This window comes from Vibrio sp. T11.5 (assembly GCF_027587155.1).
Lineage (GTDB): Bacteria > Pseudomonadota > Gammaproteobacteria > Enterobacterales > Vibrionaceae > Vibrio > Vibrio neptunius.
This window is the reverse complement of record NZ_JAPPTP010000031.1, coordinates 1-52,176: the sequence shown is the minus strand read 5'-3', so window position 1 is coordinate 52,176 and position 52,176 is coordinate 1. Positions and strand designations below refer to the sequence as shown.

The 52,176-nt window shown below is 45.2% G+C and carries 54 protein-coding genes, 1 rRNA gene and 1 riboswitch; of the genes, 38 read left to right on the top strand and 17 right to left on the bottom strand.

Going from position 1 to position 52,176, the window contains the following annotated elements; translation table 11 throughout:
- Positions 1–501: 501 nt before the first annotated feature.
- Genes OH455_RS21030 through hemC form a run of 4 tightly spaced genes read right to left on the bottom strand, consistent with a single transcriptional unit; the run spans position 502 to position 4,572 of the window.
- Positions 502–1,680 (bottom strand): heme biosynthesis protein HemY, encoded by a 1,179-nt coding sequence (locus tag OH455_RS21030; protein WP_269982704.1) that lies wholly within the window; start codon positions 1,678–1,680, stop codon positions 502–504.
- A complete protein-coding gene (locus OH455_RS21025; protein ID WP_269982703.1) occupies positions 1,680–2,885 on the bottom strand; it encodes a uroporphyrinogen-III C-methyltransferase in 1,206 nt (401 codons plus the stop codon). The genes OH455_RS21030 and OH455_RS21025 overlap by 1 nt, the downstream gene beginning before the upstream one ends.
- A 15-nt stretch (positions 2,886–2,900) precedes the next feature.
- Complete coding sequence (locus OH455_RS21020; protein ID WP_269982702.1) at positions 2,901–3,629, bottom strand: uroporphyrinogen-III synthase; 729 nt, start codon at positions 3,627–3,629, stop codon at positions 2,901–2,903.
- A gap of 4 nt (positions 3,630–3,633) precedes the next feature.
- Positions 3,634–4,572, bottom strand: coding sequence for a hydroxymethylbilane synthase (hemC, locus tag OH455_RS21015; RefSeq protein ID WP_269982701.1), 939 nt, complete (start codon positions 4,570–4,572; stop codon positions 3,634–3,636).
- A gap of 334 nt (positions 4,573–4,906) precedes the next feature.
- Between hemC and OH455_RS21010 the strand changes: the two genes are divergently transcribed.
- A complete protein-coding gene (locus OH455_RS21010) occupies positions 4,907–7,435 on the top strand; it encodes a class I adenylate cyclase (protein WP_269982700.1) in 2,529 nt (842 codons plus the stop codon).
- 62 nt (positions 7,436–7,497) lie between these two features.
- Here the strand turns inward: OH455_RS21010 and cyaY are convergent, their stop codons facing one another.
- The gene (gene cyaY / locus OH455_RS21005) at positions 7,498–7,812 is read right to left on the bottom strand and encodes an iron donor protein CyaY (protein WP_045975643.1); all 315 of its coding nucleotides are present in this window, start codon (positions 7,810–7,812) and stop codon (positions 7,498–7,500) included.
- 74 nt (positions 7,813–7,886) lie between these two features.
- Between cyaY and lptM the strand changes: the two genes are divergently transcribed.
- The 6 genes from lptM to yigB are packed head-to-tail and all read left to right on the top strand — an operon-like array spanning position 7,887 to position 12,492.
- Positions 7,887–8,009, top strand: a complete 123-nt coding sequence (lptM, locus tag OH455_RS23440) for an LPS translocon maturation chaperone LptM (protein WP_045975644.1) — start codon at positions 7,887–7,889, stop codon at positions 8,007–8,009.
- Between the two features lie 23 nt (positions 8,010–8,032).
- The gene (lysA, locus tag OH455_RS20995; RefSeq protein ID WP_045975645.1) at positions 8,033–9,286 is read left to right on the top strand and encodes a diaminopimelate decarboxylase; all 1,254 of its coding nucleotides are present in this window, start codon (positions 8,033–8,035) and stop codon (positions 9,284–9,286) included.
- 10 nt (positions 9,287–9,296) lie between these two features.
- On the top strand, positions 9,297–10,127 hold the full coding sequence (gene dapF, locus OH455_RS20990; RefSeq protein ID WP_269982699.1) for a diaminopimelate epimerase: 831 nt from the start codon (positions 9,297–9,299) through the stop codon (positions 10,125–10,127).
- Positions 10,128–10,152: 25 nt separating this feature from the next.
- Positions 10,153–10,857, top strand: a complete 705-nt coding sequence (locus OH455_RS20985) for a DUF484 family protein (RefSeq protein ID WP_269982698.1) — start codon at positions 10,153–10,155, stop codon at positions 10,855–10,857.
- Positions 10,829–11,758 (top strand): tyrosine recombinase XerC, encoded by a 930-nt coding sequence (gene xerC, locus OH455_RS20980; RefSeq protein WP_045975648.1) that lies wholly within the window; start codon positions 10,829–10,831, stop codon positions 11,756–11,758. Before OH455_RS20985 ends, xerC begins: the two co-directional genes overlap by 29 nt.
- On the top strand, positions 11,758–12,492 hold the full coding sequence (yigB, locus tag OH455_RS20975; protein WP_269982697.1) for a 5-amino-6-(5-phospho-D-ribitylamino)uracil phosphatase YigB: 735 nt from the start codon (positions 11,758–11,760) through the stop codon (positions 12,490–12,492). The genes xerC and yigB overlap by 1 nt, the downstream gene beginning before the upstream one ends.
- Before the next feature lie 200 nt (positions 12,493–12,692).
- On the opposite strand, the gene OH455_RS20970 is transcribed toward yigB, so the two are convergent.
- On the bottom strand, positions 12,693–13,292 hold the full coding sequence (locus OH455_RS20970) for a tRNA-uridine aminocarboxypropyltransferase (protein ID WP_269982696.1): 600 nt from the start codon (positions 13,290–13,292) through the stop codon (positions 12,693–12,695).
- A gap of 1 nt (position 13,293) precedes the next feature.
- On the bottom strand, positions 13,294–14,814 hold the full coding sequence (locus OH455_RS20965) for a COG3650 family protein (protein WP_269982695.1): 1,521 nt from the start codon (positions 14,812–14,814) through the stop codon (positions 13,294–13,296).
- A gap of 38 nt (positions 14,815–14,852) precedes the next feature.
- On the opposite strand from OH455_RS20965, the gene OH455_RS20960 reads away from it, so the two are divergent.
- The gene (locus tag OH455_RS20960) at positions 14,853–15,323 is read left to right on the top strand and encodes an EVE domain-containing protein (RefSeq protein WP_206371721.1); all 471 of its coding nucleotides are present in this window, start codon (positions 14,853–14,855) and stop codon (positions 15,321–15,323) included.
- A 24-nt stretch (positions 15,324–15,347) separates the two neighbouring features.
- Here OH455_RS20960 and OH455_RS20955 read toward each other — a convergent pair whose 3' ends face one another.
- Together OH455_RS20955 and OH455_RS20950 are read right to left on the bottom strand one after the other, a co-directional pair.
- Positions 15,348–16,175 (bottom strand): Cof-type HAD-IIB family hydrolase, encoded by an 828-nt coding sequence (locus OH455_RS20955; protein ID WP_269982694.1) that lies wholly within the window; start codon positions 16,173–16,175, stop codon positions 15,348–15,350.
- A 114-nt stretch (positions 16,176–16,289) separates the two neighbouring features.
- Complete coding sequence (locus OH455_RS20950; protein ID WP_269982693.1) at positions 16,290–17,279, bottom strand: alpha/beta fold hydrolase; 990 nt, start codon at positions 17,277–17,279, stop codon at positions 16,290–16,292.
- 85 nt (positions 17,280–17,364) lie between these two features.
- On the opposite strand from OH455_RS20950, the gene rhtB reads away from it, so the two are divergent.
- The 8 genes from rhtB to OH455_RS20910 all read left to right on the top strand — a co-directional run bounded on the left by rhtB (position 17,365) and on the right by OH455_RS20910 (position 24,777).
- Entirely contained in the window at positions 17,365–17,982 is a 618-nt protein-coding gene (gene rhtB, locus OH455_RS20945) for a homoserine/homoserine lactone efflux protein (protein ID WP_045975655.1), read from the top strand.
- Positions 17,983–18,005: 23 nt separating this feature from the next.
- Complete coding sequence (locus OH455_RS20940; RefSeq protein ID WP_269982692.1) at positions 18,006–19,232, top strand: EAL and HDOD domain-containing protein; 1,227 nt, start codon at positions 18,006–18,008, stop codon at positions 19,230–19,232.
- 107 nt (positions 19,233–19,339) lie between these two features.
- Positions 19,340–19,681: a metalloregulator ArsR/SmtB family transcription factor gene (locus tag OH455_RS20935; protein WP_206371718.1), complete on the top strand. Its 342-nt coding sequence runs from the start codon at positions 19,340–19,342 to the stop codon at positions 19,679–19,681.
- 23 nt (positions 19,682–19,704) lie between these two features.
- Positions 19,705–20,706, top strand: coding sequence for an ArsJ-associated glyceraldehyde-3-phosphate dehydrogenase (locus OH455_RS20930; protein ID WP_045975658.1), 1,002 nt, complete (start codon positions 19,705–19,707; stop codon positions 20,704–20,706).
- A 12-nt stretch (positions 20,707–20,718) separates the two neighbouring features.
- On the top strand, positions 20,719–21,210 hold the full coding sequence (locus OH455_RS20925; protein ID WP_269982691.1) for a cyclin-dependent kinase inhibitor 3 family protein: 492 nt from the start codon (positions 20,719–20,721) through the stop codon (positions 21,208–21,210).
- Positions 21,211–21,284: 74 nt separating this feature from the next.
- Positions 21,285–22,505, top strand: a complete 1,221-nt coding sequence (arsJ, locus tag OH455_RS20920) for an organoarsenical effux MFS transporter ArsJ (protein WP_269982690.1) — start codon at positions 21,285–21,287, stop codon at positions 22,503–22,505.
- Between the two features lie 99 nt (positions 22,506–22,604).
- Entirely contained in the window at positions 22,605–23,618 is a 1,014-nt protein-coding gene (locus OH455_RS20915; RefSeq protein WP_269982689.1) for an acyltransferase, read from the top strand.
- A gap of 181 nt (positions 23,619–23,799) precedes the next feature.
- Positions 23,800–24,777, top strand: coding sequence for an amidohydrolase family protein (locus OH455_RS20910; RefSeq protein ID WP_269982688.1), 978 nt, complete (start codon positions 23,800–23,802; stop codon positions 24,775–24,777).
- 1 nt (position 24,778) lies between these two features.
- Here OH455_RS20910 and OH455_RS20905 read toward each other — a convergent pair whose 3' ends face one another.
- The gene (locus OH455_RS20905; RefSeq protein WP_269982687.1) at positions 24,779–25,108 is read right to left on the bottom strand and encodes a DUF2500 domain-containing protein; all 330 of its coding nucleotides are present in this window, start codon (positions 25,106–25,108) and stop codon (positions 24,779–24,781) included.
- A gap of 307 nt (positions 25,109–25,415) precedes the next feature.
- On the opposite strand from OH455_RS20905, the gene OH455_RS20900 reads away from it, so the two are divergent.
- From OH455_RS20900 to OH455_RS20885, 4 genes are all read left to right on the top strand, one after another.
- Positions 25,416–25,781, top strand: a complete 366-nt coding sequence (locus OH455_RS20900; RefSeq protein ID WP_045975664.1) for a hypothetical protein — start codon at positions 25,416–25,418, stop codon at positions 25,779–25,781.
- 931 nt (positions 25,782–26,712) lie between these two features.
- Positions 26,713–27,336: a lysoplasmalogenase gene (locus OH455_RS20895; protein WP_269982686.1), complete on the top strand. Its 624-nt coding sequence runs from the start codon at positions 26,713–26,715 to the stop codon at positions 27,334–27,336.
- Positions 27,337–27,400: 64 nt separating this feature from the next.
- Complete coding sequence (locus OH455_RS20890; protein WP_045975666.1) at positions 27,401–27,637, top strand: YecH family metal-binding protein; 237 nt, start codon at positions 27,401–27,403, stop codon at positions 27,635–27,637.
- Between the two features lie 99 nt (positions 27,638–27,736).
- Positions 27,737–28,321 carry a YhgN family NAAT transporter gene (locus tag OH455_RS20885; protein WP_269982685.1) on the top strand — a complete coding sequence of 195 codons (585 nt, stop codon included), beginning with the start codon at positions 27,737–27,739 and terminating at the stop codon, positions 28,319–28,321.
- A gap of 56 nt (positions 28,322–28,377) precedes the next feature.
- Here OH455_RS20885 and OH455_RS20880 read toward each other — a convergent pair whose 3' ends face one another.
- Entirely contained in the window at positions 28,378–28,644 is a 267-nt protein-coding gene (locus OH455_RS20880; protein WP_006957308.1) for a DUF1145 domain-containing protein, read from the bottom strand.
- Between the two features lie 12 nt (positions 28,645–28,656).
- A complete protein-coding gene (gene rsmD, locus OH455_RS20875) occupies positions 28,657–29,256 on the bottom strand; it encodes a 16S rRNA (guanine(966)-N(2))-methyltransferase RsmD (RefSeq protein ID WP_045975668.1) in 600 nt (199 codons plus the stop codon).
- Between the two features lie 209 nt (positions 29,257–29,465).
- Between rsmD and ftsY the strand changes: the two genes are divergently transcribed.
- The 6 genes from ftsY to glpG all read left to right on the top strand — a co-directional run bounded on the left by ftsY (position 29,466) and on the right by glpG (position 34,983).
- Positions 29,466–30,719: a signal recognition particle-docking protein FtsY gene (ftsY, locus tag OH455_RS20870; RefSeq protein ID WP_269982684.1), complete on the top strand. Its 1,254-nt coding sequence runs from the start codon at positions 29,466–29,468 to the stop codon at positions 30,717–30,719.
- A 27-nt stretch (positions 30,720–30,746) separates the two neighbouring features.
- Positions 30,747–31,421 carry a cell division ATP-binding protein FtsE gene (gene ftsE, locus OH455_RS20865; protein WP_045975670.1) on the top strand — a complete coding sequence of 225 codons (675 nt, stop codon included), beginning with the start codon at positions 30,747–30,749 and terminating at the stop codon, positions 31,419–31,421.
- Positions 31,411–32,379, top strand: a complete 969-nt coding sequence (gene ftsX, locus OH455_RS20860) for a permease-like cell division protein FtsX (RefSeq protein WP_045975671.1) — start codon at positions 31,411–31,413, stop codon at positions 32,377–32,379. Before ftsE ends, ftsX begins: the two co-directional genes overlap by 11 nt.
- Positions 32,380–32,545: 166 nt before the next feature.
- Entirely contained in the window at positions 32,546–33,403 is an 858-nt protein-coding gene (gene rpoH, locus OH455_RS20855; protein WP_045975672.1) for an RNA polymerase sigma factor RpoH, read from the top strand.
- 414 nt (positions 33,404–33,817) lie between these two features.
- Positions 33,818–34,144: a thiosulfate sulfurtransferase GlpE gene (glpE, locus tag OH455_RS20850; RefSeq protein ID WP_269982683.1), complete on the top strand. Its 327-nt coding sequence runs from the start codon at positions 33,818–33,820 to the stop codon at positions 34,142–34,144.
- 8 nt (positions 34,145–34,152) lie between these two features.
- On the top strand, positions 34,153–34,983 hold the full coding sequence (gene glpG / locus OH455_RS20845; RefSeq protein WP_269982682.1) for a rhomboid family intramembrane serine protease GlpG: 831 nt from the start codon (positions 34,153–34,155) through the stop codon (positions 34,981–34,983).
- A 34-nt stretch (positions 34,984–35,017) separates the two neighbouring features.
- On the opposite strand, the gene OH455_RS20840 is transcribed toward glpG, so the two are convergent.
- Positions 35,018–35,425, bottom strand: coding sequence for a flagellar basal body-associated protein FliL (locus OH455_RS20840; RefSeq protein WP_045975675.1), 408 nt, complete (start codon positions 35,423–35,425; stop codon positions 35,018–35,020).
- Positions 35,426–35,589: 164 nt separating this feature from the next.
- Here OH455_RS20840 and OH455_RS20835 point away from each other — a divergent pair, with 164 nt between their 5' ends.
- Entirely contained in the window at positions 35,590–36,132 is a 543-nt protein-coding gene (locus tag OH455_RS20835) for a chorismate lyase (protein ID WP_269982681.1), read from the top strand.
- Positions 36,129–36,983 (top strand): 4-hydroxybenzoate octaprenyltransferase, encoded by an 855-nt coding sequence (ubiA, locus tag OH455_RS20830; RefSeq protein WP_269982680.1) that lies wholly within the window; start codon positions 36,129–36,131, stop codon positions 36,981–36,983. The genes OH455_RS20835 and ubiA overlap by 4 nt, the downstream gene beginning before the upstream one ends.
- Positions 36,984–37,040: 57 nt before the next feature.
- On the opposite strand, the gene plsB is transcribed toward ubiA, so the two are convergent.
- Positions 37,041–39,476, bottom strand: coding sequence for a glycerol-3-phosphate 1-O-acyltransferase PlsB (gene plsB, locus OH455_RS20825; RefSeq protein ID WP_269982679.1), 2,436 nt, complete (start codon positions 39,474–39,476; stop codon positions 37,041–37,043).
- Between the two features lie 207 nt (positions 39,477–39,683).
- Here plsB and OH455_RS20820 point away from each other — a divergent pair, with 207 nt between their 5' ends.
- From OH455_RS20820 to dinF, 4 genes are all read left to right on the top strand, one after another.
- On the top strand, positions 39,684–40,046 hold the full coding sequence (locus OH455_RS20820) for a diacylglycerol kinase (protein WP_206371707.1): 363 nt from the start codon (positions 39,684–39,686) through the stop codon (positions 40,044–40,046).
- 98 nt (positions 40,047–40,144) lie between these two features.
- A complete protein-coding gene (gene lexA, locus OH455_RS20815) occupies positions 40,145–40,762 on the top strand; it encodes a transcriptional repressor LexA (RefSeq protein WP_045975679.1) in 618 nt (205 codons plus the stop codon).
- Between the two features lie 187 nt (positions 40,763–40,949).
- Positions 40,950–41,762: a class I SAM-dependent methyltransferase gene (locus OH455_RS20810; protein WP_443088611.1), complete on the top strand. Its 813-nt coding sequence runs from the start codon at positions 40,950–40,952 to the stop codon at positions 41,760–41,762.
- 27 nt (positions 41,763–41,789) lie between these two features.
- A complete protein-coding gene (dinF, locus tag OH455_RS20805; RefSeq protein WP_269982677.1) occupies positions 41,790–43,145 on the top strand; it encodes an MATE family efflux transporter DinF in 1,356 nt (451 codons plus the stop codon).
- Between the two features lie 49 nt (positions 43,146–43,194).
- Here dinF and sthA read toward each other — a convergent pair whose 3' ends face one another.
- The gene (sthA, locus tag OH455_RS20800) at positions 43,195–44,625 is read right to left on the bottom strand and encodes a Si-specific NAD(P)(+) transhydrogenase (RefSeq protein WP_206376201.1); all 1,431 of its coding nucleotides are present in this window, start codon (positions 44,623–44,625) and stop codon (positions 43,195–43,197) included.
- A gap of 240 nt (positions 44,626–44,865) precedes the next feature.
- Between sthA and fabR the strand changes: the two genes are divergently transcribed.
- Both fabR and OH455_RS20790 read left to right on the top strand, forming a co-directional pair.
- Positions 44,866–45,513 (top strand): HTH-type transcriptional repressor FabR, encoded by a 648-nt coding sequence (fabR, locus tag OH455_RS20795; protein WP_045975684.1) that lies wholly within the window; start codon positions 44,866–44,868, stop codon positions 45,511–45,513.
- A complete protein-coding gene (locus OH455_RS20790; RefSeq protein WP_045975685.1) occupies positions 45,513–45,893 on the top strand; it encodes a YijD family membrane protein in 381 nt (126 codons plus the stop codon). Before fabR ends, OH455_RS20790 begins: the two co-directional genes overlap by 1 nt.
- A gap of 60 nt (positions 45,894–45,953) precedes the next feature.
- Here the strand turns inward: OH455_RS20790 and trmA are convergent, their stop codons facing one another.
- A complete protein-coding gene (gene trmA / locus OH455_RS20785; protein WP_269982676.1) occupies positions 45,954–47,063 on the bottom strand; it encodes a tRNA (uridine(54)-C5)-methyltransferase TrmA in 1,110 nt (369 codons plus the stop codon).
- A gap of 189 nt (positions 47,064–47,252) precedes the next feature.
- Positions 47,253–47,455: riboswitch (cobalamin riboswitch) on the top strand.
- A gap of 54 nt (positions 47,456–47,509) precedes the next feature.
- Here trmA and OH455_RS20780 point away from each other — a divergent pair.
- From OH455_RS20780 to murI, 3 genes are read left to right on the top strand one after another with little or no spacing between them, the layout of a single operon-like run.
- On the top strand, positions 47,510–49,453 hold the full coding sequence (locus tag OH455_RS20780; RefSeq protein ID WP_269982675.1) for a TonB-dependent receptor: 1,944 nt from the start codon (positions 47,510–47,512) through the stop codon (positions 49,451–49,453).
- A gap of 50 nt (positions 49,454–49,503) precedes the next feature.
- Entirely contained in the window at positions 49,504–50,175 is a 672-nt protein-coding gene (locus OH455_RS20775) for an adenine nucleotide alpha hydrolase (protein ID WP_269982674.1), read from the top strand.
- Between the two features lie 45 nt (positions 50,176–50,220).
- A complete protein-coding gene (murI, locus tag OH455_RS20770; RefSeq protein ID WP_269982673.1) occupies positions 50,221–51,012 on the top strand; it encodes a glutamate racemase in 792 nt (263 codons plus the stop codon).
- On the opposite strand, the gene OH455_RS20765 is transcribed toward murI, so the two are convergent.
- Positions 50,978–51,418, bottom strand: coding sequence for an RNA recognition motif domain-containing protein (locus tag OH455_RS20765; RefSeq protein ID WP_206371703.1), 441 nt, complete (start codon positions 51,416–51,418; stop codon positions 50,978–50,980). The genes murI and OH455_RS20765 overlap by 35 nt on opposite strands.
- A gap of 554 nt (positions 51,419–51,972) precedes the next feature.
- On the opposite strand from OH455_RS20765, the gene OH455_RS20760 reads away from it, so the two are divergent.
- Positions 51,973–52,176, top strand: a 16S ribosomal RNA gene (locus OH455_RS20760); the annotation flags it as partial.

Below are 52,176 nucleotides of genomic sequence, written 5' to 3'. Positions count from 1 at the left end.
TAGAAAAAGCCCTAACAGCAATGTTAGGGCTTTTTCGTATCTGCAGTATTACTGTTGGTCTGTGACCAACGTGTCCCGAAAAGGTTTGCCTGTTGCCCGCAACCCCGGCCGTCCGACACTTATTTTAGACCTCAGCAGCAATGCTGGGGTCTTTTTGTATTTGAGGGATTATTTTGTAAGACCAATGCGCTCGTGCGTGCGCGAGTCCAATTGAGCGCAAGCTCGGCCGCTTCGCCATTTACTCCAGATCTCAGCAGAAATACTGGGGTCTTAATTCTTATCGCTCTTTGGCTGACGAATACAGACCAATAAATCAAAGCAATCTTAAACTTATTGAAAGCCTAGGCATTGAAAGTTCTGATTGCTTGTTGTGTATGCAAGGATCTTAGTATTTAGGTGGTTAATGTCCTAAGAGACTGGTTCAATTGGTATTGTTTCTTATCGAGTAGAGAATAAAAAGCCGACCTAATGGTCGGCTTAGCTAGCAAAGATGAATGAAATTTACGCTTGAACTAAAGTAAGGGCTTTTTTTGATACCTCATGAGCCGCTTTAGTCATATTTTGTTTCTCAAGTGCATCAGCTAAATAGGCATAATCAGATACACTAGAACGTACTTGAAGTGCTTGCTCTAAATGCTGTTGAGCCTCGGACCAGTTTTCATTTCTTAGATAGAACTGCGCAAGAGCGCTGTGCGCTGGAGCATTATTGCCGTCTTTTCTTAGCATATCTTCTAGGAGCACAACGACAGGATGATAATCTGCTAGTTTTATATCAGGCAGTAGTGCATAGAGGTTTGAATCTGGGTGCTTTTTGAGGTTCTCTTTGACCAATGTAAAAGCTTCACTGTCTGCTTTACGAGCGATAAGCTGCTTTGCAAAGCATTCAATCAAGTGAACATTGCTCCTTAGCTTGCGAGTAAGGCTGTTCCAATGAGCTATCAACCCTTCACTGCCTTTTTGCTCTGCAACTTCCTCTAGCAAGCCGCATTGCGCACGTTGGGTTAACTGAATCTGCTCATCTTTAGTAATGATTTTACTTTTCACAAGTGAAGGTAAGGTATTCAGCAGGGGTTTCCACATTTTAAGTTCAATGTAGACATTTTTTAATAGATTAAGAACGACACGATTATTTGGGTAGCTGGATTTGAGTTGAGTTAGCGTCTCAAATGCTGCCGTGTAATTGGCTTCTTTTACTTGCTGTTTTGCTCTGGTGAGTTCAACTGCCAGTAGAGCGTTTTCTTGCTCAGATGCGAGTTTAAGATAGCGGTCACGCTTTTCATTGTCTCCCATTCCCTGTGCCGCTTCTGAAGCCACTAAATAGCATAGTAGAGGCATATCATGGTGATTTGCCCAGCGAGTGACTTTCTTTTCTGCCAGTTTGAAGTCCCCCTCAAGTAACTTGATGATGCCTTCATTGGTGAAGCGGCGAGAGCGGCGCATTTTTCGGATACCAAAATAGTTCCAGGTTGCTGAGCCCACATAAAGGGTTGTCTTGATCAGATACTCTAAGCTAAAAAGCGCTGCCAATAATGCAATGACCAATATGACAAATGTGGTGAAACTCATCTCAATGGTCGTATCTACAACCGAAATCAGGACGTAGCCCTGCTGGCCAGCATATTTGGTACCGGCAAAAAGACCAGCACCTAGGGTGACGAATAGAAAAATTAATCTGAACATTATTTTTCCTCCGTAACCAAGGTGGTCACTTCATGTCGCAGACGATCATGGATAACGTCAGACAAAAGTTGCTCTGTGTCTAACTTTGCAGGGTACTCAACTTGTACATTTTGCTTACTTAGCATCTTTAGAGCTTTATTGAACTCAATAACCGCATTGGTGTGTTGGTCGAAGAATGAACTCGACCATTTTTCAGCAGTGGTTAACGCCGTTTGGTAAATATCTTGCTGCTCAACGTATACCGCCTTGATCGCTGTTTCCAGTTTGGCCTTCATGTTCTCTTTAAGGTAGAAATGTTGCTCTGGAGATAACAAAGGAGTGACATTGCCATCACGGGTGCGGAATGTGATGAAGCTCTCAGAGAAGTCTTTAAGTGACGTCATCAGATTGTCTTTCCAATCATAGATGTCTTCAGAGACATGCTGAACTCTCCGCTCGGGCGCATCAGGAAGGATTGCATTGGCTAACGGAAGGCTGTCTACTTGCTGTTGCAGCGACGTTAATCTAAGAACCAGACCTTCTCGATCGATAATCGGTATGGATTTAAGCGCCGTGATGTCATGGGCCATGGTTCGACGCAAAGGTACCAAGCTAGGATCGCTCAACGCAGCGATACGTTGGTCGGCGCTTTCCATCAGTTTTGTGGCACTGACGGTATCATGCTCCAAAAATAGTTTTCGGCCTGCTAATTTCACTAGATAATCGGCTTCTGCCAATAGCCAGTCATTCGGGCGACGACCTTTTACGTCAGCAAGTGCAAGCTGAAGACCTTCAATGCTTTTTTGCTGCTGTGATAAAACAGTTTCTGTTTTGTGACTGATCTCAGTGGCTTTTGCTAATGTTTCCTGCTGAGTGGCGTTCAAATCCTGCTTAAAAGAAACGGTAGTTTGTTCCAGTTGCTTTTGCAGTTGCTCAATTTGAGATTGGTACTCAGCATTTTGTAGCGTTACCTGAAGTGTAAAACCACCACATAGTAATGAAACGAAGATTGCAACCGCACCAAGTTTAATTCCGCGCTTAGCATTTTTTTCTTGTTGTCGGATTGTGTCTGGTGACGCTTTAGTTCCAGACTTTTTCTTGGAAGATGCAGAGGGAGATTCAGACGCATTAGAAATGTCGTTGGAAGACTCTTGAGTCTCAGCAGATGATGCTGCTTCTTGGTCTTTCTCAGGTTCAATGTAGTCGTTTTTATTTTTACTTGTCATTGCGATTGTCCTGTTTCACGTTGGCCGGAGAGTAGCCAGTAAATCCTTATTGGAAGCGCTTCCCGTGTTGGTTATATGAACAAAGCCTATTTGTTGCGCTTCATTTGCGATACGTGCACTCGGCACATAAAGTTGCAGTCCGAGTGCCCAGTTCAATTGCGCTTGTGTAAGCTGTGATACAAAATAACTCAGCTGACCTGAACTGGTGATGACTAACTGTTGGATATGTTTATCCTGCCAGAAAGGGACGAATAAATCTGAGTCAAAAGCAAGGTTTTGTCGTTTGTATACTTCAAGATAACTGACCTGAGCGCCTCGAGATTTGAGTGTCTCGTAGATTAGCTCTCGTCCACCGTTGCCTCGAAGGATAACGACCTTTTTACCTTTGACTCTTTTTAGTATGTCCAGTTTGAGCAAATGCTCGCTGTCACCGACGTCGGGGTAGTGTACTTTTTGCTGGCTGAATTTGCTTAAAACATGTGCGGTTTTTTGACCGACGGCAATGTAGGTTGCTGTTTGAGGCCATTCTTTCTGAGATGTAAAGGCTTGTTGTGTGAGCGTGACCGCATGTTGGCTGACGGCAAGAATACAGTCGAACTGACAAAGCTGCGTGTCAATGCCGGAGAGATCTTTCCCCGGCAGGATTTCGATAAGAGGTTGATGAAGCGCGCAGATACCCGCGCTGTTGAGTTGTTGGCAGAGTGAGCGGCCTTGTTCACCTGGCCGAGTAACCAACACTGCCATAAAGTTACTCGTGAACCGCGTACAGTCTAGTCAAGATATCGCGTGCACCGTCATCCAGTAGTTGGTTGGCCAATGTCACCCCAAGTTTCTCAGCATCAGCGCGCGAGCCTTTGATTTCGCCGCGCACAATCTTGGAGCCGTCAGGTTCGCCGACAAGCGCACGCAACCAGATGTCATCACCATCGAGTAGGGAGTAGCTGCCAATAGGTACTTGGCAACCCCCTTCCAAGGTTAAATTCATTGCGCGCTCACACAGCACGCGATCAGCAGTATCTTTGTGGTTGAGTGGTTCAAGTAACTTGATAAGACGTTCATCATCTAGGCGGCATTCAATGCCAACTGCACCTTGCCCAACAGCGGGTAGAGATTGTTCTGGCTCGATAAAGCTGCGAATTCGCGCTTCTAGATCTAGGCGTTTCAAACCTGCTGCTGCAAGAATGATGGCATCATATTCGCCAGCATCGAGTTTACCCAAACGTGTACCTACATTACCGCGTAGTTCCTTGATGACCAGATCTGGACGGTATTCCTTAATCTGACACTGACGGCGCAGACTGCAAGTGCCGACAACTGCACCTTGTGGTAGTTCGTCAATGTTAGCGAAGGTATTGGAAACGAAAGCATCTCGTGGGTCTTCACGCTCACAAATCGTAACTAACCCTAGCCCTTCGGGAAAATCAACCGGTACATCTTTCATTGAGTGAACGGCTAAATCTGCACGTCCTTCCAGCATGGCGACTTCGAGCTCTTTTACGAACAAACCTTTGCCACCTACTTTGGCTAATGGAGTGTCGAGAATGACGTCGCCTTTCGTCACCATAGTCACAAGTTCAACTTCCAAACCAGGGTGCGCTGCTTGAAGAGCATCTCGTACATAATAGGCTTGCCAAAGAGCAAGAGGGCTTTTGCGTGTAGCAATTCGAATTGGAGTCGATTGAGTCATGATGGTCTTTGAAAAACAGTTTTGATGGGCTAATCCTACCATTCTCTTGGAAAAAGTCTTACTGCTAGATCGTCTCGATAAATATCAGACGTCCGACTAGCAGAAAATATTCAAAATAGTGTGATGTTCATCTCGTTTGTAAAATGGGCTATTATTACAAAAGGCGGATACGTACCACACTATGTCGCGAGCATATTGATTAACAAAACAATGTCGATTCGATCGTACATTTCTTTACCAATCGAAATAAAAGTGTTAGATTGATCACGTTTTGTTAGTGCTTTAGAACAATTTGTCGTCAAGGCACAATTAGGAATCAAACAAGGAATCACCCTTGCAGGCTTATATAAAGACGCTTATCCAGAGACTTGATAACCTAAACCAGCAGCGTATTGAGCGCGCGCTGGCTCTTATGGATATGCAAAGTCAGCGTGTTTTCCATCTGATTCCTACTCTTCTGCATTTCAATCACCCAGCCATCCCCGGTTATTACGATTCTCAAGTCCCCTACGGTGTATACGGTCTCGAATTCAATGAAGTGCAGAAGCAGTTCATTGAGGATACTGAGCTTACGATTGGGCAATCGCTGCGCACCAGTGCAGAGTCGGCCATCCTTGGTTTGTATACTATGGGGAGCACCTCTTCGATTGGGCAGAGTAGTTCGAGCGACCTCGATATCTGGGTGTGTGTATCACCGTCGATGAGCTGTGAAGAAAGGGAATGCCTAACCAATAAATGCCTGCTGATCACCGACTGGGCTCAGACACAGGGTGTTGAGGCAAATTTCTTCCTGATGGATGAGGAGCGCTTTCGCACCAATCGCTCTGAAGAAATGACAGGTGACAACTGTGGTTCATCCCAGCACCTTTTGCTACTGGATGAATTTTATCGCTCTGCTGTTCGCCTTGCCGGTCAACGTTTGCTATGGCAAATCGTGCCACCTGAAATGGAAGAGTGTTACGACGAGTACGTTCTAGATCTGTGTCGCCAAGGTTGCATAGATTGCTCGCAATGGATTGATTTTGGCCAACTAAACCGTATTCCAGCCGAAGAATATTTTGGCTCAAATCTATGGCAGTTATACAAGAGCATTGACTCACCTTATAAGTCGGTGCTGAAAGCGATTTTGCTTGAAGCGTATTCGTGGGAGTATCCGAACACTCAACTCCTCAGTATTGATACCAAGCGTCGCTTTTTTGCCCATGAACCTGACCTTTACGGGATGGATGCATACTATTTGATGCTTGAAAAGGTGACGCGCTATCTTGTACGCATTGGTGATCACGCGCGTCTTGACCTTGTCCGTCGCTGCTTTTATCTAAAAACGCATGAGAAGTTATCTCGTGAGCCTGACATGGGCTCCGTTGCTTGGCGCCGTGAAGCCATGAGTGACATGATCCAGAAATGGCATTGGGAGCATTCAGTGCTTGTTGAGCTGGATGATCGCCGTAACTGGAAGGTTGAACAAGTGAAAGTGGTTCACCATGCCTTACTTGATGCACTTATGCTGAGCTACCGGAACCTGATTCAATTTGCTCGACGCAACGACATCACTTCTGCGATCAGTCCGCAAGACATTAGTATTTTAGCGCGTAAGCTTTATGCTGCGTTTGAGGTTTTACCTGGTAAGGTGACTTTGCTTAACCCGCAAATTTCACCAGATTTACATGAATCCGACTTGAGCTTTATTGAAGTGAGGCCGGGTCGTACAAATCAAGCTGGTTGGTACCTCTATAAGCAACCCCTTCAGCCAGAACGTCTTCTTGGTCAGCCATTCTTAGAACATAATGAATACCTCAGTAAGTTGGTCGCTTGGTCATTTTTCAATGGTCTAATTACAGAGTCGACGCGTCTGCACTCGGTAGTTCGTGATGCTCACTTGGATATTGATAAGTTTTATCAGATGGTCAGCGATTTACGGAATACCTTTTCATTGCGTAAGCGTCGCCCAACCATGCAGGCATTGGCGAGTCCTTGTGAAATCAGCCAGCTGGCAATGTTCATTAACTTTGAAAATGATCCTACTGCGGCATTGAGTGGGCGTTCGCTGAAAGTTGACCTTAAAACGACAGATATTTTTAGCTTCGGTTCAAAACAAACCTGTCTGGTTGGTAGTGTCGATCTGGTGTATCGGAATTCTTGGCATGAAGTGCGCACGCTGCATTTTAAAGGTGAAACTGCTATGTTGGACGCGTTAAAGACCATTATGGGTAAGATGCACCAAGACGCGCTACCACCAGAATCCGTCGATGTGTTCTGCTATAGCAAAAATCTGCGTGGTGTGATGCGCAACATGGTTTATCAACTGCTCGCTGAATGCATTGATTTGCGCCTTAAGCCGATTGAACAAGAGAAGCGTCGCCGTTTTAAAGCGCTGCGTATTGCTCAGCAAACCTATGGCTTATTTTTTGAACGTCGTGGTGTATCTGTACAGATGTTGGAGAATTCGGTCGATTTTTATCGCAGTATTTCGACCAGTAAGCTGAAAGGCTCGCCTTTGTTAATGTTAGACAAAGAACAAGACTACCAACTACCAGAAATTGTTGATAGCTTTGCCAGTGAGGGTTTGATTCAGTTCTTTTTTGAAGACTCTGCACAAGGTTTCAATATTTATGTGTTGGATGAGGCGAATCGTGTTGAGGTATACCATCAATTCAGTGGCATGAAAGATGAGATGATTGCCAGCGTGAATAGTTTCTACACGTCCGTCAAAGATGATAATGAATTATCGACTCAGTTTATTAACTTCAATTTGCCGCAATACTACCAAATCGTTCACCCAGTAGAAGGTGATTCTTATATTGTGCCTTATCGAAATGATGGCTCGAACTATTCCAAGCCTAGTCGTGCCGTAAATGCGTAACTTGAATCGATGAAAAAAGAGCACTCAATGTGCTCTTTTTTGTGTCTAGCCTATACGGGTAACTAAACCCATTCAATCTCTTCCTCTGAATGTTTTTCGCATTCTTGTTTTACCATCGCAATCAGCTCTAAGCCCGTTTTTGAGCAGGTCCACTGACCTTCTACCATTGCGAAGTGGAAGCCACCAGATTTAGATGCCAGCCAGATTTCTTTCATTGGTTCCTGGCGATTAATAATGATTTGGCTGCGGTCTTCAAACTCTAGGGTCATGACATTACCAGAAGTTTCATAATCAATGTCCGCACCTGAATCATCAATCATTTCTTCGATAATTTGCATTTGAGCATCTGCCAACTGATGAAATTCAGTCTCGTTCATCTTGTAATCCTATTGCTTTTCCTGAGTGTGGTGCGATTATAGGGGGCATTGAAAGATTAATCACGATACAACCCATGAAAAAATCACTCATCGCTCTGTTTCTATTATCTGTTCTTGGTCTGACTGGATGTGGTCAGACTGGTCCTCTTTACATGCCTGAAGATGCATCTCAGAACGAGCAGCCTTCACAACAATAAATAATGACATAAGGGATAGCACTTTGGATTACTTCAACTATCAGGATGATGGCCAACTTTGGGCCGAAGATGTTCCATTAACTGACTTAGCAGAGCAATTTGGAACACCACTTTACGTATATTCTCGCGCAACATTTGAGCGTCATTGGCATGCTTTTGATAAATCCGTTGGTAAGCACCCGCACCTAGTGTGTTATGCGGTTAAAGCCAACTCGAACTTAGGTGTACTTAATACACTCGCTCGTCTTGGTTCAGGTTTTGATATTGTCTCTGGTGGTGAGCTGGAGCGTGTGATTGCAGCGGGCGGTGAAGCAAGCAAAGTGGTCTTCTCTGGTGTCGGCAAAACGGCGCCTGAAATGAAACGTGCACTTGAACTGGGTATCAAGTGTTTCAATGTAGAGTCTGAGCCAGAGCTAGAACGGCTTAACAAGGTCGCGGGTGAGCTGGGCGTTAAAGCGCCGATCTCATTGCGTATCAACCCTGATGTAGATGCTAATACGCACCCTTACATTTCTACGGGGCTTCGTGACAACAAGTTTGGTATTGCCTTTGACCGTGCACCTGAGGTGTACCAGTTCGCGCAAAGCCTTGAAAACTTAACGATCAAAGGTATTGACTGTCACATTGGCTCTCAATTAACGGATATCGAACCGTTTATTGATGCTACTGACCGTTTGCTGGCACTTATTGATGATTTAAAAGCACAAGGCATCAATATTGAGCATCTTGATGTGGGTGGGGGGCTGGGTGTGATCTATCGTGATGAGCTGCCACCAGAGCCTTCTGAATATGCCAAAGCACTGTTAGGTCGACTGGAAAACCATCAAAGTCTGGAGCTGATTTTCGAACCAGGCCGTGCAATTGCAGCCAATGCAGGTGTATTGCTGACGAAGGTTGAGTTTCTAAAACATACAGAACATAAAAACTTCGCCATTATCGATGCCGCAATGAATGACTTGATGCGACCGGCTCTGTATCAGGCATGGCAAGACATTGTTCCTGTTAACCCACGTGAAGGTGAATCAGTGACATACGATCTGGTTGGCCCAATTTGTGAGACGGGTGATTTCCTTGGTAAAGACCGCGCTCTAGTGTTGCAGGAAAATGACCTACTTGCTGTTCGCTCAGCAGGTGCGTATGGCTTTGTGATGTCATCCAATTACAACACACGTACTCGCGTTGCTGAAGTGATGGTTGATGGCAATAAAGTTCATCTAGTACGTCAGCGAGAAGAGCTGTCGAGCCTATGGGCGCTAGAAAATATTCTTCCGGAGTAATTGGAGTCTTATGCATTTCCATTTTTCTAAAATGCATGGTTTGGGTAATGACTTCATGGTCGTTGACTGCATTACTCAGAACATTTTCTTTTCTCCTGATTTGATCCGTCGTCTGGCGGATCGTCATACAGGAGTCGGCTTTGACCAGCTGTTAGTGGTTGAAGCCCCTTATGACCCAGAAACCGACTTTCACTACCGTATCTTTAATGCTGATGGTAGTGAAGTAGAGCAGTGTGGTAACGGTGCACGTTGTTTTGCTCGTTTTGTGCGTATGAAAGGCCTGACTAATAAGTACAGCTTCACTGTCAGTACAAAGAAAGGCAAAATGGTCCTCAATATCGAGGAAGACGATCAGGTGACGGTTAACATGGGTGTGCCAGAATTTGAGCCGAGCAAGATTCCATTCAAAGCTAAGCAGACCGAAAAGACCTATATCTTACGTACTGATGATAAGACGTTGTTCTGTGGTGCAGTAAGTATGGGGAATCCTCATGTTGTCACTGTAGTTGATGATACCAATACCGCTGATGTCGATACTTTAGGCCCGCTACTCGAATCTCACGAGCGTTTTCCTGAGAGAGTAAATGCTGGTTTTATGCAGGTATTAAGCCGCAGCGAAGTGAATCTTAGAGTGTATGAACGTGGTGCTGGTGAAACTCAGGCATGCGGCAGTGGGGCTTGTGGTGCGGTTGCAGTAGGTATTGTTCAGGAATTACTGGACGAAAAGGTGAGAGTCAACCTGCCAGGTGGTTCGCTAAAAATTAGCTGGCAAGGACCAGGAAAACCTCTTTATATGACGGGCCCTGCCACTCATGTGTTCGATGGTCAGCTAAGCTGTTAAGAAGAGAAAAAATAAAGGAACTAACGTGTCGCAGATTGAAGCTGATGCGCTGACAGCTGAGGTTGTCGCGGAATACTTGCGTGACAACCCAGATTTTTTTAGCACCCGAAGTGATTTAGTCGATCGCCTTGCCTTGCCTCATCAAGAGCAGGGTGCGGTGTCACTGGTCCATGTTCAAATGACCAGACAACGTCAGCGTATTGAAGAGCTAGAAGAAGAGATAACCACTCTGATGTCGCTGGCGAAAAACAATGATCGTACTTTTCATGAGTTTATGAGTTTACAGGAGCATATCCTGACTTGTGATGCCTTGTTGCCAGCGGTTAAAGCTGTTGAAGAGATGGCTAAATCTCTCGGGTTGATGGCGTATGTGCGTTTGCTCGATAGTGAGTCAGCGTATTACTCGCTCGATAAAGACAATTACCAGCGTTTTGCTACTAATCATCTCAATGGTAAGAGTGCTTATTTAGGGCGGATGCGTAAGGCGGATAGAGAACTGCTGTTTGGTGATACAACGCGCGCACCTGAGATGGGATCTTACGTGGTGTTGCCACTGAATAAGAAGTCATTACAAGGTATTCTGGCCTTTTCCAGTACCGATGGAGGGCACTTTCAGCCGCATATGGACACCTTATTCCTGCGACATCTCGCTCTGGTGCTTTCTCACCTGGTAGAAACTCTTCCTTGGCAAAGTGAAGACCATGAACGAATCAGTAATACCTCTGCCTAACGGACTTAAAAGCCCTCTCAATCGCTTCTATGAGTATTTGAGAAGTGAGAAAGGGCTTAGTCTGCATACTCAACGTAATTACAAGCAGCAACTGGAAACCATGGCTCAACATTTGGTGACTATGGGGTTGAAAGACTGGTCTCAGGTTGATGCGGCTTGGGTTCGTCAACTGGCGAGTAAAGGTATGCGCGATGGCATGAAAGCCAGTAGTCTTGCTACTCGATTGTCCGCATTACGGAGTTTCTTTGATTTCTTAATCCTGCGAGGAGAATTAACAGCAAATCCTGCCAAGGGTGTGTCTGCTCCAAGGAAGAAAAGGCCCTTGCCGAAGAATCTCGATGTGGATGAAGTCGGTCAGTTACTCGAGGTCAACGAAGATGACCCGTTAGCCATACGCGATAGAGCGATGATGGAACTGATGTATGGCGCAGGTTTACGGCTGGCTGAGATGGTCAGTGTCGATACACGCGATGTCAGTCTATCCTCTGGTGAGATACGTGTAGTAGGTAAAGGTGACAAAGAGCGCAAAGTGCCTTTTTCTGGTATGGCAGAAGAGTGGGTTGCCAAATGGCTCAAAGTACGAGGTTCACTAGCTAATGCGGATGAGTCTGCGTTGTTTGTGTCTAAGCTGGGGGTGCGGATTTCACACCGTAATGTGCAAAAGCGCATGGCTGAATGGGGACAAAAACAGTCTGTTGCCAGTCATATCAGTCCACATAAACTGCGTCACTCGTTTGCCACTCACATGCTGGAGTCGAGCAACAATCTCAGAGCCGTTCAAGAGCTGCTGGGTCATGAAAACATCTCAACCACTCAGATCTATACGCACTTGGACTTTCAGCATCTTGCCGATGTCTACGATCAGGCTCATCCCAGAGCCAAAAAGAAAGAGAGTGATTGATGTATTTTTATCGCCAGTTACCTGTCATTGAAGCGATGACGTTTGATCTTGATGATACCTTGTATGACAACCGTCCTGTGATTCTTAGGGTGGAGGCGCAGGTGGTTGCTTGGCTGCATAAACACCACCCGATTTCTGCGAGCAAACCACTAAGCTGGTGGCATGAGTTAAAAATGGAATTGGTGGTTGCTGACCCCTGGCTACAAAATGATATGACGTTGTGGCGCCATACTCAGATAGAGCAAGGCCTTTATCGACTCGGCTATGAGCAAACAGAGGCCAAATGTGCCGCTGATCAGGCCATTCAGGAAGTACTGCGGCTACGCAGTGATTTTACTGTACCTGAACAAACGCATCAGGTTATGCAGAGGCTTGCTAAGCAAATGCCTTTAGTGGCAATTACCAATGGCAATGTGGATGCCGAGCGCATTGGTTTGGCTAAGTATTTTTCCTTAATTCTTCAATCAGGGCCGGATGGCTATGCTAAACCACACCCACAGATGTTCAACAAAGCCATCAATCATCTTCAATGCTCGGCGCAGAACATCTTACACGTTGGTGATCATTTGATTAGTGATGTTAAAGGTGCCAAAAATAGTGGCTTGTCGGCGTGTTGGTTCAACGATCAAGGTTCTAGCTTAATCCAGCATCGAAGAGCTCGGACATTGCCCGACATTGAAGTCTCCTGTTTACAGGAATTATTGCTACTGTGTGAGAACTCCGGTTCGCTTTGAGCCGTGCACGATGGATGGCTATATGTCCCAACTAGGATACGGAGCCGAAACAGCGCCCAATCATCGTGCAGTGAGTCAAATTTTACCAAGTGCACCACGGGAAAATGGTTGCGCAGTGCTCACAACCTAGCGGCGTGTGAGATAGCGGAAGAAGTAGGGGGGGCTATTTACAAGGTGTCTATCTCAGGGTACCAAAACGGCTATTTTAGCGCGTGCCCGCTTTTATCCGCCTGAAATGCTTTCATGTAGTGACTGAGAAACTGCCGTAAATGCTCTGCTTGTGGTTCTTGGCCTAAAGAACCTATGATTTCTGCACCCACTTCTAGTGTGCATAAATGGCCCTCATCTTGATTACGCCTCAGCTGATAGTTGGATGTAGAAGCTGGTGCTAAGTGCACTTTGGGAAGTGCCTGCAGCCAAGGGCTTTTACGCAGCATTTTCCTCGCTTCTTGCCAAGTCCCATCAAGAATAATGAATAAAGGCTTATGTGCTTTCTGCTCTGTGTGCCGAGTAATCTGGTTGATGGGTAGGCTATCTTGACCAGGAAACAGCAGCAGCGGTTGATAACCCTCATGGTTGATTAGTCGAGCCAGTTCGGAGCAGGGCTGTTTGCGTTGCCAGATATGTTGACTGCTAGGATGGACCGTTTTCAGTAGCCACTGCCCAGTGTTTGTTTCCCGCTGACACTCATTTTCGTGCATCAAGATAGCTAGATGTGCTGGCACATTGATGTTAGGTAAGTACTTACAAACACAGTTGTGATTCAGCAAACACTTTGGGCAGGGGCTTGAAGTCGACATCTTATAGCGTGACGCCTCCCTGATGAGGAGTCAGACCATCGGAAAACAGCTGAACTGGGCTGATTTCATCGTAGTTTGCCACGGGCGCGACACTTGGATTGAGGGGGTAGTGTGTACCGTTAAATTGCAAAGTGTGCTGGTTGGGTACGGCGCCGCCACCGCTAACAAACATAACCAGATCGCGCCAATTTTGATGAGACTGTTTCCCTAAATTTAAAGGCGTTTGAACCAATGTAATCCGGCTATTGAATTGCCATTTCTGATCCACATTGTTGAAAATCAGCAAGGTGCAACCACCTGAGCCGCACCAGTCTAGCTGAGCCAGCAATTCTTTGCTGCCATCGCCATTAAGATCGTACGTCAACCAGCGATAACGTGTGCCAGTGAGATCCTGCTTCTCTTCTTTGAAGTAATCACGCAGAGCTTGATCAACTCGTGGGTTAAACTCCGCACTTGACGGGACTTTATTGCTGTCTGCCAAGGTTTTTTGGGAAGAAAGAGTATTACCCGTTTTGTAAAGCGTGAGTCCGCCATCCGTAATGTCGTAGACAACGTTACCCACTTTCTCCTTATTTGTGAACAGTCGGTTATCCACTTGGGTGTAGATACGCTCTGAGTTAAGTCTTTGCCCCTGTAAGTGAGTACCTACAATTTGAACTTGATTGCGATTCAATTGTTGCCAGAACCCTTTTTCAACCGTATCCGATCCACCATTCTGATAGCGGTAAGTGGTGTTGGCGGTGTGGTCTGGGTTTATTGCCAGAGAAACGCTAAAGGGAGCATTCTTGCTTGTTTGAGCCTGATAAGTCGCCGCCCAGCGTTGGGTCGTGTCTTGGTTTGATAACGTCGCACAGCCACGATAGGTTTTATCGCCGATTGTGAGGGTTGAGCTCCAGCCGTAAAGACTATCACTCATACCATCACTGCAACTACGCAGGTTAAGCTCTAGTTGGCCTTGGCTGAATGTGTAGCGGCGGCGATCCGCTTCAATCTTTGTTGTGGTCAGCTCTAGTTGTTGTGTTTCTTGGCCCATCTGGCTGAATTGTAGGGCCTTGTCTGCAAATTGAACTGACCAGAATGGCTCGTTACCAAAGGCCGTCGTAGGCTGAACAGTTTGTGCGCAACGTTGGGTGTTTTCTGCTGTCAGTAGGTTAATCTTGTCGACTACGAAGCGTGCAGCATAATCAGCAGCAAATCCTTCTTTACCCGTTGGTTTAAGATGGCCAATCACCTCGCCGTACAGTGGTGCATAAGGAGAACGTACCAGCTTCATCCCTTGCTGGAATCTATCTTCAGGCAGATCCAACCAATATTGTTGCTGGCTACCACACGGCACAATAGAGCGTACTTCATGACCAAGGATGACTTCACCGCGCATGACAAAAGTTTGAGGTTTTATCGAGGAAGGGTCACTCAGCGTTGCTTGGGGGCTGTGCGCTTGCTCCGGTCCGGATTGAAAACCGGCACAGGCCTGAAGGGCCAGTAAGGTCGTCACTGTTACTGGGTTTCTTAACGCCTTCATGCTATATCTTCCTCATACTTAATTATTCGGACGTCATTATGGCATATTGGTTATTCAAAACAGAACCGGACACTTTCTCTATTGACACACTTCGCACACAAAATACTTCCTGCTGGGAAGGGGTGCGTAATTATCAGGCGCGCAATATGATGCGAGATCAGGTCAAAGAAGGTGATTTGGTGCTGATTTACCACTCTTCATGCAAGAAGGTTGGAGTCGCTGGTATTGCGAAAGTAACCAAAGAGGCTTACCCCGATCATTTCGCCTTTGACCCTGAAAGTGACTATTTTGACCCGAAGTCTACGCCAGATAACCCACGCTGGGTGATGGTGGATATTGAGTTTGTCAGAAAGACGGAAAGGCTGATCCCTCTTTCAGTTATGAAAGCGATGCCTGAGCTGGAAAACATGCCTTTGGTGAAGCGTGGCAATCGCCTGTCAATTATGCCGGTGAGTGAGCAGGAATGGCAGGCGATACTGGATAAAGAGAAATTACCGTCGCAAAGGTAATGCGTTTCTCTTAAAGAGTGAAGATTAGAACAAGTGAGTATGTAGGTAGTGTGCCACCGCATCGTCGGCGTTACTGCCTATCACTTCATTATCTGGCAACGCTTGTTTCACCTTGATATGCGAAGTTTCCATCACCAAGCCTTTGCCTGCCATGGACAACATTTCAACATCATTCATCCCATCACCAAAAGCAACACAGTTTTCCAGTGTGAGATTGAGAGACTCAGCCACAACTTTAAGCGCTTCTCCTTTCGATACTTCTGCCGCCATTACTTCCAGACACCAAGGAGTAGAGAACGCCACATTGAGCTGGTGACCAAACTTGTCATTGAGTTGTTGCTCAAACTTAACCAGATGGTCGTGATCTTTAGCTGGATGGGTAAAGAAGATTTTCGCTATTCCATTGGTTGGCGCCACATCGGCATCAAAGCGCTGATAGGCGAAACCAGATTCACTGTGGAATTTCGCGAGCATGTCGTCGTCTCTGTCTAGGAGCCAGCTATCATTCTGATACATATGGATAAAAATATCAGGATCTTGTCTGATCACATCGATCACAGGTTGAACCAGATTTTGCGGTACATTGTTGCTATACATTAGGTTGTCGTCTTGATCGTGAACTCGAGCACCGTTTGAGGTGATCATGTAAGCTGGGATGCCGGCGAGTTGACGAATACCTGAAACATCGACGTGGTGACGACCGGTAGCAAAGATAAAGGTGTAGCCCTTCTGGTGCAGTTCGCTCAGCGTTTGCTTTGAGAAGTCACTCAGCTGGTGGTTAGGCGCCAGTAAAGTGCCATCGAGATCAGAAGCTACCAGTTGGAAAGGAGTCTCTTTGCGTGTGTCTGTCATATCACCCTCGTGCGTAATGCGTTGAACAGCCCAGTAAGGGCAGAGTGACTATTCTACTGCAACAGAAAGGGGAAAAAGAGGGTAAAATTTACCCTCGAGTATTTCCTATTTTTATCAATGCTGATTGAAGAAAGACAGTGTGGCATCCAGTGCTTGATCGCGATATTCGTCTTTTTCGAATAATACTTCGTGGCGCGAGCTGTAAATGATCTTTAGCGCGCACTGATAGTTGGTTTTCGCCAGTTTCTTGATGAATTTGAGCTGATCCTGATTGGAAACGATCTGGTCACTGCTAGCTTGAAGGAGTAACAATGGGATTTTTATCTGGCGCGTCATCAGGTGACACTTTCTGGCCGCCATTAATCCCTGCCACACCCAGCGCGTGCTGGCTCCGCCAATTTTTAGCTCTGGTCTCTGCTCATAGAGATCACGAAACCAGTGATAGCGGATTTGGCTTTGAGTTAGGAAGTTACCTTCAAATGGTTTTGGGTAATAGGGGGCTTGGCCGGGGGCAAAAGTTGGCTTGGGCGCAAGCGCAGTCATGATTTGGCCAAGGGGTATTGCGATTGGTTTAAGATGCCAGGGCAGATTGACGCCAAACATAGGTGCACTTAGTGACACCGCCGAAAATGAATGACCTGGGTAGCTCTGTAGGTAACGAGTGGCGATATTGCCTCCCATTGAATGGCCGAGCAAGTAACGTTTATCGTAACCACTTAAGTCAAAGTGATGAATCAGATCATGTAAATCTTGCACATAGTCCTCGAAATCTTCGACATAACCCATTTGCTGGTCTTCAATCAGTCGATCTGACAGGCCCTGACCTCGATGGTCGAAGGAGTAGATGTCATAGCCTTGTTGGAACAGGTCATAAAACAGTTCCTGATACTTCCAGGTGCACTCTATACGGCCATTGACCACCACGATAGCTTTGGTGTGCTCCGGAGAGGTAAGTTTCACCCAGAATAGGCGGATTTTATCAAATGACTTAAAGAAGCCTTCCTCACGGGAGCGCCAAAATTGAGCAATATTGTTATTGATTGCTTGCTCAAAATTCGACTCTTGAGTATAAGGTGGATTAATGCTGGTGCTCGATTCATTCATGATATCGGGGCCTAGTATCAACACTGACAAGTAAACAAGTCTAAATTATGTGTGGCTAAGGAAGTTTAGTCGAGAGGAAAACACTATGGATATGCATGTTTGGTTAGCCTACGTAGTGACAGCTATTGTATTCAGCCTCGCTCCAGGTTCAGGAACCGTGAATTCAATCAGTAATGGTCTGAGCTATGGTACACGTAAATCTCTCTCAGCGATCGCAGGGCTGCAAATTGGGCTGACGTTACACATTATCTTAGTCGGTGCCGGCATTGGAGCCTTGGTTGCTCAATCAGCAACTGCATTTACCGTGATTAAATGGGTCGGTGCAGCTTATTTAGTTTGGCTAGGTATTCAGAAATGGCGCGATAAATCTGGTTTGGCGACTCACACCGAAGGGGAAGTGTTATCCGGCACTAAACTGATGAGGAATGCTGTTCTGATTAATCTGACCAATCCCAAATCCATCGTATTTTTGGTCGCGCTGTTTCCGCAATTCATTGACCCTGCCAAAGATCAGCTGACGCAATTGGCGGTATTGGGAGTAACAACTGTGGTGATAGACTCGATTGTTATGCTGGGTTACACCTCTTTGGCGGCACAAATGGGGCGTTTTATCCGTTCTGATAAGATTATGAGTAGGATCAACAAGGTATTTGGTTCCATGTTTGTCGGTTGTGGGGCATTATTAGCGGCTGCCAAAGCTTAAGTAATTTCAAGGTGTAGCAGTCAATGCGCGATACCTATGTGGCTCGTCAGCCCATTTTAAACGCCAAAAGACAAACGCTCGGGTATGAACTGTTGTTCCGTGACGGAGAAAACAATGCATACCCAGCTCATGTCGATTCCAACCGTGCAACGTATCGTTTAGTTGTCGAGAACTTCCTGTCTCTGGGCACTAACCCTGCTTTTGCACAATCGCGCAGTTTCATCAACTTCCCGTATAAAAGCCTTATTCGTCGCTTACCTCTGTCGCTGCCCAGAGAGCAGATTGTCATTGAAGTACTGGAAACTTGTCCACCGACGGACGAGCTATATGAAGCGATAAAAGAGCTCAACGCTGCAGGTTACCTGATTGCACTAGATGACTTTGTTTATAGTCCTGAGTGGGAACGCTTCTTACCATTTGTTCAGATCATTAAGCTTGATATCATGGCGATGGGGTTAGACGCGGCGTGTGAATTTGTCCAAGAGCATAAGTCACGCGGGATCCGCCGTAAGTTTCTTGCTGAGCGAGTTGAAACAGAAGAACAATTCTTAACCGCGCGTTCGGCGGGCTTTTCGTTTTTTCAAGGCTTCTTTTTTAGTAAGCCTGAAGTAATCCGTCAGCAATACATTAGCCCTGAACAGGTGATTGCGATGGAGTTGCTTCGTGAAGTATGTCAGACCAACGTCGACTTCGAGAAAGTCGAAGCTATCGTGGCGAAAGACGTTGCGCTGTCTTATAAATTGCTCCGCTTTGTAAACACCATGTCGGAAAGGCTCGAAGTCAGCATCTCTTCATTTAGGCAGGCTCTGGTGTATCTTGGTGAAGACAAACTTCGTATCTTTGTTTCGTTGGCGGTGGCGTCTTTTATTTCCGCTAAAAAGCCCAAAGAGTTGTACAATCTTTCGTTGCAACGCGCTCAGTTTTGCCAGTTGATGGCGAACGAAAATCCATTCAGCCAGTTCCGTGAACAGGCTTTTCTTATTGGCTTGTTCTCAACCTTGGATGCGTTACTGGATCTCTCGCTTGAGGAGTTGGTTAAGCAGTTGCCGCTCAATAAGGCGATTAAGGTTGCTTTACTTGAGCGCCAAGGTCCTTATGGCATCTTGCTTAGGTTGGAAGAGTGCTATGAACGGGCTGACTGGCAAGGCATGCAGGAAGCGTGTCGTCAATTGAACCTATCCGTCGATGACGTTATGCCGCGCATTTCTGAAGCGCAGCGCTGGAGTCAGGACATCAACCGCCTGGTATAAGGCAGCTCTTCTCTTTTGTGAATATTTTATGACAGTGCCGATTGGGTATTGATCTTCAGTTCGGTTTAAATAATTATATATGCATATCCATATATGAGTATATTTAAATGTTGCCACATCAGTTTTTCAAATTACTATCTGACGAAACTCGAGTCCGTTGCCTGATGCTGATTGAACGTGAAGAGTGTTTGTCAGTGGGTGAATTGACCGAAGCGCTTCAGGAAAGCCAGCCGAAAATCTCCCGTCATCTGGCTCAGCTACGTTCAGGTGGTGTGTTGGTTGACGTCCGCCAAGGGCAATGGGTGTTTTATCGTTTGTCGGCGGAATTGCCGGGTTGGATGAAAAAACTGATTGATGATCTTGTCGCGTCTAACTGCCTCAAAACAGAGTACCAACAAGATATAGAAAGACTTCATGCTATTCAGGCTCGTCCTGTTTGCTGCCAGTAATTTGAAATAAGAGAGATAGAAAGATGACAATTAAAGTCGGAATTAACGGTTTTGGTCGTATTGGACGTTTGGCTCTGCGTGCGGCGTTTGATTGGGATGAACTGGAGTTTGTGCAGATCAATGATGTGGCGGGCGATGCCGCCACACTCGCACACCTGCTGGAGTTTGATTCAGTTCAAGGGCGCTGGAATCACGAGGTCAAAGCGGAAGGCGATCAAATCCTGATTAACGATCAGGTTATCAAAGCAACGCAAGAGAAAGACATTGATGCCATCGACTGGTCTGGCTGTGATGTTGTGATTGAAGCGACGGGCAAACACCGTAAAACCTCGATCCTTAAAAAGTATCTAGCTCAAGGTGTGAAACGAGTCGTGGTATCTGCGCCAGTTAAAGAGGAAGGTGTGGCGAACATTGTGGTGGGTGTGAATGATCATATCTTTGACCCAGAAGCGCATCAGATTGTTACTGCAGCGTCTTGTACGACTAACTGTATTGCACCAGTCGTTAAAGTGATTCATGAGAAGTTGGGTATTGCACAGTCTTCTTTTACCACTATCCATGACCTGACCAACACGCAAACCATTCTTGATGCGCCACATAAAGATTTGCGCCGTGCCCGTGCTTGCGGCATGAGCCTTATCCCGACAACGACTGGCAGCGCAACAGCGATTGTGGAAATCTTCCCAGATCTGAAAGACAAGATTAACGGCCACGCGGTGCGCGTTCCTCTGGCTAACGCATCACTCACAGACATCATCTTTGATGTGAAACGCGATACCACAGCGGAAGAAGTGAATGCGTTACTTAAAGAGGCGTCACAAGGTGAGTTGAACGGTATTCTTGGTTTTGAAGAACGTCCGCTGGTATCGATTGATTACAAAGGCGACCAACGTTCAACCATCGTTGATGCGCAGTCGACTATGGTGGTAGGTAGCCGCATGGTGAAGATCTACGCTTGGTACGATAATGAAATGGGCTACGCGACACGTACAGCTGAACTGGTGCGTAACGTGGGCTTGGTATAAGGAGTGATAGAGATGACACATCCGACTTGGCAATTGGATCTTGAACAAGGTGCGTTGGTACTTACTCCTTGTCCAGGTACTAAAAGCGTTGATCTGGAAGCTTCGCTTGTGCAGCTAAAAGATCAAGGTGTCGAAGCGATAGTGACGGCGCTGGATAATATAGAGTTAGAGAGCAAAGGCGTGGCTCAGCTTGGTGAAGCGGCAGAGAAGTTAGGTATGCAGTGGTTTCAGATTGAAATTGAAGATGACTGCGCACCGGGTGATGACTTTGCCGTGAAATGGCAGCAAGCCAGCTCTGCTCTACATCAGGTTGTCGATAATGGCGGTAAAGTTGCGATGCATTGCATGGGCGGGTCAGGTCGTACGGGCCTCTTGGCCGCACATCTGCTGTTAGAAAAACAGTGGCCGTTGAGCGACATTGTCAAAGAGGTACAGGCGCTACGTCCAGGTGCCTTTACCAAACCTGTTCAGGTCGATTACATCAACGCAGTTGCGGCGAAATAATTCCTTGAGGAGCTTTTGGATCACAGGTGTCCAAAAGCTCCCATCGCTGTACATAAGAGAAAATTGGGTACTCTATGATCGCAAATCTGAGTAAGAGTGTGCGTCAATATATGCTGGTGACGTTCAATTACTGGAACTTCACCATTACTGACGGTGCATTGAGAATGCTGGTGGTGCTGTATTTCCATGATCTGGGCTACAGCACGTTAGAAATCGCATCCTTGTTCTTGTTCTATGAGTTCTTTGGCGTGGTAACCAACTTGATTGGTGGTTGGCTTGGAGCAAGGCTTGGCTTAAACAAAACCATGAACCTTGGACTGGCGATGCAGATAGTGGCACTGGCGATGCTCGCGGTTCCCAATGTCTGGCTGACCATACCTTGGGTAATGCTAGCTCAAGCTTTGTCAGGTATTGCCAAAGATCTCAATAAGATGAGTGCTAAAAGTTCCATTAAGGCACTGGTGCCTGACGAGCAGCAAGGCGCCTTGTATAAGTGGGTCGCGATTCTAACGGGGTCGAAAAATGCCCTTAAAGGTGTTGGCTTCTTCATCGGTGGTTTATTGCTGTCTCTGATTGGCTTTAAGTACGCGGTGCTGCTGATGGCGGGTGTGCTAACACTGGTGCTGATCGGCAGCTTAATCGGTCTTGAAAGTGATTTGGGTAAAGCCAAAAACAAACCTAAGTTTAGCCAGATTTTTTCTAAGTCGAGTTCTATTAATATCTTGTCTGCGGCGCGCATGTTCCTGTTTGGGGCACGAGATGTTTGGTTTGTTGTCGCCCTACCTATCTATCTGGGCAGTGTGTTTGGTTGGGATCACCTTTGGGTTGGCGGTTTCTTAGCGACTTGGGTGATTGCTTACGGCTTTGTCCAAGGCTTTGCTCCTAAGATCACTGGTAAAGCACAAGGTAAAGTCCCTGACGGTAGTGCGGCGCTGATGTGGGCTGGCTTGTTGGCGGTGATCACTGCGGGAATTGCGTACGCAGTGCAAATTGGCTGGCAACCCCAGTTGGTTATCGTTATTGGACTCTTGATTTTTGGTACTGTATTTGCGGTTAACTCTTCCCTGCATTCCTATTTGATTGTTAGCTATGCTAAAGGTGATGGTGTATCACTGGATGTCGGTTTCTACTATATGGCGAACGCTATGGGTCGCTTAATTGGTACAGTACTGTCAGGTTGGATATTTCAGGTTGCGGGTTTGGCGGCGTGCTTATGGGTTTCCTTCGCATTTCTTGCTTTGACCACCCTCATTTCAATCAAGCTTCCTAAGTTGCCTCAATCAGTAACTACGTAAATTAAAACAGTCTCATGACTCAAAGTTGACCAAGGTTACACCGTGGTCAACTTTTTTATTGCTACCTTTGTTCAACACTGATTGAACAAAGGTAGCGATATGAGAGATAGAGTACTGTTTTTTGACTTATTGCGATGTGTCGCTGCTGTGGCGGTTATCGCGATTCATGTTCTTGCTCCTTATCGCCAAGAACTCGGTAGCATTCCCTTCTCAGAATGGTCTATTGCGATTGGTTTGAATAGCGCGATCCGCTGGGCAGTGCCGGTGTTCACTCTTATTACTGGTGCGCTATTGCTTAGCGATGCCCGGCCATTTGATGCAAAATACTATGTCAAACGTCGATTAGGTAAAGTTTTGGTGCCGTTTATTGTTTGGTCGCTGTTCTATGCGTATCTTTCAGGATGGAGCTTGGCTGGTTTTAATCCTGAAGAAACCAAGCAAGTGCTTGCCAATAGTGTCTTTCACGCCACTTATTATCATTTGGGCTTCTTTTATTACTTCATCCCTTTGTATTTTGTCATTCCGTTTTTTCAATATGTGATCAGGCAGTATGGTGATAGCTCGTTGTACTCTTATGTGGCTATTTGGTTGGTGACGACGTTTTTGTTTTTAATCGGCATTGATGGGCCATGGAGCCATCAAATGTGGCTCTACAGCGGCTATTTACCTCTAGGATATTTGTTGTATAAAAGAGTACCTCTGACTTCGGCTTATGTTGCCATGTTTGCGATCTTGGGGATCGGTGCACTCATCACGACTGGATACGCGGTCATTACCAACAGTGTCGAAGCGCAAGAATATACGGTAGGGCGATGGCTGTCGTATAAGACGCTTAATGTGGTTCTGGCTGCGAGCATGATTTTTATGCTAGGTCGTTATGTTGGTGAAAGCTTGCCTGATGACGCCAACAAAGTGATTGGGTTTATTAGTCAACATAGTCTCGGTATTTACATTCTCCATCCGATCTTTCTCTGGCCAATGAAAGAGTATGGCTGGTACCAAGGTCACCCTGCTTGGGTGATTCCCGTGTGGATTGTCTTGAGTGGATCTGGGGCGCTATTGATGAGTTGGATTGTGTCTAAATCCCGCCGTACTAGCTGGTTGTTGCCTTAGCATGGTTGTCAGCTAGTCACCATTAATTGGTGTTTGTTTATGCTCCCAAATCGTAACCGATTAAATTAAAAAGGTTTATGTCTAAAACATGGCATTAAACTGCCTCAGTCATCTGGTTAATTGTTATATTGAAAACTTAATCGCAGTGAAGTAAATGTTAACACTGGCTCAGGAAGAGAATATGAACAGACAATGGTTAGCGGGCTTTATCTTGTCAGTAGCTCCATTCGCCTACGGGTATGACGGCAGTTTTAACGATGCTGAGATCCATTATGTTGATTTTTTTCAGCGTACCGATGGCATCAAATATCTGGTGCATAAGATGGATCAAAGCAATATTGAACATGCGTTTGTGATGGGCCTGCCGATTATGAAAAAGTGGAATGCCCATGATCCGGTAGCTCCCCGTTTTGAATTTGGCGATGACTCACCCGTCTATTATTACTCACGTACTGATGAGATTCTATACCGAGCGCTGAAAGACTCACCGTATCAAGATCGACTGTTTCCTTTCATTACTGGCTTTAACCCCACGGATATGTTCGCGGCGGAACAAGTTGAGCAGATGATTGAAAGCGATCCCGGTTTCTGGAGAGGCATAGGTGAGATTCTGACTCGTCATGATAGTTTGTCCGCGCTGACATTAGGCGAACAGGCCAGAGCTAATCATCCTGCTTTGATGAAAGTGTATCAGGTCGCAGCGAAGCACAAAATGCCAGTGATCCTGCACACCAATATCACGTCTGAGCGAGAAATACACCCGTTGTACAAGCATGAGCTGGTGGAGGCGTTAGAAGAAAATAGTAAAACTAATTTTATCTGGGCGCACGCAGGGACCAGTTCGACACTGCTACGACGCCAGAATTTATCTTTTCTAATCGATGAAGTCAGCGAGCTGCTGGATGATTACGCTAACCTCTACATCTTGGCATCTTGGAGCTTGCGCGATGTGATACTGGCGAGTCCTGAATCGAAGCAAGCATGGGTAGCGTTGATCAAAGAGTATCCCGATCGCTTCATGATTGGTTCTGATGTTGTAGGCCGCTTTAAAATTACGGGTGAAGTTTTATCTCGTTGGGATGAAGTGTTGGATGCGCTGCCAGATGACGTGGCTGAAAACATGGCGAAAAACAATATGCTCAAAATGGTGAAGCGCTAGATCAGCGCTTCATCGCGAAGTGAAGAAACTTATCACCTTGATAAGTCAGCACGCCTTTGTCTCCAGGATTTAAGGCATGAAAGTAGTGCACTCCAACCTGAAATTCTCGCTTGGGGCCTAGATACCCTTTCTGCACGTAGATCCAATATTCCTGTTCGTTTTGGCCTAGTTGGGTGTCTGGGATATCAATTGCCTGCTTATCGATTATGGTGACGCCCGCTGTTTGTTCAGGTGCATCTTCTCCCTGAATGTGTCTACGATAAAGTTGCCTAAACCCCCAGCCACTGGCGATGATAAACACAACAATGGCGATGAATAACGTTAATGGCATGCCTTCTCTCCCAAAAAGCTGATGGGTTATTTTAGTGTTAGTTTGACCACAGGTTGAGGCTTTGAACATAACAGTGAGCTTCAGCTATGACTATTTGTAGCATTCTTCGAGATACGTCACACGTTAGTGGTGATTTTGTCAGTATGCTTATAGAGCTAGTCATTGATTCCTTTACATTAATTTACTTGCAAAGGGCGGTGAAAATGGGGCTAGATAGTAGATAATAAGACGGAATATTATTTACTTATAGTACTGGCAGGATGAGGTCAGTCTCTGCCCCTAAACTTACTAGCGATGGAGGGAAGCCATGTCTGATATCGAAAAAGTAGTGACACGGACACGAACAATTGAAAAGCTGCTTCGCACGCAATATCACGCTGAAGGCAAGGGATTACATCAGTTGATTACCAGCTGTGAAGAACGCTTACCCCATGATGTTATTGGTAAGCTGCGTTATATAGCAACCATTCGCAATAAAATAGTACATGAAGAAGATTACAAGTTGGAAAGTCGTAGTGACTTTCTTTCGGTGTGTGATCAATGTGAAAAAGAACTCACACCACGCAGTAGCCGCTTTATCTGGCGAGCGGCGATTACGTTGATGACTCTGATTACATTAGCAGCACTACTTTTCTATTATGCTCATTGGGATATTTTGTCTAAGCATTTGTAATAAAAGGTCTAAAAAAGACTGTTTTTAAAAAATAGTCAAACTTAGAAATCCGTTGGATTTGTAGACGGGTTTTGTGTGAAAAATCTGCGACATAGCAAAAAGGGACGCGAATGCGTCCCTTTTTGCTTTTGTAACTATGGCTTAGTACATCATCGGCAGTGTCATTAGGCCAACAACAACTGCGATCATTACAAGTCCTTGTTTTTGTGAAGAAGTAATCATAACCCTGCTCCTATTTAATGATGCTTAACTCTATGTAATTTAGAATAGCAGTGTTTTTGTGGTTTGATCAAGTTTTTATTTTGCTAAGCATTAAAAGTAACGCTGTGTAAGTACGAAAATGCAGTGTTTTGGATGGTTTTTTGATTGTTTTTCTATGGTTTTTGAGTTGGTTGAAAACTGTTCTCTTTGTATTTTTGTTTATTAAGTATATGATTTATATGATTTTATATCATGTTTGTCTATTGTTAAATTATAGAGATTGTCATTTTTTTTGCTTGATTGCCATCTTGGTGTCAGTGTTGGGTTAAATTGATGGTTATCTGGTTTGGTTTTAGCTTGTTTTACCTCGCTTCTGATTAAAATAGCTATCGGCTTACTTGTCTAAGATTACATTCTTTTAGTTTCGGGCTCTTATAATATGCCTTGGATTAAGGTTAACTTGTTGATTATTAATGTTTTGTTTTTATTTTTCTTGCGTGTTTTTATGCTTTTTTGGATCTTGGCTCTCTAGAGTTAGTCAATTTGGCTAAAGTCGTGTTTTATACCAAATTATTGGTGAAATCAGATCGCGATAAAAGAGAATGCGCTGCTTTACCTATGCCTATGTGCGCCTTTCAGAAGCCAATCAAGATCCAAGTTTTGCTTTCCATGTCTGGACATCTTTAGCGTCCTGCCTACACTGGCGACTCAGTTTAAAAGAGGTGGACTCATGTGGAGCTGGCTTTCAGTCGCACTATCAGGATTTATTAGTATTTCTGCTAATGAAAGCAACCAAAACAAGCAAGCTGTCGTGTTTAAAACATTGTCGCTAGCTATGCTCGTTGTCATACTGTGGAGCCAGAACAGTATCGCTGGTATATCGGTATGGTGGGTGACACTGGGCTTGCTGATCTCTATGGTGGCTGATGGTCTATATATCTATCAGCGACATCAGAAGTTGTGCTTTGCTGCGTTTGTTGGGGCTCAGCTTTGCTATAGCTCGTCTTTTTGGTTGCAACTCTCTGGAGAGATTGTCTGGTGGCTGCCTGCTATGCTTTTGGCTATCGGCATTGTGGTGTTTTTCCTGATGCTGCCTAAGATAGACCGCTTGATCTTTCCTGTTGTGATTATGGGAATGATGCTGTTGCAGCTCAATTGGGCTGCAGGTGAAGTATGGTTATTGACAGGGGCATGGGCCAGCCTATTAGGTTTCTTAGGCACCTTGACTCTCACTTTATCAGCAGGCCTTCTGGCTGTGCACGACTACAGACACTCCATTCGCTATGGGCGTTATCTTATCTCTGGCAGTTACCTGCTAGCACACTCATTGATTACCGCATCTTTGATTATCTAAAATCAAAATCAACGAGATAGTATCAAGTTACTCTTCCTCTACTGACCTGTAAGTGGAGAAAATGATGTTCAATGAAATACACGCACACAAAGTTCTAAACTTATTGCATGACAGACCAATGGCAATGCAGGAATTACGTGATGTTGCCTGCGCTGAGTTTGGTGTGCAGGCAAAGTTTTATACCTGTAAGCTGAACGGGCTGGATCTCGATGCACTGATGGCATTTTTTATCGAACGAGAGAAAATTGTCGATGTCGGTGGTAAATGGGCGTTGAATTTAGAGCGTGTTTGTAGCCACTAAAAACTCTGCTTTTTTGCCTCCAAATTGTCGAACGGTGTTGATATACTTCGCCGACTTTTTGCTCTGCTTTTGAGAACCTTTGGCTTTGGAGGCTAATTCATGGAAATTCTTTCTGCCGCAACCATGTTGTTTCTTATCATGGATCCGCTCGGTAACCTCCCTATCGTTCTTTCAATTCTGAAGCACCTTGATCCTAAGCGCAGACGTAAGGTTCTCATTCGTGAGCTGCTTTTTGCGCTGATAATATTGATGCTATTTTTGTTTGCAGGTAAGGCGATTCTTAGCTTTCTTCATGTTGAGCCCGAAACGTTGAGTATTTCTGGCGGTATTATCCTGTTCATCATCGCGATTAAGATGATTTTCCCGAGTGCGGGAAGCATTACGGGGTTAGCTGCTGGTGAAGAGCCGTTTATAGTACCTATGGCCATTCCTATGATTGCGGGGCCATCGGTGATTGCTGCATTGCTACTTCTGTCGACCCAGCACCCGGACAAGTTGCTTGAGTTGTCTGGCGCTGTTCTACTGGCGTGGGGGACGACCTTCTTTATCTTGATGTTCTATAACTTCTTCCACCGTATCTTAGGTGAACGAGGCTTAAAAGCCATTGAGCGTCTGATGGGGCTGCTGCTAGTCATGATTTCGACTCAGATGTTCCTCAACGGAGTGAAGAGTTATCTAAGCTAAGAAACAAAAAAATGCCGCTCAAGATGAGCGGCGTTTTACATTGGATGGGGTGGGTTTTACATCATGTACTTGCGACGAATATCTAGCAGGGCAAAGATGCCGAAAATCAGGATCGACCATTTTTCCCAACTGGTCATCTTAATCTTGTCACCAAACGCGCCGATAAAGATGGCTGATTGCAGGCCATGCATGATGAACAGGAAGGCTGTCATGATGTAAAGCGCAATCGCCGCTTTGCCCGGAAAGGGCATAAAGAAGTTCAGGATCAGGATGAACCACACAAAGCCAATCGCGGCTTTGGCAAGAAAAAGTAGAGCTTTCATGAGACTTCCTTTTTAGTCTTGTTGTCTTTCAAATAATCGGTAACTGACTTGGCCTGCCGTTTTTTCTCGGTGTAGGTGCCAGTTGGTTGGAATGCCTTCCAACGCAAGTTCTTTCTCAGTTTCAATATAAATCATGGCATCGTTGGCCAGCCAGCCATTACTTTCCAGCAAAGTGACGGTTTGTTCCAGTAAGCCTTTGCGAAATGGTGGGTCGATAAACACCACATGATGCGGTGTACCTGCTTGTTGAAGAAAGCCCAACGCATCGCTGTTAATTGCGGTAAGGTTATCTGAATTAAGAGCCGCAATGTTTTTTTCTAACTGCTTGAATGCCGTCGGGTTGAGCTCAATCATGGTGACCTTATCAGCCTGACGCGAAGCCGCTTCAAAGCCCAACCCGCCAGAACCGGCAAACAAGTCGAGGCATTTTGCTTGAGGAACATCCTGAGCCAGCCAGTTGAAAAGGGTTTCTTTTACGCGATCCGTTGTCGGGCGTAGCCCCTCTGCATCATGAACAGGCAGTTTTCTTCCTCTCCATAAGCCGCTAATAATTCGAACAAAGCCTGTTGAAGGCTTTTTTTGTGATGTGTTTTGCTGGCGACGCTGTACCATAGATTTTTTGACCGCTAATAAAGTGATACTATACCCAGTCGCTCAGTGAGTTCGCCCTGAGTACAGCCCAAATTTTGTTGATGACAAAGTGTATACCATCGTTATAACGCTGGAAACTTTTCACTCTGTTGTCATTTTTCTTTTCTTTACCGGGACAATGCCCGGCGAAAAGTGTCAGAGTAAATTAAGACAATCTAGGATATCCCCAGATGACGGAAAAAAAGAAGCGCGGATTACTTTCTTGGCTTGGCTTTGGTGATGAAGAACAACAGGTTAAGCCATCTGCTGAAGAAACTCAGTCAGAAACCGTTGAAAAAGGCGCAGAAGAAGCGCAAACCGTTGACGATGTTCAGCCAGAGCCTCAAGCTGACTTAGCAGAAGCAGAAGCAGAAGCAGAAGCAGAAGCAGAAGCAGAAGCAGAAGCAGAAGCAGAAGCAGAAGCAGAAGCAGAAGCAGAAGCAGAAGCAGAAGCAGAAGCAGAAGCAGAAGCAGAAGCAGAAGAGGTACAAGAACCTCGTATGCTTGAGCAAGAGAAGCCAACGGAAAGCTTTTTTGCTCGCTTAAAGCGCAGCTTAGCGCGTACAAAAGCGAATATAGGCGCCGGCTTTTTTGGTTTGTTTAAAGATAAACAAATTGATGATGAGCTATTTGAAGAGTTGGAAGAGCAGTTATTGATTGCTGACGTTGGTATGGATACCACGGTGAAAATCATTGACAATTTGACAGAAAAAGCCTCACGTCAGGAACTGAAAGACGGCGAAGCGCTCTATGGTCTGTTGAAAGAAGAGATGGCAGGTATTCTCTCGACTGTCGAAAAGCCGCTTGAACTTGATACCAACAAAACCCCTTATGTGATCCTAATGGTTGGCGTGAATGGTGTCGGTAAAACCACAACAATTGGTAAACTAGCAAAACAGTTTCAGTCACAAGGTAAAAAAGTCATGCTAGCAGCAGGGGATACCTTCCGTGCTGCAGCTGTTGAGCAGCTTCAGGTATGGGGAGAACGCAATAAGGTACCTGTTGTGGCACAGCATACGGGGGCGGATAGCGCATCGGTAATTTATGATGCTATTGAATCGGCAAAAGCCAAAGGCGTAGATGTTGTCATTGCTGATACTGCTGGGCGTCTGCAAAATAAATCAAACCTAATGGAAGAGCTACGCAAGATCGTCCGTGTGATGAAGAAGGTGGACGATTCGGCACCGCATGAAATCATGCTGACATTGGATGCTGGCACAGGTCAGAATGCGATTAGTCAGGCAAAACTGTTTAGCGATGTAGCACCGCTGACAGGTATCACCCTGACCAAACTTGATGGTACTGCAAAAGGTGGTGTGATCTTTGCGCTGGCTGACCAGTTTCAGATTCCAATCCGTTACATTGGTGTGGGTGAAGGTATTGATGACCTACGCCCATTTGAAACTCAGGAATTTATTGACGCATTGTTTAGTCGAGAAGATTAATTGGCAGTTCAGTAAGAGGGATGACGAGTGATAAAATTTCGGCAAGTAAGTAAAGCGTACCGTGGTGGCATGCAAGCGCTGCAAAAGGTCGATTTCCACCTGCGTCGTGGAGAGATGGCGTTTCTTGGCGGCCATTCTGGTGCTGGTAAAAGTACTTTGCTCAAGTTGATTTGTGCCATTGAACGCCCGACGGATGGTAAAATAAGCTTTAATGATCATGATATTACTCGTATTCCCAATAAAGATATTCCTTTCCTGCGCCGCAACATTGGCATTGTCTTTCAGGATCATCGTTTATTGATGGACCGCTCTGTGTTCGATAATGTCGCATTGCCAATGCGTATCGAGTCTATCTCTGAGAGTGAAATCAAACGTCGTGTATCAGCGGCACTGGACAAAACAGATCTGTTGGACAAAGCGAAATGCTTGCCGAGCCAGTTATCTGGGGGTGAGCAACAACGAGTCGGTATTGCCCGTGCTGTGGTTAACCGCCCAACGTTACTTTTAGCAGATGAACCGACAGGTAACTTGGATCCAGAGTTGTCAAATCGTGTCATTAAGCTTTTTGAAGAGTTTAATCGGGCTGGTGTCACCATTTTATTAGCGACACACGATATCGGGCTGGTCAATACGCGTCCGCAATATCGCCATCTTGAACTGAACCAAGGCTTTCTGAGTGAGGTAGAAGATTATGGCTGCTAATGTGCGTAATAAAAAGTCGGCCAAAGGCCGACCACAGAATCGCGTCAAGCGTGACAGTTTCTTTACCGTCCACTTCAAACAGGCAAACGCAGCGTTTGCAGTAATGTGGTCACGACCTTTAGGGAATATCCTTACTCTAGCCGTGATTTCTATGGCGTTAGCGATGCCAGCGGCAATGTACCTGCTGGGGAAGAACTTGGCTGCTGCTTCTACCAATGTGACCAGCCCATCGAAAGTGAGTGGTTATCTAAAGGAACAAACACCTGAAGCTCGTATTATGGTATTGAAAGACCAGTTGGAGAGTATGGATGAGGTTGCTAAGGTTGAATATATCTCGCCTCAACAAGGGCTCGATGACCTAAGCCAATATTCAGGTTTCGATCACGCGATTTCACTGCTGGATAATTATGCTTTGCCAGGAGTGTTAATCGTTACTCCTAACATTGAAGATAAAGCAAAAATCAAACAGCTGGCTGCGATTCTTGCAAAAGAAGACGAGGTGACAGATGTGCGCCTTGATGAAGATTGGTTAACTCGTTTAGATGCGATCAAGAATTTGGTCAGTGGTATTGTGGTCACTTTGTCTGTGTTAATGCTCGGGTCCGTATTCCTCATAGTTGGTAATACGTTGCGCTTTAACGTCCTTGCGAATAAAGAAGAGATTCAAACCATGAAATTGATCGGTGCAACGAATAGCTTTATTTTAAGACCGTATCTGTACTCAGGAATGTGGTTTGGATTGCTCGGTGCACTTACGGCATGGATCATGACAGCGATTATTACAGTGGTCCTCAATAGCAGTGTGGAGCAACTGGCTTTACTTTACGATAGTCGGTTTCGTCTTATTGGGTTGAGTTGGGATGAAAGCTTACTGTTATTGATGCTCGGAACTTTTCTGGGATGCTTGGCTGCAAAAGTTTCAGCGCAGCGTCATTTGAAAGAAATTGAACCAGTATAAGTCGAAGTTGTCATAATTTTTTGAAAGTACACGCCACCGTATACTTTTTACTTGTATAGACGAATGGTTTATGCATAATAACTTTCCCCGCTTGAATCTTGTTCATTTTAGGTTCAAGATTGATGGGTTAAAACTTACTCCAGATCAGATATTGATGAGGAATTAAATGACTAACCAAGCGTATCCAATGGCTGTAGTTACACAAGATAGCTTAGATAGCTATATCCGCACAGTGAACGGCTATCCAATGCTGACCGCTGAGGAGGAGCGTGAACTAGCTGAGCGACTACACTATGAAGGCGAAATAGAAGCGGCAAAAGGCTTGATTCTTTCGCATTTACGTTTCGTAGTGCACGTAGCTCGTGGTTACTCTGGCTACGGTTTGCCAATGGCGGATCTTGTCCAAGAAGGTAACATCGGCTTGATGAAAGCAGTAAAGCGCTTTAATCCAGAAGTCGGCGTGCGTTTGGTGTCATTTGCAGTACATTGGATTAAAGCTGAGATTCACGAGTATGTCTTGCGTAACTGGCGCATTGTTAAAATTGCGACCACTAAAGCTCAGCGTAAGCTGTTCTTCAACCTGCGAAAGTCAAAGAAACGCCTAGGGTGGTTCAACAACGGTGAAGTGGAAACCGTGGCGAAGGAGCTAGGTGTTGAGCCTTCGGAAGTGCGCGAAATGGAATCTCGTCTGGCAGCGCAAGATGCGGCATTTGAAATGCAAAACGATGATGACGATTCAGGCTCATCCTACTCTGCACCAATGTTGTATCTTGAAGATAAAGCTTCGGACGTAGCGGACAATATTGAAGCTGCTAACTGGGAAGCGCACACGAACAATCGTTTGAGCTTAGCACTGTCGAGTCTTGACGAACGTAGCCAGCATATTGTTCGCTCGCGTTGGTTAGAAGATAGCAAGTCGACTCTGCAAGAACTGGCTGAGACATACAATGTGTCAGCGGAGCGTATCCGTCAGTTAGAAAAGAACGCAATGAAAAAGCTAAAAGCAGCTGTCGGCGACTTTTAATCTTTGTAGCCTAACAAATTCAGAAAGCCGAGATCGAAGGGTCTCGGCTTTTTTGTTTCTAAGATCGAGTAACGAGTCATTTAGGCTCTTTTGGGGATCGAGTTTTGCCCAGTGTCCTGTGGGTAACTCTGTGATAAATTTCTTGGCTATCTGTCAGAAAGACGGGTGAATAAAGGTGTAGAGAGCAATCAGTTCATGGGGATACTTTTACTCTTACACACAAAGAAATAAGGATCATCACTACATGTTGTGGATCAAATGTTGGAAAACTACTTTATCAACGTAATTCACAGGTTTATCCACAAGTGGTGAATAAATGATCGCGAGTGGATAACCCTACAGCTCCAGTGTACTTGTTGAACACTGGATAGGTTACAATGACAGCCAACAACAATTCTTCTCAAGAGACAGTAAATGGACCAGTTCAAACACATCGATGTTGCCGGTGCCCAGGCGTTATTGGAGCAAGGTGACGCTTGCCTCGTTGATATTCGCGATCCACAGTCTTTCGCTGTGGCTCACCCACAAACAGCCTTCCATCTAACAAATGACACCATGGTTCAATTCATGGATGAAGCAGAGTTTGAGCAACCAGTTCTGGTAATGTGTTACCACGGAATTAGTAGCCAAGGCGCTGCTCAATATTTGATTAACCAAGGCTTTGAGCAGGTGTATAGTGTGGATGGAGGCTTTGAAGCTTGGCAACGAGCTGAGTTGCCGATGGAATCCAACTTGCCATAGGAATCACTATGATAAAACTGATCTCTATTTCCAATCCGCGTATGGCGCAAGCGTTTATCGATTACATGGCATCACGCCGTATTGATGTGAAAATGATGCCGGAAGGAAGTGGTCAGTTTGCTTTGTGGCTCACTGATACTCAATATCAGGTTGAAGTGGAAGCTGAGCTCCAGCATTTTCTTGCGAATCCCAGTGATGCTAAATACCAAGCTGCTTCATGGGACATGGCTGAAAGTCGAACCGGCCGGTTTAGCTATCAGTCTCCGAGTATGTTAGCTATGGTGAAAGCCAAAGCTGGTCCCGTGACGTTAGCTGTGATCTTGGTATGTATCGTCATCTTTGCCTTACAGCAGTTTGGTGCAGGCCAGGCAGTTTTCTCGGTATTGCACTTTCCTGCGTTTGCTGGACAAGAGTGGCAGTTGTGGCGCTGGGTCAGTCATGCGGTTCTGCATTTCTCGGTTATGCACATTGCGTTTAACTTATTGTGGTGGTGGCAACTAGGGGGAGACATTGAGCAGCGCTTGGGAGCGAAAAAACTGCTTCAGTTGTTTGTGGTGTCAGCGGCCATGTCGGGTGCAGGCCAGTACTGGGTAGAAGGGGCTAACTTTGGTGGTCTATCTGGTGTTGTGTATGCATTAGTTGGTTACTTGTGGGTGTTGGGATACAAAGCACCACAACTCGGCCTTAGTATACCAAAGCCAATCATAGGTTTTATGCTGGTATGGCTGGTATTAGGGTTTATTCAACCATTTATGGCGATCGCCAATACAGCTCATCTGGTTGGTTTGATTTCCGGTGTTGTAGTTGGCTTAGTCGATGCTAGCCGGATAAGAAAATAAAAAAGCGGCGAAGCCGCTTTTTCGCAAAGCGTGCTTACTGGTATAGGTATTTAGTAAAGAGCAAATCGGCAATGATCGTTCGGCCTGTTTCTGGTAGCAATATAGAGTTCAGTTGTTCGACGAGTTTTTTACGTAAGTCCTCACGGCCGGCCAAGGAAGTGATCGTATCTGATGATTGCTTGCCAAGTAGCTCGATGACAGCATCACGGATCAATGGCTGGTGAAGCTCAATAATGGCTAGGTCCTTGTCGTTAGCCACCATGATATCGATGCGGACCTGAATGTAGCCCAACTTTTTACCTTGAGTGTAAAAATTAGTAGTGAGATCTGGCTCCAGAGTAAAATATGCGAGCTTAGGTTCGTTGCTCTCCTCTGCCATTGATGTGAAACTGACCAAGACGCTCAATGCGAAAATTATATGGACTAAGTAACGTTTAATCATATTTCTGTCTTTTCTTTCTTCTAATCGCGATACTCGAATCGTCTGAGTCTTGTTACAATAGAGCATCTATTTGTAATAATTATGCGTTAAGCACTCTATGGGTGGTTAACAACAAAGATCGAAGCTTTATTGTACGACGATAAGGCTACTTATTGAATACTAGTATGAATCAATCTACTTCGCTTTATTTATCTGCTCTTCGTCAGGTTGAGTGGCAAGAGCCTGATAAGTTTAGCTTTCCTACACAGAATGCGAAAAATTGGTTGTTAGAACAGGGCTCACTATCACGTTTATTGGAGTCCCACTGCCACACGTTAAATGTCGACTTGTTGCACAACAAAGTGGTTAAAGCTGAGAAGCTTGACTCTCAGGAGATAGTGCTACTGACAAAAGAAGAATGTTTGTTGCGAAAGGTTGTACTAAAAGGCGATCAACAACCTTGGGTATTAGGTAGAACCTTAATCCCTCAGTCCTCGATGAATGGTCAACAGTATGACCTGACGCGTCAGGGAGAGATCCCGCTTGGGCTAACTGTGTTTAACGCTGAAAATGTCAAGCGTGATGCGTTACAAGTTGGCTGGGCCAAAACATCTGATGGCCAGTTTCTTGCTCGTCGCTCTCGTTTATGGATGAACCACAAACCTATGTTGGTGGCAGAGCTATTTTTACCTGCCGCTCCTATTTACTCAAAGGAGAGAGGTAAATGACGTTTGCTAAAGCTAAAGCGTATTGGCAATTGATGCGCATGGACAGGCCAATAGGGAGTTTGTTATTACTCTGGCCTACTATGTGGTCACTTGTGATCGCAGCTCAAGGCTTTCCAGATCCTATGATACTGGCTGTGTTTGTTCTTGGTGTTTTTTTTATGCGTTCTGCAGGATGTGTGATTAATGATTTTGCCGACCGTAAAGTAGATGGTCATGTTAAGCGAACCAGACAGAGGCCTCTGCCTTCTGGCCGTGTTACTTCGAAAGAAGCTATCGGCTTGTTTCTTATATTGGTAGTGGGGTCTTTCTTGCTGGTTCTAACGATGAACCTACTAACTATTCAGCTTTCTTTCGTTGGGTTGTTTCTTGCTTTTATTTACCCTTTTATGAAGCGGTATACTCACCTTCCTCAACTATTTCTGGGGTTAGCATACAGTTGGTCGATACCTATGGCATGGGCTGCTCAAGCCAACGAATTGCCGACGATGGTGTGGTTTATTTTTGTAACCAATGCGTTATGGACAATCGCCTATGACACACAATATGCCATGGTTGATCGAGATGATGATTTGAAGATCGGTATTAAGTCCACGGCTATTCTGTTTGGTCGTTATGACAAAATGATCATAGGTGTATTGCAGTTGGTGACGGTAGGGATGTTGATTACACTTGGCAACTGGTACGAATTGGGTGCGAGTTATTACTGGAGCTTGCTGGTTGCTGGGGCATTGTTTGTATTTCAGCAGCATCTTATCCGCCATCGTGAGCGAGATTTGTGCTTTAGAGCATTTCTCAACAACAGCCATGTGGGGATGGTTATTACCATAGGGCTGCTCGTCGCATTTTGGTAAATCATATAGAGATAAGGGTACTTTAGAGTACCCTTTCTTATTGGTGCTGTGCAGTAATTACTCAGAGGCGCCTACCTGACAAATACTCTCTTTGATCGTTAGTCTCACTTCTGGATAGAGCATTGAATACAACAGCCCAGCCAAGATCTGGCTTTTCTCCTGCTCGCAGTTCCCATCCTTATCTAGGTAAGCTTGTTGTTTGAGTGTGGTAAACATCGCTGAGAATACCCCTTTATCGAAGAACTCAGGTGCGTTAATACCATGTAAGCGACCCAAACGCTGAGCGATTTCCTGACTCTTTTGTTCCAAGTCCGCTTTTCCGAGCTCTGGATTCGCTGTGAGCAGGTTCAGTGTGATTGCATAACGCTGCAGTGTCTCGGTAATCGTTCGACCTAGCAACATCAGTACCTGAGTGTTGCCTTGCTTAAGAGATACGTTTTGCTCGGTATCAATCGCAACCAATCCGAGGCGTGCTATCTCTTCAATATAGGCTTCAGTCACATCACCGAGCTGCTCCTCTTCGATGCTCAGGAACAATTCTTGTTTTAGGAATGGATACACCAAAGCCACATTAGCTTTGATTTTATCCAAACTAAGCTGCTGATGACGTATCAACATTTGAGCAATGAGAGATGGGATCGCGAACAGGTGAATAATGTTATTACGATAGTAAGTCATTAGGATCGACTGATTACGATCCAGTGACACGATCTCGCCCATAGTGTCAGACTCGATGACAAACTTGTCTAGCGACTCAGCATGTTTGACTAGGTCTTCCGCATCTTCATCCGGAACGGTGAAAGTCGACGAATAAGGCACGTTCTTCAGTAAAGAGAGATAACATTCGATCTGTTTGACTAAGCTGTCACGAGACAAAGCACGCTGGCGTGAAGCAAGCAAAGCTGTCGCGCACAAAGTTAATGCGTTGGCCGCTGCAGCATCGTTAATGTGCGTCATCATTTTCGTCGCTAAGTCGTTAACCATTGGATTTAACCATTGCGGCTTGGTGCTCCCCATAGGGTCAATATCGTGTGTCCACTCAGGCACATTTTCATTTAGGTATTGGTTGAGTGGAATCGGCTCACCAAAGTTCACGTAACCTTGACCAAAATTGCGCAGTTTGCGAATGGTACGCAGAACTAGGCCAGCGTTTTCTTTCTCTTTTCGCTTTCCACGCAGCTCTTTAGCGTAAGTACTCACTTCCATGACATGTTCGTAACCAATATATACTGGTACTAACGTTACGGGGCGGTTGAGGCCGCGCAACATAGCTTGGATGGTCATCGCCAACATGCCTGTTTTAGCCTGAAGCAGTCGACCAGTGCGTGAGCGCCCACCTTCACTGAAGTACTCAACCGAATAGCCTTTGGTGAACAGTTCAGCCAGATATTCCCGGAAAATAGTGGAATAAAGTTTGTTACCTTTAAAGCTTCGTCGAATAAAGAACGCTCCACCGCGACGGAATAGAGGTCCTGCGGGGAAGAAATTGAGGTTGATACCGGCAGCGATATGCGGAGGTACCATGCCTTCATGGTACAAGACGTAAGACAGCAGTAGGTAATCCATATGGCTGCGATGACAAGGGACATAAACGATTTCGTGTCCATCTTGGGCTAACTTACGCACCGTTGAGGCATTATTGATGTTTAAACCTTGATAGATTCTGTTCCACAACCAGCTCAGTATACGATCGCCATTTTTAACTAATGAGTAGGAGAAGTCTGCCGCGATTTCATCCATGATGTCATGCGCTTCTTTACGCGCTTTGTCTGGCGATATCCCTTTTGCTTTTGCCTCGTCTTCAATCACTTTCTCGATAGCCTTGGATTTCATCAAACGATTAAACAGAGCTTGGCGGTTGGGCAGGTTTGGTCCTGAGGCAGCTAGTTTTTGGCGAGAAAAGTGTATGCGCGCAACGCGTGCTAGCTTGTGGGCAATTGAAGCGTCTGTGCCGTGTGAGTCCGCCATATGGCGTAAAGACACTACAGGGCTGATACGTACCAAGCAATCCCGACCAGCTTTTAATACTGCTAACGCTTTTTCAGGCCCATTTAATGGTTGTAAGTACGGTGTTTGCTGAGATTCTTTTCCGGGTTTTCGGCCCCATAAAACCGTTGCAGGAAGGACTTGTACATCCAATTCACTGTCAAATTTGTGTTGTTCAAGAAGATCTGAGAAGAGAGCGATAGATTCGCTCGGTACGTCTTGGTCGTTACTCATCACAGTTTGACGTGATGAAGTAAAGACATAACGCTTGAAGGACTTACCATTGATTTCGACTGGCTTGAGTGGGTCAGGTAAGCCGAGGTTGATAACCTGCATTTGCAAAGTGATTAAATCAACGCTTGAACGGTAGGGCAAGGCATAAATAATCGGCTTGTTTACATCAATGCTATGATCTTCAATAGGATTTGAAGGAATCGCTGTTCCTTTTACCATGACTGACAAAGGTAGCTTGAGTAAGGAACTCGATAGTGGTTGTCCAGAAGACATAAGGTTCTTGGCCTCAAAAAAACAGATAAATCGCAAAAGCAGTTTTCCATCTTCATTCATTGTAGAAGCGGAAGATGTGCTCAAGCTGATATTTTTAAGGCTGCAAGGATATCAGAAACTGGTCGAACCTTTCACTTTAAATTGAACACGAAAACATCAATTTCACCAAACTTCAATCATATATCTAATAATTAAAGAGAAAATGCTGTGCCGCAAAAAACACTTCATGGTCTTAAACGGATTAAAAACGCTACCCGATACTCATTTCAGGGTTTAAAAGCTGCGTTTCAAAATGAGCCTGCTTTTAGAGAGGAGGTTGTTCTTGCAGCAGTGATGATTCCCATCGCTTGTTGGCTAGACGTGACCCAAATCGATCGAATTTTACTGATTGCGACAGTCGTACTGGTGCTGATTGCTGAACTGTTTAACAGTGCTATTGAAGCCGTCGTTGATCGCATTGGTGAAGAGCAGCATGAGTTGGCCGGTAGAGCCAAAGATATTGGATCTGCTGCCGTCATGATCACCATGTTATTGACAGGTTACGTGTGGCTGGAAGTATTGTTTTTGTAGTCAAAAGTTTAACTCTATCAAAAAACCAGCAATTGGCTTTTCATTTAAACCATTACTGGATATACTCACAGTTAACTGTATAAAAAGACAGGTGACTTATGAAGCCGTTAACGCCACGCCAGCAACAAGTATTTGATCTGATAAAAAGTAAAATTGATGACACAGGTATGCCTCCTACGCGTGCAGAAATCGCTCGTGAACTGGGCTTTCGTTCTGCTAATGCCGCAGAAGAGCATTTAAAAGCTCTAGCACGTAAGCAAGCCATTGAAATTATTCCCGGCGCATCGCGTGGAATTCGCATTTTACTAGAAGAGTCTGCCAATGATGATGGCCTGCCTTTGATCGGTCAGGTTGCTGCAGGTGAGCCAATTCTGGCTCAGGAGCATGTTGAAGCTCATTATCAGGTAGATCCGGCCATGTTCAAGCCTCAAGCTGATTTCTTATTGCGCGTCAATGGCGAGAGTATGAAAGATATCGGTATTATGGACGGTGATCTGCTCGCAGTGCATAAAACTCAAGACGTTCATGACGGTCAGGTGGTGGTTGCTCGTGTTGATGACGATGTGACGGTTAAGCGTTTAGAGCGTAAAGGTTCGACTGTTTTACTGCACGCAGAGAATGAAGAGTTTGAACCCATTAAAGTCGACTTGTCATGTCAGCACCTAGCGATTGAAGGTTTAGCGGTAGGAATCATCCGCAATACTGATTGGATGTAACCACTGTTTCTAGAAGTGGTATTGAATGGCTTCTAACGTCAGAGAGCATGTTCGCTGACGTTATGTCGTTATTTAAGTCTACTAACTTATGGATCGAGCTCTTTTTAATTGAGATCTATTCTCAATTACTTGTTTTTGTAATTGATATTCATTATCATCTTATTTCTGGTATGGAAGGAAGATGATCATGGCCGCTAAGCAAAAAGCTTCAACACATCGCTATCAAATCCCGGCCAATTTGTTACAGCCTCTCTGGCTTCGCAGCCGAGAAAGCTTGGTCGATAACGGCTTGGTTTATGACCCAATCGCGGCCAATGCTTGTCAGCGCTGCCAACTCGCACCAGAGTGCCTCTCTGGGGACATCGATCAGAAACAACTTCTTCATGCCACCTTGACTCAAATCTGTGATGAGCAGGTTAATCATTTCATTTCACGTAACCCTGATGGGTGGATCATCAATGTTGGCGCTGGCCTTGATACGCGTTTCTATCGAGTCGACAATGGCCGCTGTCACTGGCTCGAGTTGGATGTGACAGAAAACCTCCTTTGGCGTCAGAAACTATTCCATAAAAGTGAACGTTACCAACATATGTGTGGCAATGTTGATGACTTGTCATGGCTGGATAACTTACCTGTTCCGGAAAAGGCTCCGGTACTGGTTGTCTGTGAACACGCTTTATTGGATTGCAGTGAAAAACAAGTTGGCAAGTTTATTCAGGCCCTTGGTTGCCATTTTGATTCAGCGAGAGCTTGTGTTGTTCTAGCGGGAGATCTCGCGGCAAGCAAGCTTGGTAAGAAAATGGGGTCAGGACGTTATAATCATGGCTACGTGTCACCAGGGGATGCAACCCTTAATTATCTGCCATGGGCGCGATGGGCAAAGACTTTCTCTCCTCTAGACAAACATTGCGGGCGTTGGAAACTATGGCAACGTTGGCTCACTAAGTTCACTTCTTTGAAACACAGACTCACTCCGGTAGTGGTTCAGCTTCGCTGGTAATCCGGTTACACTTTGTACTCTTCTTTCATGATGAGTGCGAACGTGCAATTGCTTCAAACCCTATCCAATAAAGCGCTACATAAGCAGGTTCTACTGCTGGCGATCCCCATGGTTCTATCTAACATAACCGTACCTTTACTCGGCTTAGTTGATGCGGCGGTGATTGGCCACCTTGAACATGCTTGGTATCTGGGCGGAGTCGCCCTTGGTAGTACCATGATCAGTGTGACTTTCTGGCTACTGGGTTTTTTGCGGATGTCTACCACTGGACTGGCGGCGCAGTCGTATGGTGCTCAAAATGGTAAACAACTCGCCTTAGTTTTCACTCAGGGTGTGGCGATGGCTTTGGTTTTTGCATTGTTGTTTCTCCTATTCCATCAACCGATAGCCAATCTGGTGTTTTCGCTGAGCAGTGCGAGTGATGAAGTCAAATTTTATGGTGCGCAGTATTTTGCCATTCGCGCCTGGAGCGCTCCCGCGGCCTTGGTTAACTTTGTTGTATTGGGCTGGTTGCTAGGGACTCAGAACGCACGTGCGCCGATGTGGATGGTGATCATTGCAAACATTACCAATATCGTTCTCGATGTGCTGTTTGTGATTGGCTTTGGCTGGAAAGTGGAAGGGGCTGCACTCGCGTCGGTGATTGCTGATTACAGTGGTATGAGCTTTGGCCTATGGTGTGTTTGGCGCACTTGGCTTAAAAAACATTTACCCTCGATTACTTCATTACTGAAAGACACTACCCATGGATTAAGCCGTTTTGTAAAGCTAAACCGTGATATTTTTCTACGTTCTTTGTGTTTGCAAGCGACCTTTACTTTTATGACGTTTCAAGGTGCGAACTTCGGAGATGATATTGTTGCTGCTAATGCGGTGCTCATGAGTTTTCTTATGATCATTTCCTACGGTATGGACGGATTCGCCTATGCCATGGAGGCGATGGTGGGTAAAGCGATAGGGGCTAAAGATAAACAGCAGCTCAGCGCGTCATTGGTGGGGACGTTCTTCTGGAGCCTCATCATCTGTTTGGGTTTGACTGCGGTGTTTGCTTTTGGCGGATCGTCATTGATCAACCTGATCACCGATATCCCGACAGTGCATGATACCGCGCAGATATATCTTCCTTGGCTGGTGGCGATGCCTTTAGTCTCGATGTGGTGCTTCTTGTTAGACGGCATATTCATTGGTGCAACGAAAGGGAGAGAAATGCGCAACAGTATGTTTTTCGCCACGTGTGGTTTCTTTGGGGCGTTTTTCGCCATGGCCAGCTTCGGGAATCATGCGTTGTGGCTGGCTATGTTGAGTTTCATGGGGATGCGTGGTGTGACTCTGGCGGTGATTTTTTATCAGCAGTGGCGTAAACAGCAATTTTTGAGCGCTTAACACAACTAAAAAAGCCGCAGCGATGACTGCGGCTTTGTTATCGCTCGACTTAAAATAAGCGATTAAGGCCATTCAGCGCTGCTACGCGGTATGCCTCGGCCATGGTCGGATAGTTGAATGTGGTATTGACGAAGTATTCTATCGTGTTGGCTTCGCCTTTTTGCTCCATGATCGCTTGTCCGATATGGATGATTTCTGCCGCACGCTCACCAAAGCAGTGAATACCAAGTATCTCTTTGGTTTCGCGGTGGAAGAGAATCTTCAAGCTGCCGATATCTTTACCTGCAATCTGAGCACGAGCTAAATGCTTAAACGAAGAACGACCCACTTCATAAGGGACTTTTGCCGCCGTCAGCTCTTGCTCTGTCTTACCTACGGAACTGATTTCCGGAATGGTATAAATACCAGTCGGGATATCTTCAATCAGATTGCCATCGGCCTGACCTTTATTAATCGCCTGTGCCACATATCGACCTTGGTCATAAGCAGCGCTGGCTAGGCTAGGGTAGCCAATAACATCGCCGACGGCGTAGATATGGTCGACTGCCGTCTGGTAGTTGCTGTCAACGGACAACTGGCCACGAGAGTCAGCGTTCAACCCCACAGCCGACAGGTTGAGTTTGTCGGTGTTACCCGTGCGTCCGTTGGCGTAAAGAATACAATCGGCACGCATTTTCTTACCTGATTCGAGATGGATAATGACGCCATCTTCTGTGCCTTCAATTTTCTCATAAGTTTCGTCGTTGCGGATCACAACACCACTGTTCCAGAAGTGATAAGACAAGGCGTCTGATACTTCATTATCAAGGAAAGACAGCAGTCTGTCTCGAGTGTTGATTAAGTCCGTTTTTACGCCTAAACCGCGGAAGATTGATGCATATTCACAACCAATCACACCGGCGCCATAAATGATGATATGACGTGGGTCATGCTCCAAACTGAGAATAGAATCGCTGTCATAGATACGTTCATGCAGAAAATCGACGTCATCTGGCTGATATGGGCGCGAGCCCGTTGCAATCACAAATCGGTCAGCACTGTATAGTTCTTCGGTGCCATCTGCTTGCGTAACGGCAATGGTATACTTGTCAGTGAAGCGTGCTGTGCCGAAAATCAAAGAACATTGATTACGATCGTAAAAACCTTGTCTCAGGCGAGTCTGCTTATCAATTACAGATTTGGCATGGCCCAAGATATTGGAGAACGTCGAGTGTAAGCTGGTATTGTTATGGCAAAACAGCGGGTTATTGTTGAATTCAATGATACGGCTGACCGCATGGCGCAGCGCTTTAGAAGGGATGGTGCCCCAGTGGGTACAACCGCCACCGACGCTGCTCTCTTTTTCTACTATGGCGACATTGAGTCCCGCTTTGGTTAGTCCCATTGCTGCCCCTTCACCGCCAGGGCCACTACCAATAACGATTACGTCAAAGTGGTTACTTTCCGCCATAACTTTTCCTTTGTTATATTGTCTTAACATTGCTTTAGCGAGATTTTAACTGATTTCACGATAGAGCACTAGAGAGTGGAAGCGATCACGCAGAATGTTTCATATCTGGTATTTGTGCGGTGATAGGTCTCTAAACCAAAGTTAAGTGATTGAAAAAGAAATCAGGCTGAGTTTAATTGTCACGCGGTAGTCAAAGGTTACGATTTTGGCTTATGTCCTTAAGGTAATCGTTGTATATTAACTGCGACTAAACAAATAAATAGATAATAGATGAAATCCATGGGAATTCGTGCACAGCAAAAAGAAAAAACGCGTCGGTCATTAATTGATGCTGCGTTTAGCCAGCTTAGTGCTGACCGAAGCTTTTCGAACTTGAGTTTACGAGAAGTAGCCCGGGAAGCAGGGATTGCTCCAACCTCATTCTACCGCCATTTCAAAGATATGGATGAGCTGGGGTTGACCATGGTTGACGAAGGCGGCTTGCTGCTTCGTCAGCTGATGCGCCAGGCACGACAGCGAATCGTCAAAGAGGGGAGTGTGATTCGCACTTCTATCGAGACGTTTATGGAGTTCATTGAAAACAACCCCAATGTGTTTCGACTACTATTGCGAGAACGTTCGGGTACATCGTTTGACTTTCGTACTGCTGTCGCGAGAGAAATTCAACATTTTGCCGCTGAACTGACAGAGTATTTGATCAGTACAGGAATGACGCGCGATGAGGCCTATACACAGGCCGAAGCTTCTGTCACCTTGGTATTTAGCTCAGGCGCAGAGGCGCTGGATTTAAATCGACGCGAGCGAGATGAGCTTGCGGAACGATTGATTATGCAATTGCGAATGATAGCCAAAGGGGCTTTATGGTATCGCAAAGAACGTGAACGTAACCGTAACCGATTAAAAGGTGGGATTGATTAATGTCGAATGAAGTAAAACAAGTTAATCGTGGTTCTGAGAAGAAGACGCTAGTGCTTGCATTGATTGCTGGCATGTGTGGAGACGCATTATTGTCATGGTTGACAATGAGTGAAGTTTCTTTCTCTATTTTTCCACTGATTGCGCTTGTACTGTCTGTACAGGCGCTGTACCAAGAATATCTACGTAACCCTGTCTCTGAAGACATTCCGCTGGTTGGCCTAGCGTGTTTCTTCGTTGGCGCTTTTGGTCATTCTGCTTTTGTTAAAGCGCAGCACCCAGATGCGGGGTCTAACTTCTTTGCCATCATAGTATCACTGTTACTTTTACTATGGATTGGTAAGAAACTCGGTTTTATTAACCGCTCAGCTAGTGCGGAGTAGCCTGAATCTAAATATAAAAAACGAGCCATTTGGCTCGTTTTTTTATATTTTCTTGTCAACTTATGCTTTGCGTTCCAGTAGGACACCCGCTTCCATATGGTGGGTATAAGGGAACTGATCAAACAGAGCAAAACGCGTGATGTTGTGTGTTTCGCTTAAAACGTCAAGATTGTCTTTGAGTGTCTCTGGGTTACAGGAGATGTAAAGGATGCGATCATAGCCTTGAACCATCTTACACGTATCAATATCCATACCTGAGCGAGGAGGGTCGACAAAAATCGTGTTGCAGTTGTAGCTCTTCAAATCGACGCCCGCGTCTTTTAGGCGGCGAAATTCACGCTTGCCTTCAATTGCCTGAGTAAATTCTTCCGCGGATAGGCGAAGGATTTGGACGTTATCAATGTTATTGGCAGCAATATTGTATTGCGCAGACTCAACTGATGGTTTGGCCAGTTCCGTTGCCAGTACGCGATTAAAGTTCTGCGCGAGTGCCAGTGAGAAGTTACCGTTACCACAATAGAGCTCGAGCAAATCGCCTTGGCTTTCGTTGGTACAGTCGATTGCCCACTCCAGCATCTTTTCAGCTACCTTGCCGTTGGGTTGCGTGAAGCTGTTCTCGACTTGTTGATAAATGTAAGGCTGGCCATTGACGTCGAGTTTTTCAATTACGTAGTCGCGATCCAGAACAATCTTCATTTTACGTGCCCGACCGATCAGGTTCAGGTTGAAGCCTTCATCGTTCAGACGTTGCTTGAGCGCTTTTGCGTTCTTCGTCCACTCATCATCCAATTGGCGGTGGTATAGCAGAGATACCAAAATCTCACCGCTCAGTGTCGATAGAAAATCCACTTGGAACAGCTTACGACGTAGAGAGTCGTTGTTTTTCATTGCATCAATCAGCAATGGCATCAGGTCGTTTATCAGACGGCTCGCCGCTGGGAATTGGTCAACACGGTATTTTTCACGCGTTTCCTGATTGAACATGATGTAGTAAAGGTCTTCCCCTTCATGCCAAACACGGAACTCAGCGCGCATACGATAATGTTGCTCTGGGGACTCGAACACTTCCAGATCTGGAACGTGGTACGGAGCAAACATCTCATTAAGACGTTCGACCTTTTCCGCCAGTTGTTCTTGGTAGCGCTGTGGATTTACTTCAAGAGTCGCCATGTTTATTACCTTCAAGTGCTGAGTGCGTTTGTTTTAGGAGCGCAGATTTTATTCAATATCTGCGACATGTCCAGCTTTGTCAGTCTCCTGTGATCAATATAGTGTGTAAACCCGTTGTCAGGCATTAGTGATAAAGCGGCTGGTTATATAAAAGCACAATATTGGCTGGACAAAGGAATGACAGCTGAATAACATTTGTGCCTAGCTGGTGCTATCTAGAAGTATAGATGGCTGAAAAGGGAATCTGGTGTGAATCCAGAACTGACGCGCAGCGGTAAAAGAGAACGAACACTCAACAGACACTGCATAGAGGACTATGTGGGAAGTCGAGTTAGTAGGTGGTGCAAAATGAGCTCTTAAGTCCGAATACCTGCCAGCAGCTGAGCCAATCACTGGAAGCAAGTGCTCCAAGCTCGGTAGGATTTACGCGATTTAGGATTATAAAAATGAACCGTTCTATTCTGGCGATAGCAGTGGCATCGCTACTTCCTCACGCCTCCCTTTCATACGCCAAAGAAGCCTCAGCTGATGAGACTATGGTGGTATTAGCTCGAAGTGATTTCAATAATTCAATTGAAGATATACCGGCTAATGTAACTATTATCAGTTCAGAAGATATCGCTGCGAGTGGATCTAAAAGCCTAGATACCTTGTTGCGTGCTCGAGCTGGCATTCAAATCTCTGATACCAACAGTGGCCCTGCATTTGCGATTAGAGGCTTCACTGGAGGTCAAGCTGCCAACAATACTTTGATTTTGGTTGACGGCCGTCGCTTGAATAAACAAGACCTGTCAGCTCCTCAAGTAAGCTCTATATTAATTTCTCAAATTGAGAGGATTGAAGTTTTGTCCGGCAGTGCTGGTGTGTTGTACGGTGACCAAGCTGTAGGTGGTGTGATCAACATCATTACAAAAGGTGCTTCTGAGGACGGTGGTAGTGTGTCAGTGAGTGCGGGTAGTTTTGATTCTTATGCTGGTAGTGTGAATGTCTCAAGAAAACTCGATGAACAGTGGTCGCTTTTCGTTAGTGCTAGCCAAGATAATACCGATAACTATAGAGACCATAACAAGCGTGAAACCGGGTCTTTGTTAGGACGTATCGGCTATGAACTAGATAAGACGGAGTTTTTTGCAGAAGCAAGTTACTATGACAATAATAGAGAATATGCTGGTTCGTTAACCGAAGAGCAATATGAACAAGACCCAACTCAAGTTAATCCATCAAATCAAACCGACTATTCTCATGAGATAACGAAAGCGCTTCGTGCTGGGTATAAGCGAAGCTTAACAGACTCTTGGTTATTTGGGACTGATGCTATCTATGACAATACGTCGGTATCAGGCTCTGCGTGGGGGAGTTCAACAACAAGTTCAAGTAAACAATTAGTAGGCTCAGTTAAGGTTGAAAATCAATTTTCCAATCAGTCTGGTCAAGGAAATGTTCTGATTGGGTTAGAAGCGGCTGATCGTGACCACACCTATAAATCTTCCTCTACCAATAGGGCTAACGAACAGCTTACCTACAGTGCTTATGGACAAGTCAGTTATCCTCTAGTACCTAGATTATCTTTAACGACGGGAGCACGTTATAGTTCAGTTGAAGACAAACTTTTCGATGGTGCAGTTTATCCGAATACTGAAAAACTATCAGAAAGCCAAGATGCTTATGAGTTAGGTTTGAATTTCAAAATTAGCGAGACTCAGAGGCTTTACCTACGAGGGGAAACTAACTTTAGATTTGCTAAGATTGATGAGCAAGCATACACATCTCCAGGTGTGTTAGGTTTGAAGCCACAAACTGGTAATTCTATAGAAGCAGGTTGGGGACTCACAGAAGATGACTACAGCGTAAAGATTGATGTTTACAACTTGCAACTAGAAGATGAAATCGTTTTTGATAGTAGTGCACCAACACCTGTAGGGGGGAGCTTTTCTGGCGCTAATGTCAATGCGGATGAATCTGAGCGAAATGGTATAAATGTTAGCGGTGACTACTATGTCACTGAAAGTGTGCTCCTAGGTATTGAGTACAGTTTCATTAACGCTGAGTTCTCAAGTGGTGACAATAAAGGAAAGGAGCTGCCTTGGGTTTCACCTCACAGTGGTAGGGCGTATGTCACCTATGATGTCAATTATAATTGGCAATTCTACGTTGAAGGTGTTTATACGGGTACGAGATATAAGGATGGTGACACCTCAAACAGTGTAGAAAAGCTATCGGCATATTGGCTAAATAATATCGCTATTAATTACACACAAGATGTTTGGTCAGCTAGCTTACGCTTAGACAATGCATTTGATGAAAAGTATCCTGCTAATGCGAATAACTATGGTGCATATTACCCTGGTGATGGTCGTAAAGTAATGATTACGGGCTCTTATCAATTCTAATATCTTGAAACCGCCTTCGGGCGGTTTTTTCTTATCTATAGGCAGTAACAATGAAAAAGAAAGTCATTATCAGTTGGTCGAGCGGAAAGGATTCGCCCCTCACTCTAGAAAGGCTAGTCGATAGTGAACACTACAATGTTGTTGGCCTTTACACCACATACGTAAAAGATGAAGTCCCATTCCAAGCTACTCCTATTGAAGTGCTCGATATGCAAGCCGCTTTGCTTAGGTTGCCCCTGATTAAGATTGAATTGCTGGAAACATTTCCGCCTAATGACATCTATCAGTCGACCATCATTGAGGCACTAAAGGGTAGTGGACTTGATATTCAGGCTGTGGCTTTTGGTGATATGTTCTGCAATGGTATCGAAGCCTATCGCCGCAGTTATATTGAACCCGCTGGTTGGGAGTGTGTTTTTCCACTCATTGGACAAAATAGCCAAGACCTTGCGAATGAAATCTTAGAGCGTGGTATTAAAACCTTGGTTGTGACGACGGATGGCCAAGCACTTGCCCCTGCGTATTGCGGGCGATGGTACGACAGAACCTTCATTGATTCTCTGCATAGTGGAGTGGACCCATGCGGTGAAGATGGAGAATTTCATACGTTTGTTACGCAAACCCGTAGCTATAAAGGCAAGATAGAGTTGAGTTTAACCACCCTTGACGTCATAGAGCGCTTTGCTCATCAACGTTACCAAGCGAAGATATTGCCAAACTGATTTGTGTGAGTATGATTGCCACATCGGAATATGTGGGTATATCAAGTGTCACTACAAGCAAAAGTACTAATTTTTGACTCTGGAGTCGGAGGGCTTTCTGTTTTCCAAGAGATAGAGAAAAGGTTCCCTCAACTTGATTATGTATATTTGTTTGATAACGCAGCCTATCCCTACGGTGAATTGCACCATCACACTTTAGTTTCTCGCGTGGAAGCGTTGGTTTCACGTTATGTCGCTGATCACCAAGTGGATTTGGTGGTGATTGCATGCAATACCGCCAGCACCATTGTACTGCCTTCATTGAGAACTTTGCTCTCCATTCCTGTTGTCGGTGTCGTGCCTGCGATTAAACCAGCGTCTAATTTAGCGAATAAAGCAGTTGGTCTGATAGCAACGCCTGCGACTGTAACACGTCAGTATACTCAGGAATTGATTCGCGACTTCTCGCAAAGCAAACCGGTTGAGCTATTAGGCTCTACTCGACTGGTCGATATGGCAGAGGAAAAGCTTCGTGGTAATCCTGTCTCAATTCAAGAGCTGAGCGAAGTACTGTCACCAATGGTCGGTAAAGTCGATGTCGCTGTATTAGGTTGCACGCACTTTCCCCTTATCAAAGAAGAAATACAGAGGGTGTTGAGCGATCAGGTTGTGCTGGTGGATTCCGGTGAGGCGATTGCTCGTCGAGTGCAAGAATTGTTGAACCTTGAGGATGCGAGAGAAGGACAGGGTCAGAGGGAAATATTTTCAACGGCTCCCCCTTATGCAGAAGGAGCGTTGAATCTAGCATTACAAAACTTAGGCTTTAGTCCTGTTCAGCTTGAGATTTTGGATCATTAGCGATACGTACCTTTAATGTACGCTGCATATAATCCTTTTCATTTAGTCCTTCTATAGCGCCAGCAGCATCCGTTGCTGCCATGACAACAAAACCAAATCCTCGTCTTTTACCTGTTCGCTTATCTTTCATCAGACGGACAGCAAAAACTTCACCATGCTTAGTAAACAATTCCTTTACATGGGATTCATTTGCTTTGTATGGAAGGTTACCGACATAAAGGGTTTTGGTCGCGGGTTCATTTAAGGTTGCTGACTCAGTTGTGGTGTTTGAAAATTTAAAAACAAAAGCAGAAGCAAAAACACCGATAACAAAGCTGAGTGCAGGAGAAATAGCAACCTGCGAAAAGATGATTCCACCTAATACCGCTAGGGCAAGAATCATTAAGGTCGATTTATTAGAACTCATATTTAAATACAACTTCGTAGTTTAAGAAAAAAGTGCCTAAGCATTAACAAAATAGACACACTGATCTTACGTATATGGTTGTTGTTTTTCCAACCTATTGATGTGACGTGACTCAAATGTTGAAATTTTATTCTATTTTTGGCGTTTTGATTTGTTTTTAACCGAACGGAAAATAAATTCAAAAAAACACTTGTCATCCTTTCTAAGCTCCCTATAATGCCGCCTCACCGACACGGAGTGAGACAAGTATCACACACCGAGTTGAAACAAAAGAAGATAAAGTTTGAAAAAAACTCTTGACTCTAAAGTTGGGAGGCGTAAGATACGCACCCCTAACGACGCGGCGCTGAGCGCAGCGGAAGTTAGAAAAAGCTCTTTAACAATATAAACCTATCAATCTGTGTGGGCACTCGTTGATGATAATCCAATTAGAAACTTCGGTTTCAAATTAGGTTTCAATGAAACGAAGTGACCATTGAATCTTAGGATTCAGCACAGTCAATTCAAACATTACTTTATGTAATGTTCAGTATTCATTGAGCCGACAAAATCTTAAATTGAAGAGTTTGATCATGGCTCAGATTGAACGCTGGCGGCAGGCCTAACACATGCAAGTCGAGCGGAAACGAGTTAACTGAACCTTCGGGGGACGTTAACGGCGTCGAGCGGCGGACGGGTGAGTAATGCCTGGGAAATTGCCCTGATGTGGGGGATAACCATTGGAAACGATGGCTAATACCGCATAATAGCTTCGGCTT

Bases quoted from the DNA above. Each gene is read 5' to 3' on its own strand.
- OH455_RS20835 (WP_269982681.1), top strand. From the start codon at position 35,590: ATGAATCAATCTACTTCGCTTTATTTATCTGCTCTTCGTCAGGTTGAG.
- OH455_RS20930 (WP_045975658.1), top strand. From the start codon at position 19,705: ATGACAATTAAAGTCGGAATTAACGGTTTTGGTCGTATTGGACGTTTG.
- OH455_RS20780 (WP_269982675.1), top strand. From the start codon at position 47,510: ATGAACCGTTCTATTCTGGCGATAGCAGTGGCATCGCTACTTCCTCAC.
- OH455_RS21025 (WP_269982703.1), bottom strand. From the start codon at position 2,885: ATGACAAGTAAAAATAAAAACGACTACATTGAACCTGAGAAAGACCAA.
- OH455_RS20900 (WP_045975664.1), top strand. From the start codon at position 25,416: ATGTCTGATATCGAAAAAGTAGTGACACGGACACGAACAATTGAAAAG.
- rpoH (WP_045975672.1), top strand. From the start codon at position 32,546: ATGACTAACCAAGCGTATCCAATGGCTGTAGTTACACAAGATAGCTTA.
- OH455_RS20885 (WP_269982685.1), top strand. From the start codon at position 27,737: ATGGAAATTCTTTCTGCCGCAACCATGTTGTTTCTTATCATGGATCCG.
- OH455_RS20910 (WP_269982688.1), top strand. From the start codon at position 23,800: ATGAACAGACAATGGTTAGCGGGCTTTATCTTGTCAGTAGCTCCATTC.
- ftsY (WP_269982684.1), top strand. From the start codon at position 29,466: ATGACGGAAAAAAAGAAGCGCGGATTACTTTCTTGGCTTGGCTTTGGT.
- arsJ (WP_269982690.1), top strand. From the start codon at position 21,285: ATGATCGCAAATCTGAGTAAGAGTGTGCGTCAATATATGCTGGTGACG.
- dapF (WP_269982699.1), top strand. From the start codon at position 9,297: ATGCATTTCCATTTTTCTAAAATGCATGGTTTGGGTAATGACTTCATG.
- yigB (WP_269982697.1), top strand. From the start codon at position 11,758: ATGTATTTTTATCGCCAGTTACCTGTCATTGAAGCGATGACGTTTGAT.
- OH455_RS20765 (WP_206371703.1), bottom strand. From the start codon at position 51,418: ATGAGTTCTAATAAATCGACCTTAATGATTCTTGCCCTAGCGGTATTA.
- OH455_RS21030 (WP_269982704.1), bottom strand. From the start codon at position 1,680: ATGTTCAGATTAATTTTTCTATTCGTCACCCTAGGTGCTGGTCTTTTT.
- lptM (WP_045975644.1), top strand. From the start codon at position 7,887: ATGAAAAAATCACTCATCGCTCTGTTTCTATTATCTGTTCTTGGTCTG.
- OH455_RS20840 (WP_045975675.1), bottom strand. From the start codon at position 35,425: ATGATTAAACGTTACTTAGTCCATATAATTTTCGCATTGAGCGTCTTG.
- ftsX (WP_045975671.1), top strand. From the start codon at position 31,411: ATGGCTGCTAATGTGCGTAATAAAAAGTCGGCCAAAGGCCGACCACAG.
- rhtB (WP_045975655.1), top strand. From the start codon at position 17,365: ATGGATATGCATGTTTGGTTAGCCTACGTAGTGACAGCTATTGTATTC.
- xerC (WP_045975648.1), top strand. From the start codon at position 10,829: ATGAACGAATCAGTAATACCTCTGCCTAACGGACTTAAAAGCCCTCTC.
- rsmD (WP_045975668.1), bottom strand. From the start codon at position 29,256: ATGGTACAGCGTCGCCAGCAAAACACATCACAAAAAAAGCCTTCAACA.
- OH455_RS20960 (WP_206371721.1), top strand. From the start codon at position 14,853: ATGGCATATTGGTTATTCAAAACAGAACCGGACACTTTCTCTATTGAC.
- OH455_RS21020 (WP_269982702.1), bottom strand. From the start codon at position 3,629: ATGGCAGTGTTGGTTACTCGGCCAGGTGAACAAGGCCGCTCACTCTGC.
- OH455_RS20935 (WP_206371718.1), top strand. From the start codon at position 19,340: ATGTTGCCACATCAGTTTTTCAAATTACTATCTGACGAAACTCGAGTC.
- dinF (WP_269982677.1), top strand. From the start codon at position 41,790: ATGATGAGTGCGAACGTGCAATTGCTTCAAACCCTATCCAATAAAGCG.
- OH455_RS20775 (WP_269982674.1), top strand. From the start codon at position 49,504: ATGAAAAAGAAAGTCATTATCAGTTGGTCGAGCGGAAAGGATTCGCCC.
- hemC (WP_269982701.1), bottom strand. From the start codon at position 4,572: ATGACTCAATCGACTCCAATTCGAATTGCTACACGCAAAAGCCCTCTT.
- fabR (WP_045975684.1), top strand. From the start codon at position 44,866: ATGAAATCCATGGGAATTCGTGCACAGCAAAAAGAAAAAACGCGTCGG.
- OH455_RS20890 (WP_045975666.1), top strand. From the start codon at position 27,401: ATGTTCAATGAAATACACGCACACAAAGTTCTAAACTTATTGCATGAC.
- OH455_RS20955 (WP_269982694.1), bottom strand. From the start codon at position 16,175: ATGACAGACACACGCAAAGAGACTCCTTTCCAACTGGTAGCTTCTGAT.
- OH455_RS20925 (WP_269982691.1), top strand. From the start codon at position 20,719: ATGACACATCCGACTTGGCAATTGGATCTTGAACAAGGTGCGTTGGTA.
- OH455_RS20905 (WP_269982687.1), bottom strand. From the start codon at position 25,108: ATGCCATTAACGTTATTCATCGCCATTGTTGTGTTTATCATCGCCAGT.
- OH455_RS20790 (WP_045975685.1), top strand. From the start codon at position 45,513: ATGTCGAATGAAGTAAAACAAGTTAATCGTGGTTCTGAGAAGAAGACG.
- lexA (WP_045975679.1), top strand. From the start codon at position 40,145: ATGAAGCCGTTAACGCCACGCCAGCAACAAGTATTTGATCTGATAAAA.
- ubiA (WP_269982680.1), top strand. From the start codon at position 36,129: ATGACGTTTGCTAAAGCTAAAGCGTATTGGCAATTGATGCGCATGGAC.
- OH455_RS20915 (WP_269982689.1), top strand. From the start codon at position 22,605: ATGAGAGATAGAGTACTGTTTTTTGACTTATTGCGATGTGTCGCTGCT.
- glpG (WP_269982682.1), top strand. From the start codon at position 34,153: ATGATAAAACTGATCTCTATTTCCAATCCGCGTATGGCGCAAGCGTTT.
- OH455_RS20940 (WP_269982692.1), top strand. From the start codon at position 18,006: ATGCGCGATACCTATGTGGCTCGTCAGCCCATTTTAAACGCCAAAAGA.
- sthA (WP_206376201.1), bottom strand. From the start codon at position 44,625: ATGTTAAGACAATATAACAAAGGAAAAGTTATGGCGGAAAGTAACCAC.
- cyaY (WP_045975643.1), bottom strand. From the start codon at position 7,812: ATGAACGAGACTGAATTTCATCAGTTGGCAGATGCTCAAATGCAAATT.
- OH455_RS20895 (WP_269982686.1), top strand. From the start codon at position 26,713: ATGTGGAGCTGGCTTTCAGTCGCACTATCAGGATTTATTAGTATTTCT.
- OH455_RS20950 (WP_269982693.1), bottom strand. From the start codon at position 17,279: ATGAATGAATCGAGCACCAGCATTAATCCACCTTATACTCAAGAGTCG.
- trmA (WP_269982676.1), bottom strand. From the start codon at position 47,063: ATGGCGACTCTTGAAGTAAATCCACAGCGCTACCAAGAACAACTGGCG.
- OH455_RS20970 (WP_269982696.1), bottom strand. From the start codon at position 13,292: ATGTCGACTTCAAGCCCCTGCCCAAAGTGTTTGCTGAATCACAACTGT.
- glpE (WP_269982683.1), top strand. From the start codon at position 33,818: ATGGACCAGTTCAAACACATCGATGTTGCCGGTGCCCAGGCGTTATTG.
- plsB (WP_269982679.1), bottom strand. From the start codon at position 39,476: ATGTCTTCTGGACAACCACTATCGAGTTCCTTACTCAAGCTACCTTTG.
- OH455_RS20810 (WP_443088611.1), top strand. From the start codon at position 40,950: ATGGCCGCTAAGCAAAAAGCTTCAACACATCGCTATCAAATCCCGGCC.
- OH455_RS20880 (WP_006957308.1), bottom strand. From the start codon at position 28,644: ATGAAAGCTCTACTTTTTCTTGCCAAAGCCGCGATTGGCTTTGTGTGG.
- OH455_RS20965 (WP_269982695.1), bottom strand. From the start codon at position 14,814: ATGAAGGCGTTAAGAAACCCAGTAACAGTGACGACCTTACTGGCCCTT.